The sequence below is a fragment of the Streptomyces sp. LUP47B genome (assembly GCF_001746295.1).
Lineage (GTDB): Bacteria > Actinomycetota > Actinomycetes > Streptomycetales > Streptomycetaceae > Streptomyces.
On the sequence record NZ_MJAH01000019.1, the window covers coordinates 54,509 to 110,486 of the forward strand.

The 55,978-nt window shown below is 69.5% G+C and carries 58 protein-coding genes, 1 tRNA gene and 1 pseudogene (2 of these 60 cut by a window edge); 16 read left to right on the forward strand and 44 right to left on the reverse strand.

The genetic code is table 11. The features are described from left to right. From BFN33_RS40805 to clpS, 7 genes are all read right to left on the reverse strand, one after another. Positions 1-399: the 5' portion of a PLP-dependent cysteine synthase family protein gene (locus BFN33_RS40805; protein WP_031056737.1), read on the reverse strand. 552 nt of this gene lie to the left of the window's left edge; only the first 399 of its 951 coding nucleotides appear in the window; its start codon is at positions 397-399; its stop codon lies off the left edge, out of view. A 6-nt stretch (positions 400-405) separates the two neighbouring features. Then, the gene (locus tag BFN33_RS40810; protein ID WP_007382355.1) at positions 406-684 is read right to left on the reverse strand and encodes a MoaD/ThiS family protein; all 279 of its coding nucleotides are present in this window, start codon (positions 682-684) and stop codon (positions 406-408) included. 116 nt (positions 685-800) lie between these two features. Beyond that, a complete protein-coding gene (locus BFN33_RS55695; protein WP_311717690.1) occupies positions 801-896 on the reverse strand; it encodes a putative leader peptide in 96 nt (31 codons plus the stop codon). A 159-nt stretch (positions 897-1,055) separates the two neighbouring features. Continuing rightward, positions 1,056-1,487 carry a Mov34/MPN/PAD-1 family protein gene (locus BFN33_RS40815; RefSeq protein WP_069765277.1) on the reverse strand — a complete coding sequence of 144 codons (432 nt, stop codon included), beginning with the start codon at positions 1,485-1,487 and terminating at the stop codon, positions 1,056-1,058. A 102-nt stretch (positions 1,488-1,589) separates the two neighbouring features. Beyond that, on the reverse strand, positions 1,590-3,035 hold the full coding sequence (locus BFN33_RS40820) for an amino acid permease (RefSeq protein ID WP_069765278.1): 1,446 nt from the start codon (positions 3,033-3,035) through the stop codon (positions 1,590-1,592). A 342-nt stretch (positions 3,036-3,377) separates the two neighbouring features. Beyond that, positions 3,378-3,980, reverse strand: a complete 603-nt coding sequence (locus BFN33_RS40825) for a DUF2017 domain-containing protein (protein ID WP_069765279.1) — start codon at positions 3,978-3,980, stop codon at positions 3,378-3,380. Between the two features lie 70 nt (positions 3,981-4,050). Further along, on the reverse strand, positions 4,051-4,368 hold the full coding sequence (clpS, locus tag BFN33_RS40830) for an ATP-dependent Clp protease adapter ClpS (protein ID WP_069765280.1): 318 nt from the start codon (positions 4,366-4,368) through the stop codon (positions 4,051-4,053). A 57-nt stretch (positions 4,369-4,425) separates the two neighbouring features. Between clpS and BFN33_RS40835 the strand changes: the two genes are divergently transcribed. Then, positions 4,426-5,772, forward strand: a complete 1,347-nt coding sequence (locus tag BFN33_RS40835) for a nicotinate phosphoribosyltransferase (protein WP_069765281.1) — start codon at positions 4,426-4,428, stop codon at positions 5,770-5,772. A 74-nt stretch (positions 5,773-5,846) separates the two neighbouring features. Next, entirely contained in the window at positions 5,847-6,434 is a 588-nt protein-coding gene (locus tag BFN33_RS40840; protein ID WP_069765282.1) for an isochorismatase family protein, read from the forward strand. Between the two features lie 26 nt (positions 6,435-6,460). On the opposite strand, the gene BFN33_RS40845 is transcribed toward BFN33_RS40840, so the two are convergent. Together BFN33_RS40845 and BFN33_RS40850 are read right to left on the reverse strand one after the other, a co-directional pair. Continuing rightward, on the reverse strand, positions 6,461-6,805 hold the full coding sequence (locus BFN33_RS40845) for a hypothetical protein (RefSeq protein WP_069765283.1): 345 nt from the start codon (positions 6,803-6,805) through the stop codon (positions 6,461-6,463). 113 nt (positions 6,806-6,918) lie between these two features. Then, positions 6,919-9,273, reverse strand: a complete 2,355-nt coding sequence (locus BFN33_RS40850) for an immune inhibitor A domain-containing protein (protein ID WP_069765284.1) — start codon at positions 9,271-9,273, stop codon at positions 6,919-6,921. Positions 9,274-9,609: 336 nt separating this feature from the next. Here BFN33_RS40850 and BFN33_RS40855 point away from each other — a divergent pair, with 336 nt between their 5' ends. Next, positions 9,610-9,870 (forward strand): hypothetical protein, encoded by a 261-nt coding sequence (locus BFN33_RS40855; protein ID WP_069765285.1) that lies wholly within the window; start codon positions 9,610-9,612, stop codon positions 9,868-9,870. A 717-nt stretch (positions 9,871-10,587) separates the two neighbouring features. Here BFN33_RS40855 and BFN33_RS40860 read toward each other — a convergent pair. Further along, positions 10,588-11,214, reverse strand: coding sequence for an RDD family protein (locus BFN33_RS40860; protein ID WP_069765286.1), 627 nt, complete (start codon positions 11,212-11,214; stop codon positions 10,588-10,590). 89 nt (positions 11,215-11,303) lie between these two features. Beyond that, on the reverse strand, positions 11,304-13,016 hold the full coding sequence (locus BFN33_RS40865; RefSeq protein ID WP_069765287.1) for an RDD family protein: 1,713 nt from the start codon (positions 13,014-13,016) through the stop codon (positions 11,304-11,306). Positions 13,017-13,302: 286 nt separating this feature from the next. Between BFN33_RS40865 and BFN33_RS40870 the strand changes: the two genes are divergently transcribed. Next, complete coding sequence (locus BFN33_RS40870; protein WP_069765288.1) at positions 13,303-13,782, forward strand: SsgA family sporulation/cell division regulator; 480 nt, start codon at positions 13,303-13,305, stop codon at positions 13,780-13,782. 83 nt (positions 13,783-13,865) lie between these two features. Here the strand turns inward: BFN33_RS40870 and BFN33_RS40875 are convergent, their stop codons facing one another. After that, entirely contained in the window at positions 13,866-15,272 is a 1,407-nt protein-coding gene (locus BFN33_RS40875) for an FAD-binding oxidoreductase (RefSeq protein ID WP_069765289.1), read from the reverse strand. Between the two features lie 92 nt (positions 15,273-15,364). Here BFN33_RS40875 and BFN33_RS40880 point away from each other — a divergent pair, with 92 nt between their 5' ends. Continuing rightward, the gene (locus tag BFN33_RS40880; RefSeq protein WP_069765290.1) at positions 15,365-16,828 is read left to right on the forward strand and encodes a tetratricopeptide repeat protein; all 1,464 of its coding nucleotides are present in this window, start codon (positions 15,365-15,367) and stop codon (positions 16,826-16,828) included. Positions 16,829-16,835: 7 nt separating this feature from the next. Here the strand turns inward: BFN33_RS40880 and hppD are convergent, their stop codons facing one another. Then, positions 16,836-17,981, reverse strand: a complete 1,146-nt coding sequence (gene hppD / locus BFN33_RS40885) for a 4-hydroxyphenylpyruvate dioxygenase (RefSeq protein WP_069765291.1) — start codon at positions 17,979-17,981, stop codon at positions 16,836-16,838. Between the two features lie 126 nt (positions 17,982-18,107). Between hppD and BFN33_RS40890 the strand changes: the two genes are divergently transcribed. The 6 genes from BFN33_RS40890 (at position 18,108) to BFN33_RS40915 (ending at position 22,193) form a co-directional block, all read left to right on the forward strand. After that, a complete protein-coding gene (locus tag BFN33_RS40890) occupies positions 18,108-18,587 on the forward strand; it encodes an Lrp/AsnC family transcriptional regulator (protein WP_057610843.1) in 480 nt (159 codons plus the stop codon). A gap of 22 nt (positions 18,588-18,609) precedes the next feature. Next, positions 18,610-19,257 carry an ABC transporter permease gene (locus tag BFN33_RS40895; protein WP_069765292.1) on the forward strand — a complete coding sequence of 216 codons (648 nt, stop codon included), beginning with the start codon at positions 18,610-18,612 and terminating at the stop codon, positions 19,255-19,257. After that, positions 19,250-20,494 (forward strand): betaine/proline/choline family ABC transporter ATP-binding protein, encoded by a 1,245-nt coding sequence (locus tag BFN33_RS40900; RefSeq protein WP_069765293.1) that lies wholly within the window; start codon positions 19,250-19,252, stop codon positions 20,492-20,494. Before BFN33_RS40895 ends, BFN33_RS40900 begins: the two co-directional genes overlap by 8 nt. Beyond that, positions 20,491-21,351, forward strand: coding sequence for an ABC transporter permease (locus BFN33_RS40905; protein WP_069765294.1), 861 nt, complete (start codon positions 20,491-20,493; stop codon positions 21,349-21,351). Before BFN33_RS40900 ends, BFN33_RS40905 begins: the two co-directional genes overlap by 4 nt. A gap of 74 nt (positions 21,352-21,425) precedes the next feature. Next, positions 21,426-21,998, forward strand: coding sequence for a transcriptional regulator (locus tag BFN33_RS40910; protein WP_069765295.1), 573 nt, complete (start codon positions 21,426-21,428; stop codon positions 21,996-21,998). Positions 21,999-22,010: 12 nt separating this feature from the next. Then, positions 22,011-22,193 carry a hypothetical protein gene (locus tag BFN33_RS40915; protein ID WP_069765296.1) on the forward strand — a complete coding sequence of 61 codons (183 nt, stop codon included), beginning with the start codon at positions 22,011-22,013 and terminating at the stop codon, positions 22,191-22,193. On the opposite strand, the gene BFN33_RS40920 is transcribed toward BFN33_RS40915, so the two are convergent. The 4 genes from BFN33_RS40920 to BFN33_RS40935 all read right to left on the reverse strand — a co-directional run bounded on the left by BFN33_RS40920 (position 22,190) and on the right by BFN33_RS40935 (position 27,802). Further along, entirely contained in the window at positions 22,190-22,981 is a 792-nt protein-coding gene (locus BFN33_RS40920) for a S16 family serine protease (RefSeq protein ID WP_069765297.1), read from the reverse strand. The genes BFN33_RS40915 and BFN33_RS40920 overlap by 4 nt on opposite strands. Before the next feature lie 341 nt (positions 22,982-23,322). Beyond that, the gene (locus BFN33_RS40925; protein ID WP_031041623.1) at positions 23,323-23,964 is read right to left on the reverse strand and encodes an IclR family transcriptional regulator; all 642 of its coding nucleotides are present in this window, start codon (positions 23,962-23,964) and stop codon (positions 23,323-23,325) included. 362 nt (positions 23,965-24,326) lie between these two features. Next, positions 24,327-26,117, reverse strand: coding sequence for a DEAD/DEAH box helicase (locus BFN33_RS40930; RefSeq protein ID WP_069765298.1), 1,791 nt, complete (start codon positions 26,115-26,117; stop codon positions 24,327-24,329). 233 nt (positions 26,118-26,350) lie between these two features. After that, positions 26,351-27,802, reverse strand: a complete 1,452-nt coding sequence (locus BFN33_RS40935; RefSeq protein ID WP_069765299.1) for an MFS transporter — start codon at positions 27,800-27,802, stop codon at positions 26,351-26,353. A 216-nt stretch (positions 27,803-28,018) separates the two neighbouring features. Between BFN33_RS40935 and BFN33_RS40940 the strand changes: the two genes are divergently transcribed. Next, positions 28,019-28,090 (forward strand) — tRNA-Cys (locus BFN33_RS40940). A 115-nt stretch (positions 28,091-28,205) separates the two neighbouring features. On the opposite strand, the gene BFN33_RS53475 is transcribed toward BFN33_RS40940, so the two are convergent. The 15 genes from BFN33_RS53475 to BFN33_RS41015 form a co-directional block, all read right to left on the reverse strand. Beyond that, positions 28,206-28,343 carry a hypothetical protein gene (locus BFN33_RS53475; RefSeq protein ID WP_176742599.1) on the reverse strand — a complete coding sequence of 46 codons (138 nt, stop codon included), beginning with the start codon at positions 28,341-28,343 and terminating at the stop codon, positions 28,206-28,208. Positions 28,344-28,680: 337 nt separating this feature from the next. After that, positions 28,681-29,925 (reverse strand): site-specific integrase, encoded by a 1,245-nt coding sequence (locus BFN33_RS40950; RefSeq protein ID WP_069765301.1) that lies wholly within the window; start codon positions 29,923-29,925, stop codon positions 28,681-28,683. An 85-nt stretch (positions 29,926-30,010) separates the two neighbouring features. Next, entirely contained in the window at positions 30,011-30,235 is a 225-nt protein-coding gene (locus BFN33_RS40955; RefSeq protein ID WP_069765302.1) for an excisionase family DNA-binding protein, read from the reverse strand. A 339-nt stretch (positions 30,236-30,574) separates the two neighbouring features. Further along, positions 30,575-32,137 (reverse strand): YfjI family protein, encoded by a 1,563-nt coding sequence (locus BFN33_RS40960; RefSeq protein ID WP_370743363.1) that lies wholly within the window; start codon positions 32,135-32,137, stop codon positions 30,575-30,577. Further along, positions 32,134-32,454 carry a hypothetical protein gene (locus BFN33_RS40965; protein ID WP_256123011.1) on the reverse strand — a complete coding sequence of 107 codons (321 nt, stop codon included), beginning with the start codon at positions 32,452-32,454 and terminating at the stop codon, positions 32,134-32,136. Before BFN33_RS40965 ends, BFN33_RS40960 begins: the two co-directional genes overlap by 4 nt. Then, positions 32,451-33,368, reverse strand: a complete 918-nt coding sequence (locus BFN33_RS40970) for a bifunctional DNA primase/polymerase (protein ID WP_069765305.1) — start codon at positions 33,366-33,368, stop codon at positions 32,451-32,453. Before BFN33_RS40970 ends, BFN33_RS40965 begins: the two co-directional genes overlap by 4 nt. 92 nt (positions 33,369-33,460) lie before the next feature. Then, positions 33,461-33,916, reverse strand: a complete 456-nt coding sequence (locus BFN33_RS40975; protein WP_069765306.1) for a hypothetical protein — start codon at positions 33,914-33,916, stop codon at positions 33,461-33,463. 11 nt (positions 33,917-33,927) lie between these two features. Further along, entirely contained in the window at positions 33,928-34,398 is a 471-nt protein-coding gene (locus BFN33_RS40980) for a hypothetical protein (RefSeq protein WP_069765307.1), read from the reverse strand. A 13-nt stretch (positions 34,399-34,411) separates the two neighbouring features. Beyond that, positions 34,412-34,606, reverse strand: a complete 195-nt coding sequence (locus tag BFN33_RS40985) for a hypothetical protein (protein WP_069765308.1) — start codon at positions 34,604-34,606, stop codon at positions 34,412-34,414. 14 nt (positions 34,607-34,620) lie between these two features. After that, positions 34,621-34,875 carry a hypothetical protein gene (locus BFN33_RS40990; RefSeq protein WP_069765309.1) on the reverse strand — a complete coding sequence of 85 codons (255 nt, stop codon included), beginning with the start codon at positions 34,873-34,875 and terminating at the stop codon, positions 34,621-34,623. A gap of 20 nt (positions 34,876-34,895) precedes the next feature. Beyond that, the gene (locus tag BFN33_RS40995; RefSeq protein WP_069765310.1) at positions 34,896-35,147 is read right to left on the reverse strand and encodes a hypothetical protein; all 252 of its coding nucleotides are present in this window, start codon (positions 35,145-35,147) and stop codon (positions 34,896-34,898) included. A 141-nt stretch (positions 35,148-35,288) separates the two neighbouring features. Next, positions 35,289-37,517, reverse strand: a complete 2,229-nt coding sequence (locus BFN33_RS41000) for a cell division protein FtsK (protein WP_069765364.1) — start codon at positions 37,515-37,517, stop codon at positions 35,289-35,291. An 83-nt stretch (positions 37,518-37,600) separates the two neighbouring features. After that, positions 37,601-37,972 (reverse strand): RRQRL motif-containing zinc-binding protein, encoded by a 372-nt coding sequence (locus BFN33_RS41005; RefSeq protein WP_069765311.1) that lies wholly within the window; start codon positions 37,970-37,972, stop codon positions 37,601-37,603. Next, a complete protein-coding gene (locus BFN33_RS41010) occupies positions 37,969-38,829 on the reverse strand; it encodes a protein spdB (RefSeq protein ID WP_069765312.1) in 861 nt (286 codons plus the stop codon). The genes BFN33_RS41005 and BFN33_RS41010 overlap by 4 nt, the downstream gene beginning before the upstream one ends. Next, entirely contained in the window at positions 38,826-39,116 is a 291-nt protein-coding gene (locus tag BFN33_RS41015; protein WP_069765365.1) for a hypothetical protein, read from the reverse strand. Before BFN33_RS41015 ends, BFN33_RS41010 begins: the two co-directional genes overlap by 4 nt. Positions 39,117-39,631: 515 nt before the next feature. Here BFN33_RS41015 and BFN33_RS41020 point away from each other — a divergent pair. Beyond that, positions 39,632-39,967 carry a winged helix-turn-helix domain-containing protein gene (locus BFN33_RS41020; protein WP_256123012.1) on the forward strand — a complete coding sequence of 112 codons (336 nt, stop codon included), beginning with the start codon at positions 39,632-39,634 and terminating at the stop codon, positions 39,965-39,967. A gap of 158 nt (positions 39,968-40,125) precedes the next feature. Further along, complete coding sequence (locus tag BFN33_RS41025; protein ID WP_079141292.1) at positions 40,126-41,373, forward strand: hypothetical protein; 1,248 nt, start codon at positions 40,126-40,128, stop codon at positions 41,371-41,373. 106 nt (positions 41,374-41,479) lie between these two features. Here the strand turns inward: BFN33_RS41025 and BFN33_RS50755 are convergent, their stop codons facing one another. From BFN33_RS50755 to BFN33_RS41040, 5 genes are all read right to left on the reverse strand, one after another. Continuing rightward, positions 41,480-42,499 (reverse strand): DUF262 domain-containing protein, encoded by a 1,020-nt coding sequence (locus tag BFN33_RS50755; RefSeq protein ID WP_176742600.1) that lies wholly within the window; start codon positions 42,497-42,499, stop codon positions 41,480-41,482. After that, a complete protein-coding gene (locus BFN33_RS52835; RefSeq protein ID WP_141758045.1) occupies positions 42,496-43,179 on the reverse strand; it encodes a hypothetical protein in 684 nt (227 codons plus the stop codon). Before BFN33_RS52835 ends, BFN33_RS50755 begins: the two co-directional genes overlap by 4 nt. Positions 43,180-43,662: 483 nt before the next feature. Further along, positions 43,663-44,646, reverse strand: a complete 984-nt coding sequence (locus BFN33_RS41030; RefSeq protein WP_176742601.1) for an MrcB family domain-containing protein — start codon at positions 44,644-44,646, stop codon at positions 43,663-43,665. Between the two features lie 284 nt (positions 44,647-44,930). Continuing rightward, on the reverse strand, positions 44,931-45,485 hold the full coding sequence (locus BFN33_RS41035) for a hypothetical protein (RefSeq protein ID WP_069765315.1): 555 nt from the start codon (positions 45,483-45,485) through the stop codon (positions 44,931-44,933). Then, positions 45,482-46,351 (reverse strand): hypothetical protein, encoded by an 870-nt coding sequence (locus BFN33_RS41040; protein ID WP_069765316.1) that lies wholly within the window; start codon positions 46,349-46,351, stop codon positions 45,482-45,484. The genes BFN33_RS41035 and BFN33_RS41040 overlap by 4 nt, the downstream gene beginning before the upstream one ends. 410 nt (positions 46,352-46,761) lie before the next feature. Here BFN33_RS41040 and BFN33_RS54885 point away from each other — a divergent pair, with 410 nt between their 5' ends. Both BFN33_RS54885 and BFN33_RS41050 read left to right on the forward strand, forming a co-directional pair. Next, positions 46,762-46,959, forward strand: coding sequence for a hypothetical protein (locus tag BFN33_RS54885; protein WP_256123018.1), 198 nt, complete (start codon positions 46,762-46,764; stop codon positions 46,957-46,959). Positions 46,960-47,172: 213 nt separating this feature from the next. Continuing rightward, positions 47,173-47,760 carry an FABP family protein gene (locus BFN33_RS41050; RefSeq protein ID WP_069765318.1) on the forward strand — a complete coding sequence of 196 codons (588 nt, stop codon included), beginning with the start codon at positions 47,173-47,175 and terminating at the stop codon, positions 47,758-47,760. Here BFN33_RS41050 and BFN33_RS41055 read toward each other — a convergent pair. The 7 genes and pseudogenes from BFN33_RS41055 to BFN33_RS41080 all read right to left on the reverse strand — a co-directional run. Then, positions 47,715-48,872, reverse strand: a complete 1,158-nt coding sequence (locus BFN33_RS41055) for an SUKH-4 family immunity protein (RefSeq protein ID WP_069765319.1) — start codon at positions 48,870-48,872, stop codon at positions 47,715-47,717. The two genes, BFN33_RS41050 and BFN33_RS41055, sit on opposite strands and share 46 nt — an antisense overlap. A gap of 132 nt (positions 48,873-49,004) precedes the next feature. After that, positions 49,005-49,505, reverse strand: a pseudogene (locus tag BFN33_RS41060) (AAA family ATPase); the annotation flags it as partial. A 65-nt stretch (positions 49,506-49,570) separates the two neighbouring features. Then, a complete protein-coding gene (locus tag BFN33_RS54890) occupies positions 49,571-49,699 on the reverse strand; it encodes a hypothetical protein (RefSeq protein WP_256123013.1) in 129 nt (42 codons plus the stop codon). Beyond that, positions 49,696-52,005: a xanthine dehydrogenase family protein molybdopterin-binding subunit gene (locus BFN33_RS41065; protein WP_069765320.1), complete on the reverse strand. Its 2,310-nt coding sequence runs from the start codon at positions 52,003-52,005 to the stop codon at positions 49,696-49,698. The genes BFN33_RS54890 and BFN33_RS41065 overlap by 4 nt, the downstream gene beginning before the upstream one ends. After that, entirely contained in the window at positions 52,002-53,834 is a 1,833-nt protein-coding gene (locus BFN33_RS41070) for a 2Fe-2S iron-sulfur cluster-binding protein (protein ID WP_069765321.1), read from the reverse strand. Before BFN33_RS41070 ends, BFN33_RS41065 begins: the two co-directional genes overlap by 4 nt. Continuing rightward, positions 53,831-54,724, reverse strand: a complete 894-nt coding sequence (locus tag BFN33_RS41075) for a xanthine dehydrogenase family protein subunit M (protein ID WP_069765322.1) — start codon at positions 54,722-54,724, stop codon at positions 53,831-53,833. Before BFN33_RS41075 ends, BFN33_RS41070 begins: the two co-directional genes overlap by 4 nt. Before the next feature lie 237 nt (positions 54,725-54,961). Continuing rightward, positions 54,962-55,978, reverse strand: partial view of a beta-N-acetylhexosaminidase gene (locus tag BFN33_RS41080; protein WP_069765323.1) — the 3' portion only. 615 nt of this gene lie beyond the right edge of the window; 1,017 of the gene's 1,632 nt are visible here — the last part of the coding sequence; its start codon lies beyond the right edge, outside the window; its stop codon occupies positions 54,962-54,964.

Here is a 55,978-nt window from a genome sequence, read left to right on the forward strand (position 1 = left end):
GGCGGACAGTTCCTTGGCGACCCGTACGGCGGTGTTGGAGCCGCCCGCGGCGGGGGACGAGATGATCTCGGCGCCCCACATGGCGAGCAGGTCCCGGCGCTCCTGCGAGGTGTTCTCGGGCATCACGCACACGATCCGGTAGCCCTTGAGCTTGGCGGCCATGGCGAGGGAGATGCCGGTGTTGCCGGAGGTCGGCTCGAGGATGGTGCAGCCCGGCGTGAGACGGCCGTCCTTCTCCGCCTGCTCGATCATGTGCAGGGCGGGGCGGTCCTTGACCGAGCCGGTCGGGTTGCGGTCCTCGAGCTTCGCCCAGATGCGGACGTCGGCGGACGGCGAGAGCCGCGGCAGGCGCACCAGAGGGGTGTTGCCCACCGCGGCCAGCGGGGAGTCGTAACGCATCGACGATCAGGCCATGCCGCCGGCCACGGCCGGCAGGATCGTGACGTTGTCGCCGTCGGTGAGCTTGGTGTTGATGCCGTCGAGGAAGCGGACGTCCTCGTCGTTCAGGTAGACGTTGACGAAGCGGCGCAGCTCACCGCCGTCCACGATGCGGGCCTGGACGCCCGCGTGCCGGGTCTCGAGGTCGGCGAAGAGCTCGGCGAGGGTGTTCCCGTTGCCCTCCACCGCCTTCTGACCGTCGGTGTAGGTGCGAAGGATGGTCGGGATGCGGACCTCGATGGCCATGGCTCAGGGCTCCTGTCGGATGGTGGCGGGTCGGTGGGCGCGCGGCAGCGCTGGTACAGCAGGTCTGGCGGGTGTGGAGCGCCGCGGCCCACAGCCGTACGGCGGCAGAGGCAGCGTCAACAGATGGCGCTGGCGAGCCTGCACAGGTCGACGTGCAGCCGCGCCACGAGCAGGCTGCCCGGCGTCTTCTCGCTCACGTCGTAAGAAACCATGGGGTCATCGTATCGATTCCCGGTCCGGGTCCCGGAGTGTGATCCCACCATGTGGACGAAATGGGGCCATTGGCTGAGATACGGCAGCTCAGGCGGACTGTCTGCGGATCCGTCGGGTCGATGCGACCACCAGGGGCGGCCTCGCGACCACCCCGCGGGTCACGACACCTGGTACGCCGTGACGATCTCCACGTCCTCCTCGGTGACCTCGCCGTCGACGATCCGGTAGGAGCGGAACTGGAAGTCGCCGAGGCCGTCGGTGTCCGCCGTCGAGACCAGGACGTAGTGGGCGCCGGGTTCGTTGGCGTAGGAGATGTCCGTGCGGGACGGGTAGGCCTCGGTCGCGGTGTGGGAGTGGTAGATGACCACCGGCTCCTCGTCGCGGTCGTCCATCTCGCGGTAGAGCTTGAGCAGGTCGCCGGAGTCGAACTCGTAGAACGTGGGCGACATGGCCGCGTTCAGCATCGGGATGAACCGCTCGGGCCGGTCCGATCCGGCCGGTCCCGCGACGACTCCGCACGCCTCGTCGGGGTGGTCCTTGCGCGCGTGCGCGACGATCTGGTCGACGAGGGCCTGGGTGATGGTCAGCATGTCGGAAAGGATAAGCAGAGGGCCGCTCCGTACCGGGGATCGGTACGGAGCGGCCCACATGCCGGACAGGTGCCGGACTTCCTGGCCCGCGGCCTTCTCGGACTAGCCCGCGGCCTTCTCGAACTCCGGCTTCCGCCGGTTGGTGATCTCCGGGTTCCGGGTCTTGAGTACGGCCCAGCCGATCCCCAGCGCGGCGGCCCATCCGGCCATCACGTACAGACAGACGCGGGAGTCGGCGTCGTAGGCGATCAGGCAGGTCACGAAGAGCAGGAACACGATGGCGATCCAGCTGCCGACCGAGCCGCCCGGCGCCGGGAAGGAGGAGGCGGGCAGCCGGCCGGCCACGACCTCGCGGCGGTAGCGCACATGGCTGACCAGGATCATCAGCCAGGTCCAGATGCCCGCCGCGGTCGCGACGGAGACGACGTAACCGAAGGCCTTCTCCGGCACGACGTAGTTCAGCACCACGCCGATGCCCATGAAGAGCACCGAGACCGTGATGGCCAGCGCCGGCGTGCGGGTGACGGAGAGCTTGTTGAAGGCCTTCGGTGCCTCGCCGCTGTCGGCCAGGGTGCGCAGCATGCGGCCCGTGGAGTACATGCCGGAGTTGCAGGAGGACAGCGCCGCGGTGAGGACGACGAAGTTCACGATGCCGGCGCCCGCCGGGATGCCGATGACGGCGAATGCCTTGACGAAGGGGCTGACGCCGGCCGCGAACTCGGTCCACTTCACCACGCACAGGATGACGGTGAGGGCGCCGACGTAGAAGAGACCGATGCGCCAGGGCAGGGTGTTGATCGCCTTGGGGAGGGTCTTCTCGGGGTTCTCGGACTCACCGGCGGTCACGCCGACCAGTTCGACGGCGAGGTAGGCGAACATCACTCCCTGCAGGGTCATCAGGGAGGAGCCGACGCCCTTGGGGAAGAAGCCGTCGAAGGCCCAGAGGTTGGAGACCGCGGCGGTGTCGCCGGCCGCGCTGAAGCCGAAGGTGAGGACGCCGAGGCCGATCACGATCATGCCGATGAGGGCGGTGACCTTGATCATCGAGAACCAGAACTCGATCTCGCCGAACAGCTTCACCGAGATCAGGTTGGCCACGAACAGCACGACCAGGAAGACCAGGGCCGTCGTCCACTGGGGGATGGCGGGGAACCAGTAGTTGACGTAGATCGCGGCGGCGGTGAGTTCGGCCATGCCGGTGACGACCCACAGCAGCCAGTACGTCCAGCCGGTGAAGTAGCCGAAGAACGGGCCGAGGAATTCCCGGGAGTACTCCGCGAAGGAACCGGAGACCGGGCGGTAGAGGAGCAGCTCGCCGAGTGCCCGCATGATGAAGAAGATGATCACGCCGGCGACGGCGTACATCAGGATGAGGCTCGGACCGGCCTTGGCGATGTTCGCCCCGGCGTTGAGGAAGAGGCCGACGCCGATGGCGCCGCCGATCGCGATCATCTGGACCTGGCGGCTGCCGAGTCCGCGCTCGTACCCCTCTTCGGAGGTCTTCCCCGAGCCTGGGTCCGTGCCTGTGTCGACCTGAGCGGAGGTCATGTCTGTGGTGCGCCTTTCTCCATACCGACCCGGGCCTTCGTCGGCCGCGGACCGGATCTCGATCCCCCCGGATTGATGGAGTGGTGCCTGGCCGGCGGTTGCCGGCTCGGTGGCGCACCCGGCGGAACATACGGGTGGTGTTCGCCGGGCGGTCGTGAAGATTTATCACGACCGCAAGGTTGATCACCTGCGCGACATATGGCGCAGGTCACAGGAAGAAGCGGACAAACCGCGCCCGGAATGAGCGAAAGCCGTCAGCGCGGTGACGTGATCGTTATTCGGATTTGAGCGTCCTCTGAGCGAACACATCACCCTCAAGAACGGGCACGAAACCGTCACATCTCACGGCATAAGGGTGGTCACGAGGGTCTCCTGGAGACCGCCCAGCCACAGATATGCCATCACCATCGGCTTACGGGGGTCCTCGTCCGGGAGCCGGTAGAGGAGGTCGGTGTCCTCCTCGTCGGTGATGTCGAGACGGGAGCCGATCGCGAGCCGCAGGTCGTTGAGGGCGCCGAGCCACTGCTGGGACTCACCGGTCGACAGCTTGAGGACCGCCCCGCCCTCGCCCGCGGAGTTCAGCGCGTCCAGGGAGCGCACCACCGCGAGGGCGTTCTCGCGCTTGCCGGTCCGCAGGTCGTTCTCGGTGTAGCGGCGGAACTCCGAGGAGTACGCCCGCTGCTCCTCGGCCTCCTCGGCCTGGGGCGTGCCCTCGGGGTCGCTGTAGGCGTCCGGGAACAGCCGCTTGAGTACCGGGTCGGACGGCGGCTCGCTCGGGCCGTCCGCGAAGAGCTCGGCGAGGGGGTCGTCGGGGGCGTCCTCGGCGGGGCCCGGGCCGATGAGTTCCAGGAGCTGGACGGCCAGCGACCGGATGATGGAGATCTCGACGTCGTCGAGCGCGACGGCCGCGCCGCCGCCGGGGAGCGGTTCGAAGGTTCCTGGCATCAGGGGCTATCGCTACTTCCGGTCCTGCGGGCGGGGGCGGGCTATTTCCGGTCCTGCGGGCGGGGGTGGGTCATTTCCGGTCCTGCTGGAGCGTGGCCCACAGGCCGTAGCCGTGCATGGCCTGCACATCGCGCTCCATCTCCTCGCGGGATCCGCTGGAGACAACCGCCCGGCCCTTGTGGTGGACGTCCATCATCAGCTTCGTGGCCTTGTCCTTCGAGTAGCCGAAGTACGACTGGAAGACGTAGGTCACGTAGCTCATGAGGTTGACCGGGTCGTTGTGGACGATCGTGACCCAGGGGACGTCCGGCTCGGGGACGGCGAAGACCTCTTCCGCCGACTCGGTGCGTTCGATCTCTACGGGAGCGGGTGACGTCACACGCCCCATGCTGCCACGCACAGCATAAATCGTCACACTGACGCGAATGGGGGTACCATCCTCGTCATGAACACAGCGGACCTTGGGCTGCCGGTGGACGTTCCCTCGACGGCGCTCTTCACGGACCAGTACGAGCTCACGATGCTGCAGGCCGCACTGAAGGCGGGTACCGCCGAGCGGCGCAGCGTCTTCGAGGTCTTCACCCGGCGACTGCCGGAAGGGCGGCGCTACGGCGTCGTCGCGGGCACCGGCCGGGTGCTGGACGCGGTGGAGAACTTCCGTTTCGACGCGGACGTCCTCGGCTTCCTGCGGGAGCGGAACATCGTGGACGAGGAGACCCTGGACTGGCTCGCCTCCTATCGCTTCGGCGGCGACATCTGGGGCTACCCGGAGGGCGAGGTGTACTTCCCGGGCTCGCCGATCATGCGGGTGGAGGGCTCCTTCGCCGAGTGCGTGCTCCTGGAGACCGTCATCCTGTCGATCCTCAACCACGACTCCGCGATAGCCGCGGCCGCCTCCCGGATGTCCTCGGCCGCGGGCGACCGGCCGCTGATCGAGATGGGTGCCCGCCGCACCCACGAGCTGTCCGCCGTGGCAGCCGCCCGGGCCGCCTACGTCGGCGGCTTCGCCACCACCTCCGACCTCGCGGCCGGCTTCCGCTACGGCATCCCCACCGTGGGCACCTCCGCCCACGCCTTCACCCTGCTGCACGACCACGAGCGGGACGCCTTCCGGGCCCAGGTGGACTCGCTGGGCCGGGGCACCACCCTGCTCGTCGACACCTACGACGTCACCGAGGCCGTCCGTACGGCCGTCGAGGTCGCCGGGCCCGAGCTGGGGGCCGTGCGCATCGACTCCGGCGATCTGCTCCTCGTCGCGCACCGGGTGCGCCAGCAGCTGGACGAGCTGGGCGCGAAGGGCACCCGGATCATCGTCACCTCCGACCTCGACGAGTACGCCATCGCCTCGCTGGCCGTGGCCCCGGTGGACGCGTACGGCGTCGGCACCCAGCTGGTGACCGGGTCCGGGCATCCGACCGCCTCGATGGTCTACAAGCTGGTCGCGCGCGCCGAGTCGGACGATCCGAAGGCGCCGCTGATCCCGGTCGCGAAGAAGTCGTCCGGGGGCAAGACCTCGATCGGCGGCCGCAAGTGGGCGGCCCGGCGGCTGGACGCGGAGGGGATCGCGGAGGCCGAGGTCGTGGGCACGGGAGCGGTTCCGCCGGCGCTCGCGGACCGGCAGCTGCTGGTGGAGCTGGTCAAGGGCGGCGAGGTCCTCGCGCGGGAGCCGCTGGACGTCGTACGGGACCGGCATGCCGCCGCCCGGGCCAACCTGCCGCTGTCCGCGACCCAGCTGTCGCGCGGGGAACCGGTCCTTCCGACGGAGTATGTCCAGGGGCGCTCGGGTAGCTAATGCGGGTGCGCCCTCCCGCGGTGCCGCCGAAGTCTCTAGGCTCGTAAGTTCACCAACAGTCGAAGGACACCCACATGCGCCGCGCCTTGATCGTCGTTGACGTACAGAACGACTTCTGCGAGGGAGGCAGCCTCGCGGTGGCCGGCGGTGCCGACGTGGCCGCCGCCGTCACCGAGCTGATCGGGCAGGCGGCGGGCTCCGGCTACCAGCATGTGGTGGCCACCCGCGACCACCACATCGCACCCGGCGGCCACTTCGCGGACAACCCCGACTTCGTGCACTCCTGGCCCGCGCACTGCGTCGCCGGGACCGAGGGGGTGGGGTTCCACCCGAACTTCGCGCCGGCCGTCGCCTCCGGGGCGATCGACGCGGTCTTCGACAAGGGCGCGTACGCCGCGGCCTACAGCGGGTTCGAGGGGGCCGACGAGAACGGCGTGACGCTGACCGACTGGCTGCGGGCCCGGGAGGTCTCCGAGGTCGACGTCGTCGGGATCGCCACAGACCACTGCGTACGGGCCACCGCGCTGGACGCGGCCCGGGAGGGTTTCCGTACGCACGTCCTCCTCGACCTCACCGCCGGAGTCGCCGAGGCGACGACCGAGCGGGCGATCGAGGAGATGCGGGAGGCGGGCGTGGAGCTGTCCGGGAAGCCGGTCGTCTAGGCCCTGCCGGCCCCGGGCACAGGCGGTCAGGCCGGTGCCGTCGGCCTCCTCAGCAGTGACCTGATCGGATGCCACAGCTCCTGGGCCAGCTCGGGACCGCCCAGGACAGCGTTGTCAGGGGCCGTACGCCATATCAGGCCGTCCGGGTGGTGCAGTACGGCCGTGATCTCGTCCGGAGTGGGGGGCGCGCCGTTGCCGCGCAGGTACACCGCGCGCAGGCCCAGGTTGCGCAGCCTGGTCAGGGCGCGCGCCCGGTTCTGGGCGTGGACGAGTACCCGCACGCTGCCGCAGCCGTCGGTCGGCGGGCGGGGCAGGTTCAGCGCCACCACCACCCTGCCGTTCGGCAGCTTGCAGAAACCTCCTGCGGCCATGCGGTCACACCCCCGTGTGCGTCGGTGTCAATAAGGGAGCCACAGGACGCACCTAAACACGATCGGCGGCAACCCGCCAGGGGTTGCCGCCGATACGCTTCTGACCTGCAGTTTTACTTCTTCTTGGCCGAAGGTCCGACCTGGAGCGTGATCGTCGAGCCGCTCAGGGGCTCCTTGACGATCTTGATCCGGGTGTCGGTGTCAGTGATTTTGACGCCGGCGAACGGGTTCGACGTGTCGTAGTAGCTCGACGTGCCGTCGTCGAAGACCGGGACGCCCGGCTTGGACTTGATCTTCGTCGGGACGTCGGCCAGGTGGAGCGTGACCGCGTCCGTCGGGTACCAGCTGAAGGTGGAGTCGTAGGCCTGGATGCGGTTGCGCATCAGCGTGCCGTCGGACCACTTCAGCGCGGTCGGGTGGGAGTCGACCGGCAGGATCAGGCCCTCGCCGGGGTGCTGGCTGGTGTTGTCGTCGGCCTGGGAGGTGTCCCACTTCCAGATCAACAGGCCGTTCTGGTAGGCGTAGTGCTCCACCCAGGCCGGACGGGTCGTCGAGAAGCCGTAGTTGTACGGGCCGACCTTCAACACCTTGTCGTACGACACGTATTGGCGGTTCTCGGCGAGGTAGTACTGCGCGTAGTCGTCCGTGATCGAGGCGCCGATGCGCGAGAAGCCGTTCGCGGTCCAGGCGGTGTCCGCCGTCTCGGCGTTGTCGGAGAGCAGGGTCGCGCCGTCGGCGGTCACCGTGATCTCGTCGGCCGTGAAGCCCTTCTGGGCGACTCCGCCGTCGGTCTGGTAGCGGAAGCGCAGCTGGATCTTCTGGCCCGCGTAGGCGTTCAGCGGGAAGGTCAGCTTCTGGTGGGCGTCGACCGTGCCGGTGAGGGCGGGCTTGCCGCTGCCGTCCTTCGGGATGGCGGTGCCGTCGGCCAGAGTGCCGTCGATCGGCGTCCAGTTGGCGCCGTCGGTGGAGACCTCGGTGTAGAGGTAGTCGTAGTCCTGCTCGATGTCCCACCAGCCGTCGAGGGTCAGCGCCGCCGAGGACTTGCCGGTCAGGTCGAGCGGGCGGGTCAGGGTGTTGCGCAGGTCGTTGCCGCTGCCGCTCCACCACTGGGTGGCGCCCTGGGCCGGGGTGACCACCGGGGTGGTGACCGTCTTCTGCGGCAGCTGGACCACGAGCGCCTGCGGGTTCTTGGTGTTGTACTCCGCGACGCCCAGCTTGTGGCTGGAACGCTTGCCGGCGTTGGCCACGTCGTAGTCGAGCCAGCCCAGTTGGAGCTTGTCCCAGGCGTTCATGTCGCCGGGCAGGTCACCGATGGAGTCCTTGCCGGTGCCGAGCCAGGAGCCGGAGGACATCAACGTCCAGAAACCGGTGGAGTTCTCGCCGGCGCCGGAGGTGTCGTACTCGTCGGGCAGGCCGAGGTCGTGGCCGTACTCGTGGGCGAAGACGCCGAGTCCGCCGTTCTCCGGCTGGATGGTGTAGTCGCCGACCCAGATGCCGGTGTCGCCGATCTGGGTGCCGCCGAGCTTGTTGGTGTCCGGGCCGGTGGAGCCGGCGTCGGTACCGAAGGCGTACCAGCGGTGGGCCCAGATGGCGTCCTCGCCCTGGGCGCCGCCGCCCGCGGACTCGTCCTCGCCGGCGTGCACGATCTGGAAGTGGTCGATGTAGCCGTCGGGCTCGTTGAAGTTGCCGTCGCCGTCGAAGTCGTAGCGGTCCCACTGGTCGAACTCGGCCAGTTCCGCCCTGATTTCGGCGGCCGTGTCACCGGCGGCCTCGCGCTCGGCGACCCAGGCGTTGACGCCGTCCTGGACGGCGTACCAGGCGCCGGTGGCGGCGTCGTTGGAGCCGTAACGGGCCTCGTTGTAGGGGACCTTGACCCAGTCGGTCACTTCGCCCTCGACCGAGTAGCGGCCCGAGGACTGCTTCTCGTAGTACTTCTTCAGCGACTCGGTCTTCTTGCCGGTGCCGAAGTAGAGGTCCTGGAAGTGTGCCTGGTTGTAGTCCGCCTGCCAGGCCGTGCTGTTGTCCTGCTTGCGGTCCGGCTGCGCTATCTGGTTGTGCAGCGGGCCGACCGTGCCGCCGTAGCGGGGGTCGACCTGGTCGCCGAACTCCACCAGGATGGTGAAGATCTTGTCGGTCTTCTCACGGCCGAGTTCGACGTACTTGCTGTCGCCCTTGCGGCTCTTGAGCTCGACCACCTGGGAGCCGTTGCGGTTCTTCACCGTGGCGTTCCCGGATATGACCTGGTCGAGCGCCTCCTGGCGCTGCGCTTCCCTGGTCTTGGTCAGCGGGCCGTCGAAGTCGTGCTCCCTGGCCTTCGCCGGCTGCGGGTCGTTCCGGTCGACCGCGGAAGCCTTGGTGGACGTGGTGTCCGCGGCCTGTGCCACGGCGAATGTCGAGAACGTGGCCGAGGCGGCCGCGAGGGCGACGATCGTCGCCGCCGTTCTGAACGTCCAGGATCTGTCAGTCACTTGAGCCCCTCTGCTATCAGGCAGTGACCGATATTTGACTAAAGGTTGGGGAGAAAAGACAGATCTTGACTTGGACCCGTCAATTGCATTATTGGGAGCCGGTGTTCGTATTGCGGACACGTGACCGCAACACGACAGGCGCGCACAGCCGTCCACTTGATGGACGTCATGACTCCGTGCGCCCCCTGTGCTCCGGCACTGTTGGTTAGGTCACGCTTACTGTTCGTTCCACTCGGGCACACAGGCGATTAGAGTCGATTGGCGGAACGCCCGGGTGTCGGCGGAATGCCAGGCCGACGCCCCCCGTGGACCCCCAATTCCGAGGACACGATTGACATGCCGCGTCCGACCGCCGCACAGATCACCTACGGTTCGATGACCGTCATCTTCTCGACGCTCGCCATGCTGCTGCTGTCACAGACGAGTTCGGCCGTGGGGACCGCGGTCATCGCCGTCTCGGCGCTCGCCCTCGGCCTGTTGGTCGCCCTGACGGTGCCGAAGCCCAAGCCCCGGGTCGTGGCGGTGAACAGGCCCGCCGAGCACCCAGCGGAAGCGCCCGTACCTGCCGTGGCCACGAGCTCCAAGACCGCGGCCTGAACCCCGCGTTCACCGAGCCGGGCGCGCCGGTTCGTCCCCCGGTCCGCCGGGGCGAGGCGGGGCGCCCGTCACGTTCGCCGGCGGTCGTCGGCGGCTCGGCGGTCCCGGCCGTGCGGGGCCCCAAGGCACGCCACAGACCCTGCCGTCACGTCGCGACACGGGCGCGCCAGTCGTCCGCGGGTCGCCGGGGCGAGGCAGGGCACCCGTAACGTTCGCCATCCGCTTCGACGGGCGGCTCGTCGGTCCAGGCCGTGCAGGGCCTCAAGAAACGGCCCAGGCCCCGCCCTCACGCCCCGGCACGGGCGCGCCGGTCGTCCCCGGGTTCGCCCAGGCGAGGCAGGGCACCCGTCGCGTTCGCCGTCCGGCTCGCCGGTCCAGGCCCTGCGGGGGCCCCAAGGCACGGCTCAAGTCCCGCCGTCACGTCCCGACATGGGCGCGCCGGTCGTCCCCCGGGTTCGCCGGGGTGGGCGCCCGTCGTGTTCGGCGTAGGTTCGTCGGCGGCTCGGCGGTCCAGGCCCTGCGGGGCCCCAAGACACGGCCCAGGCCCCGCCCTCACGCCCCGGCACGGGCGCGCCAGTCGCCCCCGGGTTCGCCCGGGCGAGGCAGGGCGCCCGTCGCGTTCGCGGTCCGGTTCGCCGGCGGCTCGCCGGTCCGAGTCGTACGGGTCCCCAAGGCATGGCCCAGGCCCCGCCGTCACATCCCGGCCGCTCGCCCGGATCAGGTGGTGCTGACCACCACCGTCTTCGCCGCCTTGTCGTGCAGGCCCTGTTTGTAGGGCTTGTCGAAGTAGCTCCAGCCGCCCGCGATGGCGGTCCAGATGCAGGCGCAGCAGAAGGCGAACGGGATCCACAGCACCGCCGAGCGGATCAGCGTGGTCTGGGTGGAGGGCGTGGAGCCGTTGTCGAGGTCGGCCACCCGCATGCCGAGCCACTTCTTGCCGAGCGTCTGCCCGGACCGGCTGATCATGATCGTGTCGTAGGCGATGTAGAGCACCGCGGCGAGCGCCGACTGGGCGAGCGACTTGCCGTACTGCATGTCGTCGCTGTTCACGTCGAACTCGCTGACCCCGACGCCCAGGGTGATCAGCCACACGACGACGCCCACCATGATCATGTCGATGATCCGGGCGAGTGTACGCCGGCCGCTGGGTGCCAGCGGTGGCATGCCGGCCAGCGGGTCGGCAGGGCCACCGCCGTACGGGTCACCGCCGCCTTGGGGACCCCCGCCGTACGGCGGCGGCGTGCTGTACGGCGATCCCGAGCCCTCGGCGGGCGGGGGCTGTTTCCTGAACGGGTCGTCATCCGGCGGCTGCTGTCCGGAGCCGGGGGGCGGTTCACTGCTCATGGCCCGAGTCGACCGCGAACCCCCCGGCTCCGCATCCGGCGAGCGGCCGTCCGGAGTACCGAATCCCGTACGCCGTTCGCGGGACCGGCTCAGCCCGCCACGAACGTATGCGCCGCCTTGTCGTGCCAGCACTGGCGCCACGGCCGGTCGAACAGACACCAGGCGACGCCCACGAGCCCGATACCGAGCAGGCCCGGCACGCTGTAGACCAGCCAGCGGCGCAGGGCACCGGCGAAGGACGGGGGCTCGTGGCCCTCGATGTCCCGCACCTCCAGGCCGAGCAGCTTCTTGCCGAGGGTGCGGCCCCATTTGGCGGTGGGCAGCGCCTCGTACAGCGCACCGGCGACGAGGAGCACGGCGACCACGATGCCGAGGTACACCGACGTGGTGCCGTCCAGCAGCCAGACCGTCACGGTCTCGCCGGACAGCTTGGCCGCGTCGACCTTGTCGTTGATGTGGTCGGCCGCCTTGGTGCCGAGAGGAACGGCGGCGACGGCGGTCACCGCGCCGACGACGAGGGTGTCGAGAAGGCGTGCGGCCAGGCGCTTGCCGAGGCCGGCGGGTCTGGCGGAGGCCTGGCGGCGGGCGGCCGCCTGGAAGATGTCCTCGACCGGCGGCTTCCAGGGGGCGGGCTGCTCCTCGTCGGGCCCGGCCAGACGGTGCACCTGCTGGGCCCAGGAGGGCTGACCGCCACCGGGGCCCGCGCTCATCGGGGTGGCGGGGGGCTGGGCTCCCGCGGTCTGCTGAGGGCCGTTCTGCTGGGGGACGCCTTGCTGGGGTACGCCCTGCTGTCCGGCGCCCTGCTGGGGCACACCCGGAGGGGCCGTCTGCGGGCCGGAGGCGGGGGCGGACTGCTGGGGCCCGGAGAGGGGGGCGGCAGCGGGGCCCTGAGGCCCTGCGGCACCGGTCGCCCCGGCGCGCTCGGCGGCGGCCTTGCCGGCACCGAAGCCGGGGCCCTGAGGGCCGGTGGGGGCGACAGCACCGTCTGCTGCGGGCCGGCCGCCCGCAGCGCCGGTCGGGCCCGAGTACGCGGGGCCCGGTGTGCTTCCGCTCTGCGCCCCGGAACCCCCGCCCTGCTGCGCCGTGCGCGGGGAGAGCGCGCGGAACTTCATGGTCCCGTCGTCGGACTGCTGGGCCGCTCCCGCTCCCCCGGACCCGGCCGTGGGCCGGCGGAAGACACGGGTGCCGCCGTCCTCGTCCGGCTCGGCGGGCGGGATCGTCGCGGTGCCGTCGGCACGGGCCGCGTGCCCGTCCGGCCGGTCCGGGGAGGAACCGTCGGCGGGCCGTCCGGCGCCGGCCACCCTCGGGTCGACGGCGCCCTGCGGAGCACCCTGCTGCGGTACGCCGTGCCGCGCACCCTGGGGCCCGCCCGCCCCGCCCTGCTGAGGTCCCCCTTGCTGCGGAACGCCCGGAGGCGACCCCTGCTGAGCCTGCGCGGCCGTCTGCGGGGACCCCCACGACACCCGGCGGTCCTGGTCGCCGCCGAAGCCGCCCTGGTGGGTCCGGTCGGCGCCCCACGCGGACGCGGGTTCGGGTCGGCTGCCGTGCTGGGTGTCGGGGTGCGGTGCTTCCTCGGCCGGGTCCTCGTCGAAGAAGTGCGGGCCCGTCTCCTCCACCGGAGCGGATGCGGGGCCGCCGCCCGCCGGTGGCCCGAGCGGTTCGCCGGCCGCGGGGGCGGGACGGCTGGTGCCCGGTACCCAGGAGGAACCGTTCCAGTAACGGACATATCCAGGAATGGACGGGTCCGGGTAATAGCCCTCGCGGGGCCTGTCGTCACCGGGTGCCGGGGTTGGGGCGCTCATGTCCGTCGTCCCGTATCTGCTCGGGGGTCAATAGAGGGGGCTCCACATCTATCAGACCGGCGCAAGACCCACCGCCAGTCCCACCGGACCCACTCCTTTTGAGCACGACCTGACACCGGCCGTGATACCGGCCTCGACAGCGGTCGCGCCACCGGCCGTGACGCCCACCGCGACACGGCCGGAAAAAAGTTCGCCGAACCCGCGTAATGATCCCGGCCCTCCCCCCTCTCCACTCGTACGGGCCCGCCGCAGGGCCCGGACGAGAGCCGAGAGAGGAACGAACGCCATGCACCGCACGGTGGTAGAGCGCGAACTGGAGCTCAGACTCATCCTGTCGCCCGAGCGCAGCATCCCGGTCCCGGCCCGGCTGGACTACCGCAGCGACGACCCCTTCGCCGTCCACGTCACCTTCCACATCGGTACGGACCACCCCGTCCACTGGACCTTCGCCCGCGAACTCCTCGTGGAGGGGGTGTTCCGTCCGTGCGGGCACGGAGACGTGCGGGTGTGGCCGACGAAGGTCGCGGGCCGCAGTGTCGTCCTGATGGCGCTGAGCTCCCCCGGCGGCGACGCCCTTCTGGAGGCCCCGGCCGCGCAGGTCTCGTCCTGGCTGGAGCGCACGCTGAGGGTGGTCCCCCCGGGCTCCGAGGCGGAGCAGCTCGGGATCGACGACGGCCTCGCCGAGCTGCTGGCCCCGACCCCGGCCGACGACCTGTGGCTGGGCGATCCGTGGCCGGGCGACGCATCGGCGGACGAGGGGGAGTGAGCGACCGCAACCATCAATTGAGGAACCACAACGGCGACCAGCCAGGTCCGCGAGAGCGGCGGCGGTTCAGCCGCAAAGAACAGTCAGAAGAGCTTGCCCGGGTTCAGGATCCCCAGCGGGTCGAAGACGCCCTTCACCGCCCGCTGCATCTCCACCCCCACCGGGCCGATCTCACGCGCCAGCCACTCCTTCTTCAGCACGCCCACGCCGTGCTCCCCGGTGATCGTGCCGCCGAGTTCCAGCCCGAGGGCCATGATCTCGTCGAAGGACTCGCGGGCGCGCCGGGACTCGTCGGGGTCGGCCGCGTCGAAGCAGACCGTGGGGTGGGTGTTGCCGTCGCCCGCGTGGGCGACCACACCGATGGTGAGCTGGTACTTCTCGCCGATCCGCTCGGTCCCTTCGAGCATCTCGGCGAGCCGGGAGCGGGGCACGCACACGTCGTCGATCATCGTGGTGCCCTTGACGGCTTCGAGGGCGGTGAGGGACAGCCTGCGGGCCTGGAGCAGGAGTTCGGACTCGGCGGCGTCCTCGGCCGGGACCACCTGCGTCGCGCCCGCCGCCTCGCACAGCGCGCCGACCGCCGCGAGGTCGGCCGCCGGGTCCGTGGTGTCGAAGGCCGCGAGGAGAAGGGCCTCGGTGGCCTCCGGGAGTCCCATGTGCGCCAGGTCGTTGACGGCCTTGACCGTCGTACGGTCCATCAGTTCGAGGAGGGACGGCACGTGTCCGCCCTCCATGATCCGGCACACCGCGTCGCAGGCGGCGGCCCCGGAGGCGAACTCGGCGGCCAGCACCAGCTGCTCGGGCGGCTTCGGCCTGAGCGCCAGGACCGCCTGTACGACGATGCCGAGCGAGCCCTCGGAGCCGACGAAGAGGCGGGTCATGTCGTATCCGGCGACCCCCTTGGCGGTACGGCGGCCCGTGGACATGAGCCGCCCGTCGGCGAGGACGACGTCCAGTCCGAGGACGTACTCCGCCGTCACCCCGTACTTCACACAGCACAGCCCGCCGGACGCGGTGCCGATGTTGCCGCCGATCGTGCACATCTCCCAGCTGGAGGGGTCCGGCGGGTAGTAGAGACCGAGTTCGTTCACCGCGCGGGACAGGGTCGCGTTGACGACGCCGGGTTCGACGACGGCGATGCGGTCGACCGGGTTGATCTCCAGGATCCGGTCCATCTTCGTCAGGGACAGCACGATGCAGCCGTCGGAGGCGTTGGCCGCGCCCGACAGGCCCGTGCGGGCGCCCTGGGGGACGACCGGGACGCGCAGTTCGGTGGCGATGCGCATGACGTGCCGGACCTGCTCGACCGTGCGCGGCAGGACGACCACGGCGGGGGTGCCGGCCGGGCAGAAGCTCGCCATGTCGTTGGCGTAGGAGACCGTGACGTCCGGGTCGGCGAGGACGGCCTCGGCGGGCAGACCGCTCAGCAGACGGTCGACGAGGTTGCCGGTGACCTCGTCGCGGGGGGCTTCGATACGGCTCATGATCACAGCGTCGCACCGGGGGCCATCGGTGTGAACCCCACCAGCGCCGACTGCCGAGCGCCGGGGTGTGGTCGTCGTACTGACGCACAGTGAGCGCCATGGAGAACCAAGCCACGGAGAACCGCCGGGCCCGGCTGCACGGGCGTGTGGTGGCGGCCGCGGTCGCGGGCTGCGCGGTGCTCGGTACGGCGCTGATGCTGCTGCCCCCGGAGCGGACGGCGACCCGCTCGCCGGCCCCGGCCCCGGGTGCCCAGGCGCTGTCGGCGGTCGCCGCCGGGGTGCCGGTCGCGCTGCCCGACCTGGCGACGCTGATCGGCGATCGGGAGAGCCATCTGCGCCGGCATCCCGAGGACGCCGAGTCGTGGGCGGTGCTCGGGACGGCGTACGTCGAGCAGGCGCGGCGGACGGCCGACACGGCGTTCTACGCGAAGGCCGACGGCTCGCTGCGGACGTCCTTGCAGGTCCGCAGGAACGCGGCGGCCCTCGGTGGTCTGGCCGCCCTCGCGAACGCGCGCCGGGACTTCCGGACGGCGCTGACCTGGGGTGAGGCGGCGCGGAGCCTGGAGCCGAAGCGGTGGACGACGTATCCGGCGCTGATCGACGCGTACACGGGGCTCGGGGACTACAAGGCGGCTCATGCGGCGCTGGAGCGGCTGATGGAGCTGCGGTCGGGGCCGGCGGTGCGGGCGCTGGCGGCGGCCGTGTACCGGGACCGGGGCTGGCGCGAGGACGCGGCGGCCCAGCTGGCCGACGCGGCGGCGGGGGCGCGGACGCCGGCCGAGCGGGCCGAGTATCTGGAGCGGGCCGGGCAGCTCGCCTGGGAGCGGGGCGACCGCGAGGACGCGCTGCGGCACTTCCAGGAGGCGGTCCGTATCGACCCCGACCAGCGGGCCGCGCAGGCCGGGCAGGGGCGGGCCCTTGCGGCACTGGGCCGCACGACGGAGGCCCTGAACGCCTACCGGATGGCCCTCGCGAAGCAGCCGCTGCCGCAGTACGCCCTGGAACTGGGCGAGTTGTACGAGTCGCTGGGGCTCGGGCAGGCGGCCCGGGTGCAGTACGACCTGCTGCTGGCGAGGGTGCGGAGCGCCGCGGCGTCCGGGGCCGACGAGGAGCTGGTTCTCGGGCAGTTCGAGGCGGACCACGGTGACCCGGCTTCCGCCGTACGGCGGCTCAGGGCCGAGTGGCGACGGCAGCCGGGGATCGCGGTGGCGGACGCGCTGGGGTGGGCGCTGCACCGGGCGGGCGCAGACCGGGAAGCCCTGCGGTACGCCCGGATCGCGACGGACAGGGCACACGGGGGCGGGGTGCGCAGCGCGCTGTACGCCTATCACCTGGGCATGATCGAGCGGGAACTGGAGCAACCCGCCTCCGCGCGCCGGCATCTGCAGGAGGCCCTGCGGATCAACCCCTACTTCTCGCCAGCCCGGGTGCGGTCGGCGCGGGAGGCGTTGGCGGCGCTGGGGGACGTGCCGGACCAGGGCCTGCCGGCGGCGGACGCGAAGGCCGTGACGGACGCGAAGGCGGTGACAGTCCCCCCGGAGCGCCGGGGGGACCGGGGCTAATCCGGGGCTAGAGGTTGCCCCGCTTCTCCTGCTCTCGTTCGATGGCCTCGAACAGGGCCTTGAAGTTGCCCTTTCCGAAGCCCATCGAGCCGTGCCGCTCGATGAGTTCGAAGAACACGGTCGGCTTGTCCTGGACCGGCTTGGTGAAGATCTGCAGCAGATAGCCGTCCTCGTCGCGGTCGGCGAGGATCTTCAGCTCCCTGAGCGTGTCGACCGGGACCCGGGTGTCGCCGACCCACTCGCCGAGGGTGTCGTAGTACGAGTCGGGGGTGTCGAGGAACTGAACTCCCGCCGCCCGCATGGTCCGCACGGTCTGCACGATGTCGTTGGTGTTCAGCGCGATGTGCTGGACGCCCGCGCCGCCGTAGAACTCCAGGTACTCGTCGATCTGGGACTTCTTCTTGGCGACGGCGGGCTCGTTGATCGGGAACTTCACCTTGAGCGTGCCGTCGGCCACGACCTTCGACATCAGCGCGCTGTACTCGGTGGCGATGTCGTCGCCCACGAACTCCTTCATGTTCGTGAAGCCCATGACCTTGTTGTAGAAGCCGACCCACTCGTTCATCCGGCCGAGTTCGACGTTGCCGACGCAGTGGTCGACGGCCTGGAAGGTGCGGTGGGCGGGCGGTTCGACGATCGGGGCGGCCGCGGCGAAGCCCGGGAGGTAGGGGCCGTCGTAGCCCGTGCGCTCGACCAGGGTGTGGCGGGTCTCGCCGTAGGTGGCGATGGCGGCGAGGACGACCGTGCCGTGCTCGTCCTTCAGCTCGTACGGCTCGGCGACCGAGCGGGCGCCGTGCTCGAGGGCGTAGCTGTAGGCGCGGCGGGCGTCGGGGACCTCGATGGCGAGGTCGATCACGCCGTCGCCGTGCTCGGCCACGTGCTGGGCGAGGAAGTGGCCCCAGGGGGTGGCGGGCTTGATGACCGAGGTGAACACGAAACGGGCGGAGCCGTTCTCCAGCACGTACGAGGCGGTCTCGCGGCTGCCGTTCTCCGGTCCGGAGTAGGCCACGAGCCGCATGCCGAAGGCGGTCGAGTAGTAGTGCGCCGCCTGCTTGGCGTTGCCGACGGCGAAGACGACCGCGTCCATTCCCTTGACCGGGAAGGGGTCGGCCTGCCGGGCGGTGTCGGGAGTGTGGTGTGTGGTCTGCGTCATGTCCGAAGCCTGGCCCCGGTCTGCAAGGTGCGCAATAGTTTGCGTATTCACTGGGCAATCTGTTCAGCGATACGGCCGCTTCGGCGGCCTTTCTGTACAGGATGACCACTGTTCCGGGAGGTCTGCGTGGGGATCGACGAGCTGGACGGGCGGATCATCGTGCTCCTCGCGCGCGAGCCGCGGATCGGGGTGCTGGAGATGTCCCGGCGGCTGGGGGTGGCGCGGGGGACCGTGCAGGCGCGGCTCGACCGGCTTCAGTCGAACGGAGTCATCCGGGGATTCGGTCCGCAGGTCGATCCGGCGGCGCTCGGTTACCCGGTGACCGCGTTCGCCACGCTCCAGATCCGGCAGGGCCAAGGGGCCGACGTACGGGCGCACTTGGCGACCGTGCCGGAGGTCCTGGAGCTGCACACCACCACCGGCAGCGGGGACATGCTGTGCCGCCTGGTGGCCCGCTCCAACGCCGATCTCCAACGTGTGATCGACCGGGTTGTCGGCTTCGATGGGATCGTCCGGGCCGCCACCGCGATCGTGATGGAGAACCCCGTTCCGCTGCGGATCATCCCGCTGGTGGAGCAGGCGGCGGAGGACTCGGCGAGGACCTGACCGCGACCGTGGGGTGAGCCGTGTGAGCTTCTGGGAGTACCTCGGCAACCGCCACCAGCAGCTGCTCGCGGACGCCTGCCAGCACGCGAGCGTCGTCTTCCAGTGCATGGTGGTGGCGACGGTGATCGGGGTGCTGATCGGGGTCGTGACCTATGGGAGCGGGTGGGCGGGCAACCTCGCCACCACGGCCACCTCGACGATGCTGACCGTGCCCTCGCTCGCCATGATCGGTCTGCTCATTCCGGCCGTGGGCCTGGGCGTACCGCCCACGGTGATCGCCCTGACGCTGTACGGGCTGCTGCCGGTCGCGCGGAACGCGATCGTGGGGCTGCGCGGGGTCGATCCCTCGCTGGTGGACGCGGCCAAGGGCATCGGGATGTCCCGGGTGACGCGGCTGGTACGGGTCGAGCTGCCGCTCGCCTGGCCGCCGGTCCTGAGCGGGATCCGGGTCTCGACCCAGATGCTGATGGGCATCGCCGCGATCGCCGCCTACGCCTCCGGGCCCGGCCTCGGCAACGAGATCTTCCGCGGCATCGCCTCGCTGGGCAGCAGGAACGCGCTCAACCAGGTGCTCGCCGGCACGCTCGGGATCATCGTCCTCGCCCTGCTGTTCGATGCCGCGTACGTCGTCGTCGGACGGCTGACCATCGCGAGGGGGATCCGTGCCTGAGACGTCCGGCACCTCAGGTGCGTCCATCGAGCTGGAGAACCTGACCAAGAGGTATCCGGGCGCTGCGCGGCCCGCCGTCCACAACGTCACCATGGAGATCAAGGAGGGCGAGCTCGTCGTCCTCGTCGGGCCGTCCGGCTGCGGCAAGTCGACGACCCTCAAGATGATCAACAGGTTGATCGAGCCGACCGGTGGACGCATCCGGATCAACGGTGAGGACGTGACCGACGTCGATCCGGTCAAGCTGCGCCGCAGGGTGGGCTACGCGATCCAGTCGGCCGGTCTCTTCCCGCACATGACGGTCGCGCAGAACATCGCGCTCGTGCCGAAGATGATCGGCTGGGGAAAGGGCCGGATCAAGGACCGCGTGGAGGAACTGCTCGACCTCGTCGGGCTTGACCCCGGGGAGTTCCACGACCGCTATCCGCGCGGGCTCTCCGGCGGCCAGCAGCAGCGGGTGGGGGTGGCGAGGGCGTTGGCGGCCGATCCGCCCGTCCTGCTGATGGACGAGCCGTTCGGTGGGCTCGACCCGATCACACGCGACCACCTCCAGGACGAGCTGATCAGGCTCCAGCACGAGCTGCGCAAGACGATCGTCTTCGTCACCCATGACTTCGACGAGGCGATCAAGCTCGGTGACCGGATCGCCGTCCTGCGCGAACGGTCCCACATCGCCCAGTTCGACTCCCCCGAGGCCATCCTGACCAACCCGGCGGACGACTATGTGTCCGGTTTCGTCGGGGCGGGGGCGGCGCTGAAGCGGCTGAACCTCACCCGCGTACGGGAAGTGGGGATCACCGACTGTCCGACCGTGACCGTCGACGACCCCGTCCAGGAGATCCTCCACAAACTCCGGGGCAGCGGCACGAACGAGATCCTGCTGCTCGACAGGCGCGGACGGCCGTACAAGTGGCTGCGGCGCGGCGACATGATGCGCGCCAAGGGGTCACCGGCCCGGGCCGGGACGCCGGTGAGCGACACGGTGTCCATGGACGCGACGCTGCGGGACGCGCTGGAGGCCGTGCTGACCGACGACGCGGGGCGGGTCGCGGTGACCGGGCCGAGCGGTGAGTACGCGGGTGTCGTCGACATGGAGACGCTCATGAACTCCGTGCGCCAGCTTCTGCAGGCCGACCGGCTGAAGGCCGGGGAGCACCAGCACACGCTGGAGGAGATCCGGGCCGCCCGGACGCACGCCGAGCAGGAGGGTGCCGACGGAGAGGAGAAGACGGCGTGACGGCCCCCGAGCTGGAGACGCCGGAGACCGTCGAACCGGTAAGGACCGTCGAACCGGAAGAGACCGAGGCCGCCCCTCCCTCGCCGAAGTGGCCCGAGGGGCGGGTGACCTGGCAGAAGCTGACCTTTCTGCCCGCGTTCCTCATCGCCGTCCTGCTCGCGACCTGGCTGTGGTTCGAGCAGGCCGACCTGGACCCGGTCTCCGCGAACGCGCTGTCCGACGGGCAGGTGTCCAAGGCCCTGTGGCAGCAGGTGGAGCTGACGGCGATCTCGACGTTCTTCGTGCTGATCACCGCGATCCCGCTGGGCATCGTGCTGACCCGCAAGGCCTTCCGGAAGGCGCGCCCGGTGACGACGGCGCTCGCCCACACGGGCCAGGCGACCCCGGCGATCGGCCTGCTGGCCCTGCTGGTGATCTGGCTGGGCACGGGCATGAAGGCAGCCCTGATCGGCATGGTCGCCTACGCCGTCCTGCCGGTCCTGTCGAACACCATCGCGGGCCTGAAGGCGAACGATCCGACCCTGCTGGAGGCGGCGCGGGGCATCGGAATGTCGTCCATGGGAGTGCTGTCACATGTCGAACTCCCGCTGGCCGTCCCGCTGATCCTCGCAGGCGTCCGCACGGCCCTGGTCCTCAACGTCGGTACGGCGACCCTCGCGACCTTCGGCGGGGGCGGCGGGCTGGGTGTCCTGATCACCACCGGCATCACCACCCAGCGGATGCCGGTGCTGATGCTCGGCTCGATCCTCACGGTGACACTGGCCCTGCTGGTCGACTGGCTGGCCTCGTTGGCCGAACTGATGCTCGGGCCACGGGGGTTGGGGGCGGGGAGGAGAAGCGGAACGTTCGTGAGGTAGGGGTTGGCCGTCGCCGGTACGGGGTTACAAAGAACCTGTTGCAAAGGAGTCTTTGCAACGCTATCTTTGTATGCATGCCGGAAGAGCCCAACGTACGGAAACTCGACGCCCGTTCACTGCGCGGGCTGGCGCATCCTCTGCGGATGCAGCTGCTGGACGCCCTCCGCCACGGCGGTCCCGCCACCGCGTCCCAACTCGCCGAGAAACTGGGCGAGTCGAGCGGCGCAACCAGCTACCACCTGCGCCAGCTGGCCGCGCACGGCTTCGTGGAAGACGCCCCGGAGCGCGGCAAGGGGCGGGAGCGCTGGTGGAAGGCGGTCCACAAGGGTCTGAGCTTCGACGACGCCCTGCTCACGGACAGCGATCCGGCCGTGCGCGGAGCCGCCGACATGTACCTCCATGAGGTCGCGACCGCCCAGATCCAGAACCTCTCCAACTGGCTGGGCGACCGCGCCACCTGGCCCGAGGACTGGAACCGCGTCTGGGACATGAGCAGCGCGACGCTACGGCTGACCCCCGAGCTGACCAAAGAACTCATCGAGAAGATGCATGCCCTGGTCGACACCTATCGCGACCGGCCCACCACCGGAGACAACGCGGCCCAGGTACGCATCCACACGCACGCCTTCCCGATCACCACGGACTGAAAGGGCCCCGCCATGCACCCCGAGACCCACCTCGCCCAGCACCACCTCCGTGCCACCGACCTCCGTGCCGAGGCCGACGCCCACCGCCTCGCCGCTCAGGCCAAGCGGCCGTACGCCATCAGGACCCGGCTCGGCTGGACCCTGGTGGAAGTGGGACTCCGGCTGGCCTCGCCCCGGCCGGTCCTCGCGCACTAGCAGGCGGGGACGGATCCCTTACCCGACTCCAGTGCGGTCAGCGCATTCACCGCCCCCTTCAGGGACGTCACCGGGATCAGCCGCAGCCCCTTAGGCAGCTCCGCCTTCGCGTCGGAGCACTCCTCCTCGGGGACCAGGAACACCGTCGCCCCGTCCCGCTTCGCGGCCTGCGTCTTCAGAGCCACGCCGCCCACCGCGCCGACCGTCCCGTCCGCGTCGATCGTCCCCGTCCCGGCGATGGTGCGGCCGCCCGTGAGGTCGCCCCCGGCGCCGTTGCCGTTCAGCTTGTCGATGATCCCCAGGGTGAACAGCAGGCCGGCGCTCGGCCCGCCGACGTCCGCGAGCTTCAGCGTGACCTTGACCTTGTCGTCGCCGAGCTTCAGATAGTTCAGCGCCGCCTCGGTCGCCGCGTCCTGGGACTCCTTCATCTGCGCGGTGTTGTGCTTCTCGATCTCCTGGACACTCTGCCCGCTCGGGTAGACCGCGTCGTGGGGCATGACCGCCCGGTCGGTGCGGAACCAGCTGTCGAAGATGTCACCGAGCGCGACATGGGTGTCGGGCCCGGTCGCCTCGATGGTCGTCATCCGCAGCTGCCCGCTCGTCGTACGCGTCTTCGCCCCGGAGATCGTGATCACCTCCGCGCCCTTGTTCTCGCCGAGGACGTTCGCCGTCATCCCGGGCTGCGCCAGTGCGAACGGCAGCGGCGCGAAGAGGGCCGTGGCGACCAGTGCCACGACGGGCAGGGCACAGACGGCGACGGCCTGGGGGCGCGTGAGGCGAGAGAGCACGGGATCAATCTAACGTGGCGGTCACTTCCGGCCATGAGCCGGTCAGCCCCGTACAGATCCCGTCTCGCGCGCGTGAAGCACCGCAGGACGTCCGGCAGCGGTTCGACGCCGATGCCGGGCGTCCGCGGTGATGTCCTCCGCGAAGTAGCGGGCGGAGGGGCGCGGCCGATTCCCGTCTCCAGCATGCCGCCGCACCACACCGGCACGCCGTGCGCGCGGGCTTGATGTTCAAGCACGTGGGCATGTCGACCCACGGCGACCGCACCCACCCAGGGGCGCGGGGAACTGCGCGACCAGCCCCCACCGGACCCGCGGTCGCCGACGAACTCGCACCGCACCGCTCAGCGCAACGCCTCCGCAACCTCCCGCGCCGCGTCCACCACCCGCGGCCCCACCCGCTCCGGCACCGCGTCGGCCAGCATCACGACCCCCACGCTGCCCTCCACCCCGGTGACCCCGAGCAGAGGAGCGGCCGCCCCACTGGCCCCGGCCTCCAGCTCGCCGTGCGTCAGCATGTACCCCGGCTCCCCGAACCCCTGTTGCCGCGCCGCGAGAATCGCCCGCCCCGCCGCCCCACGGTCCAACGGATGCCGGAACCCCGCCCGATACGCCACGTGATAGTCCGTCCACGTGGGCTCCACGACGGCCACGGCCAGTGCCTCGGCCCCGTCCACCAGGGTGAGGTGTGCCGTCGCCCCGATGTCCTCCGCGAGCGAGCGCAGCGCGGGCAGCGCGGCCTCCCGTACCAGAGGATGCACCTGCCGCCCGAGTCGCAGTACGCCCAGGCCCACCCGGGCACGCCCGCCCAGGTCACGCCGGACGAGGGCGTGCTGCTCCAGCGTGGCCAGCAACCGGTACACCACGGTCCGGTTCACACCCAGTTTGTTGGAAAGCTCGGTGACGGTGAGCCCGTGGTCCGTGTCGGCCAGGAGCTTGAGGACACGCAGTCCCCGGTCAAGCGTCTGAGAGGTCTCCGCGGTCACGACGCCCACTCCTCCAAGTGGTGAGGTCGGCGGGCCTCTCACGGCAGATGCGTCACCGAGTCCCGTCGGCAACGCGCTTCAGAGGCCGCCGATCGGCCGGCGGCCCGGTCTGTTTCCGGGCCGCGTCGCTTCACGGCTGCGCTCCGCGGCGGCGCTGCCACGGGGCGTGTGCGTAGCGGGACAGTAGCGAAGCGGGTTCGCTCAGCGGAAGCCTCCGTCCAGAATCCGGGCAGACGCCGGTACGGACCACTCCGTTTGTCCTGATACGTACGGTCCGATGCGCGCGGCCAGAGACGTGTGCGGCCGGATGCGTGCGGTCAGACACGTACGACCCGTCGCCGCGAGACGACCGGCGCCCCGCGTCACCGCATCCGGGTGGCCCACTCCTGCACCTTGGCGATCCGCTGCCGCAGCTGCCCGGCCGTGGCCTCGGCACTCGGCGGCCCACCGCACACCCGGCGCAGCTCGGTGTGGATCACCCCGTGCGGCTTGCCGCTCTGGTGGACGTAGGCACTCACCATCGTGTTGAGCTGCTTGCGCAGCTCCATCATCTCCTTGTGCGAGACGACGGGCCGCCGCTCGGCGGGCAGCTCGAGGAGGTCCGCCTCGCTGTCCGGCTTCTTACGGCTGTGCGCGATCTGGCGGGCCTGCCGCTTCTGGAGCAGCAGCTGCACCTGATCCGGCTCCAGGAGACCGGGGATCCCGAGGTAGTCCTGTTCCTCCTCGCTCCCCGGGTGCGCCTGCATGCCGAACTCGGCACCGTCGTAGAGGACACGGTCGAAGACGGCCTCGGACTCCAGCGCCTCGAAGGCGAACTGCTCCTGCTCGCCGGTGTCCTCGTCCTCCTCCTTGTTCGCCTCCTCCATCTCCTTCTCGGACTCGGCGTAGGGGTCCTCCTCGCCCTCCTTCTTCGGCTTGTCGAGGGCGTGGTCCCGTTCCACCTCCATCTCGTTGGCGAAGGTCAGGAGGTCCGGGACGGTCGGGAGGAACACGGAGGCGGTCTCACCGCGCCGCCGGGACCGTACGAAACGACCGACGGCCTGGGCGAAGAAGAGCGGCGTGGAGATGGTGGTGGCGTAGACGCCCACGGCGAGGCGGGGCACGTCGACGCCCTCGGACACCATGCGGACGGCGACCATCCACCGGTCGTTGCTCGCGCTGAAGTCGTCGATCCGCTTGGACGCGCCGGCGTCGTCGGACAGGACGAGGGTCGCCTTGTTGCCCGTGATCTCGCGGATCAGCTTGGCGTACGCGCGCGCGGAGTCCTGGTCGGAGGCGATGACGAGGGCGCCGGCGTCCGGGATGGCCTTCCTGACCTCGGTCAGCCGCTGGTCGGCGGCGCGCAGGACGCTCGGCATCCACTCACCGCGCGGATCCAGGGCCGTACGCCAGGCCTGGCTGATCGCGTCCTTGGTCATGGGTTCGCCGAGCCGGGCGGCGATCTCGTCGCCCGCCTTGGTCCGCCACCGCATCTGGCCGCTGTAGGAGAGGAAGATGACGGGCCGCACGACATGGTCGGCCAGCGCGTTCCCGTACCCGTAGGTGTAGTCGGCGGCCGACCGCCGGATGCCGTCGTTGCCCTCCTCGTACGCCACGAAGGGGATGGGGTTGGTGTCGGACCGGAAGGGCGTACCGGTGAGCGCGAGCCGGCGGGTGGCGGGCTCGAAGGCCTCCAGGCACGCCTCGCCCCAGGACTTGGAGTCACCGGCGTGGTGGATCTCGTCGAGGATGACGAGGGTCTTGCGCTGCTCGACCCGGTTGCGATGGAGCATGGGCCGTACGCCCACACCCGCATAGGTGACGGCGACACCGTCGTAGTCCTTACCGAGCGGCCCGGCGCTGTACTCGGGATCGAGCTTGATCCCTATCCGTGCCGCCGCCTCGGCCCACTGCTTCTTCAGATGCTCGGTGGGCGCGACGACCGTCACCTGCTGCACGACATGGTGGTGCAGCAGCCAGGAGGCGAGGGTGAGGGCGAAGGTCGTCTTGCCCGCGCCGGGGGTCGCGACGGCCAGGAAGTCACGCGGCTGCTCCTGGACGTACTTGTCCAACGCACCCTGCTGCCAGGCACGCAGCTTGCTGGCGGTACCCCAGGGGGCCCGGCCGGGGAAGGCGGGTGAAAGGTGGTGGGAGGAGGCGGCGGTGGTAGTCACGGTCTCCGTAGGTGGGGTCGGGCGGCTCGGCGGTGTCTTCGGCGTGTATGACGACCGGGTCACCCTACCGGCGGCCCGGCGGTATCGACGCGCACACGGGGCCGGGGCGGCCGCGGGTGGGACCGAGGTCACATCGCATCGTGCAGCGCCCGCAGGCGCGGGGCGATCAGCCCCACGTCCTCCAGACTTCCGGCCGCCACTTCGATGACCAGCTCGTACGCCTCGTACCGAAGTCAGGCATGCGTCCGCAACCGCGTAGTCACCCACGCCCCCACCAACGCCACCCCCGCCATCGGCAGGAACACCACGGCGAACGCGGCCGGATGGGAGCCGGACGCCTCCGTCGCCGTATGACTCACCGTGCCGCCGCCCAGCGCCGCGAAGGCCGCACCCCCCGCCGCCAGCAGGACGGCGTTGGAGAGGCCGTCGGAGATCTGGAGGGAGGCGGAGTTGGTGCCGGCCTCCTCGGGGGCGGAGAGATGCAGCAGAAGCACACTGGTCGAGGAGATCACCAGCCCCATACCGAAGCAGCCGAAGCCCCAGGCGACGGCGACGGTCCAGACGGGGACGGAGTGGATCAGCACGCTCGGCGCGGCGGCGATCGCGGCCGCGACCAGGACCATCCCCCCGGTCATCAGCCGTTCCCGGTACGGCTCCACCCGCGCCCGCGACTGCACCCACGACCCCAGGGCCCATGTACCGCCGCCCGCCGCGAGCGAGAACCCGGCCAGCGTCGGCGACAGCCCCCGCTGGGTGACCAGCATCAACGGCACGAAGGACTCGGCGGCGACGAAGGAGCCCGCGGAGACCCCGCGCAGCAGCACGACGGAGGGCAGCCCGCGCGCCGCCCGGTACGTGCCCCGCGGGAGCAGCCCGAGCACGGCCGGCACGAGCAGTGCGACGCCCGCGAGGCCGGGGAGCAGGGAGAGGGGACGCAGATCCTGGGCGGCGTACTGGAGGAGCCCGGCGCCCAGGGAGATCCCGAGGGCGAGCCGGATGCGGCGACGGTCGAAGGAGGCCTGTCCGTGGTTGTCGTCGACCGGCCCGGACGCCCGCCGCCGTATCTGCGGCAGGGCGAGCACCAGCGGAAAGACCACCAGCACCGGAATCCCGACGAACACCCACCGCCACCCGAGCTGCTCGGTCACGGCCCCGGCCGCGAGCGGCCCCACGATCGAGGGCACGACCCAGCCCGCGGCGAACGCCGCCATGATCGCCGGCCGCAGCCGCTCCGGGTAGGCCCGCCCGACGACGACATACAGCGCCACGATGACGAGCCCGCCGCCGAATCCCTGCACGGCCCGCCCGAGAATGAACTGCCACATCGCCCCGGCCGTCCCGGACAACAGCAGCCCGGCACCGAACCCGGCGATCCCGGTGGCCAACGCCCCGAGCGGCCCCCGCCGATCCGCCCACTGCCCGGCGAGCACCATCCCGAACAGGCTGGTGGTGAAGTACCCGGAGAACGCGAACGCGTAGAGCGCCACCCCGTCCAACTCCCGTGCGGCAACCGGCATGGCCGTCCCGACAGCCGTGGCCTCGAACGCGATGAGCAGCACCACGGACACGATGCCGATACTCAGCGCCCGGTACGAACGCCCCAGTACCCCTTCCTCCACCTCGTTGACGGACAGGACCTCAGAGTCTTCGGTGACACCGGCGTCACGCGGTTCCAGGACTGCCATGCCCGTCAGAGTAAGGCCCACAGCCCCCGTTGACCCCTGTCAAAAGCCCGCCTGCCCCTGAGACCTTGGTCGTACGACCACGGCCGGCCGGGCCCGGTTCATGAACGGCGTATGGCAGTCCCGTTGCAGCACCCAGGAAACCCTTGAGCCTCCCCGCACCCTCGCCATACGGTCGCATCACAGCGTTCGGAACGAGCACCTCGCTCAACCCGACCCGGCCGTGTGCCCGAGTGGCTCAGGGACTCGCCTGCAAAGCGAGTTACGCGGGTTCGATTCCCGCCACGGCCTCAACTGCCTGATCAGGCAGAACAAAAGGGCGGCTTCCCATCGGGATGCCGCCCTTTCGGCAGTCCGTCTCAGTTCCCGTCTCAGTTGAGGTCGCTGCAGACGAGAACACTCATGATCACTTCCGGCAGCACACCGAGCCTCCGCCGAGCGTGACGAGCGCCGCCACGATGTCCCACCTATTGGCGACCGCCGCGAGCAGCACCACGATCACGAACGTGACGTCGACCGCGCGAGCGAAGGGCGGGCCGTTCAAAACCGGCAGCGTCAGGGCCGCCGGGAAGGGGAGCGCGCTACCGCCCGGAAACATATTTCGGGTACGGTCATGGAGAGATGTCATCGCTTACCTGTCTGGGTACGTGACCTCACGGCGGGGGGAACCTCAGCACTTAGCTTGCCGGCATGACTGAGGTGCCTCCCGTCGACCAGGGTGGCCGTTGAGGTCCCGCTGAGCATACCGCGATCAGCCGAGCCCCTAAGGCCGTTGAACCACAACATCTAGTAGGTCAGGGCCTGTTAGGGCACTACATGTTGTGGAGATCGTGATTTCTGAGTTCCTGACCAGGACCTTCTCGACACTCCCCGTGACTGTCCTACGGACGGCAGTCTCCCTGATCAGATTTCCAGATCAGCGTGTCGACCTGCTCGGCCACGTGGCTGCGAACCGAATCCACCATGTGCTGATATCTCGCGGCCATGGCGGTCGTCGACCACCCCATAAGGCCCATGACGGCCCGTTCCGGGACACCAAGGATCAGCAGAACCGTCGCGGCCGTGTGGCGGGCGTCGTGAAGGCGCCCGTCTCGAACGTTCGCCTCCGTAAGGAGTGCCTTCCACTCGGTCCAGTCCCGGCGGTGGGACGGGCTACGGCCGTGCTCATCGGGGAAGACCAAGCCGTTCTCCTCCCAGCGCTTCCCGGCCGCTTCCCTCTCCGCTTCCTGCGCCTTGAGGTGCGCACGGAGTAGGTCAACAAGCTGTTCAGGGAGACCGACGGCGCGGCGGCCGGCGCGCGACTTGGTGACGGTCAACTCCGGGTTCGTCCGTCGCTTCTGCGGGCAGTACCCGGCGGCCTTACGTCCGCAGGGCTCGGTGCACCCGTGGGCGTATTGCGGCCGGTGGCGGCTACGGCGGACCACAAGAAAGCCACCGTCAAGGTCCACGTCCACCCACTGCAATCCCAGCACCTCGCCTTGACGCAGACCGAGCGCGAGCGCGACGGCCCACCGTGCGGAGTTGCGGTGCTGGTCAGCGGCCTTCAACAGCCGCTGCACCTCTTGGACGGTGTAGGGCTCTACCTCGTGATCCCCCGTTTTCGGCGCCTTGGCCAACAGCACCGGGTTCTTGCCGAGATGCCCCCGCCGTACAGCCTCGTTGAGCGCGGCGCGGAAGGTCCGGTGCACCTGGTGAGCGGTCGCGGGCTTGCTGCCGTTGGCCTGCATCTTGGCGTAGAACACCTCGATGTGCTCGGGCTTCAACCTGTCGAGACGGTGAGCGCCCAAGCCTGGAATGAGGTGCTTCCGCACGGCAACGCCGTACCCGACCATCGTGTTGTCGTTGACGGCGAGGGGCGCGACGTTCTCAATCCAGTGGGTTAGCCAGGCCTTGACCGTCCATGCCTTGCCGGGCTTACGCACGGTCTTGGCGTCTCGCTGCTTCTCCAACTCGGCTACGGCGGTCGTCACTTCGGCGCGAGTCTTGCGTTCGACGTGACGGCGGTCCGGCGTGCCGCCGTCGCGGACGCCGACGGTGACGCGGCCGTGCCATTTGCCGTCTTTTCCGAAGTAGATCGAGCTTCGGCCGTTCGGCTGTCGGGTGCGCTTCTTCTTGTCCTCTGCCACAGGCAGGCTCCTGTTTCTTGCGTGTCGGGATGGAGACCGGGGCGGCGGGCTGTCCTGTCCGGGAGTGCCGCCGCCCCGGGCGTCGTCAAGCGGCTTGGCGGGCGGTGCGGAGTCGGGTCACGTACGCGGCCGGCGCGTCGACGGGGACGCGGCGGAGGCCACCGACCATGACGGACTCCAGTTCGCCGGTGCGGATGAGGGCGAAGCAGGTTGTGCGGCCGATGCGGAGGCGCCGGGCAGCCTCCTCGACCTTGAGGAGTACGAGGGTCGTGTCGTCGGCGGGGGTCGTGAGGGTGTGTGGCTCGTCCACGGCTCACTCCTGTGAGGCTGAGTTCATGGGCAGATGCCGCCGCACAAACCGCAAAATCCGCAGAAATACAGGGGTAGGTCGTTGACCTGCGGTGATGCAGCGTGCGAGCGGTGAGGGACGGCGCCCCGCAAAAATCCGCGATATTCCGCAAAAATCAGGGGCGGCCGACGGGCGGCCCCCGTGGCGGGGGTGGTGCTCGGCTTTTTTGCGGAATTTCGCGGGATTGTGCGGCGAGCCCCCGACCAGGGTGTGGCGGGGGTCCCGTCGCAGGTCAGCGGGGCGTCCGGGGGTTATTGCGGATTTTGCGGTTTGTGCGGGAGGGGTTGGGGCGAGGCCGGGTCACCGGCCGCCGTGGCGCAGGGCGGGGTGGGCCTGTAGGCGGGGTGCCGGGGGGCGTCCACGCTTGCCGGTGCGCTCGGGTTGGTAGGACCGCAGGTATCCGTGGTCTTCCAGGAGCGCGAGGGCGGGTTCGAGATCGGCGATGGTGGGGACCTCGCTGCGGGACAGGACGCTGAAGACGTCCCGTCGGCTGACGTCCTCCCACTGGTTGTCCCTCAGCGCGTCCAACACGCTGCGGGCGCGGGCCATGACCGGATCGGCGCCCATGGCGTCGAACACGGCGAGGGCGTGGGCGGTGTAGTACTCCCCCAGCTCGATTGCCGCGTTCATGGTCGCCTCGGTGACGGGGCGGGCGTAGCCGTTGCCGCCGTGTTCGGCGAGGTGCAGCAGCGCGGCCATGCGGGCGGTCGCTCCGACCAGTTTCCCGGCCCAGTCGTTGATGTGACCCAGCGTCCCGCCGCGTTCCTTGAGCCGCGGTTCGACCCGTTGCTGATAGGCGATCAGGGCCGCGTCCGCCTCGGGGGTGAGCTGGATGACGGCCGGGTCGGTCCAGTCCGCGAGGGACAGGGTGAGGTCGATGACCCGCGCGGCGTAGGTGGCGGCGGTCTGCTCGGGGACCGGATCGGTGATGACCTTCCGTTCGCCGACCGTCGACACCGGCAGCGAGTACAGGAAGCGGCCCAACAGCCCGCGCCCCTTCCCGCCCTTGATCTTCCCCATGTCGACCAGCACATCGGGCTGAACAGCCAAGCCCATGGTCAGAGCGGGCGCGTCCACGTACTCGCGGCGGGTCTGCCGGTTCACCCTCAACCGGCCCCCGGCATGCCCTTTGAGGAAGACCTCCATGTTGGGACTGCCCGAGTAGCGGCCCGCGATGATGTCGAAGATCCCGCCCTCATCACTCATCACCGACAACCGGCCGCCCTGTTCCGCGATCAGCGAGGTGACCGTCTCGGGTGTGCAGTCGTCGGCGAGCAACAGGGGTTCGGCCGGCACGGTGAGCGTGTCGGCAGTCTGCGCGAGACCGATAGCGGTGGCCCGCATCTCGTCGCGCTGGTCGCCGTCGGCGGACGCGGCCTTGGTGGCAGCCTTGTCCGCCGCTTCCTTGGCCAACCGCGCAGTCAACTCCGCTTCCACGATCACGGGCTTCATGGCGGCCTTGAGCTGCTTCTCCGCCTCATACAGCGGGTCGGTCAGCAGGGAGAAGACGGCGGACTTGCGGTTGCCGGGAGGAAGCGCGACCACCGTGTACAGGTTGGTCGGCTCACGCCAGTTGCCGCGCACATGGACCACCGACCGGCCGCCCGCGGCCGTGGCGAGCACGGCGAGGGCGACCGAGCCGCCAAGGTCCACCGGAGTCTGCGTCTCCTCCGCAACGGCCGCCACGAACTCCCCCAACCAGGCAGGGAAGACGTGGGCGGGGAACGGCGGACGCTCGCGGCGGCCGGTGAGAGGAATGGGGTCCTCCCACACCTCCGGAGCACTGTCGTCCTCGCCGGGCGGGTCTTGCAGGGTGGCCAGTCCGGCCCATAGGTCGGGGCTGTCCACAGGCTGTGGAGTCATGAGACAGCCCTCCCTTCGGTGGTGGTGTGCAGGCAGACGCCCACGAGGAAGCGGGCGGTCAGCCGGGCGACGGCGGCACGGCCCCGGGCGCGTTCGTGCTGCCCGCAGGCACAGAGCCAGTCCGCGACGGGGACGCCCTCGCACTGGATCTGAAGACCCGGAGTGATGCCGGTGACGGTGACCGTCTGCGGGTCCGAGCCAACGGCAGAAAGGACGCCCTTGCGGGCGGCGACCTTCGGCACGCCCACGCGCGGCCGTGGCGCGCCCTGTACGGCGCCCTGAGGGCTGTTCGTGGGGGTTCGGGATGCTTTGTTCATTCCGTGCGCTCCACAGCCGCCTCAAGGCCGTTGCCGACCGCGCGTCGGGCATAGGCCTCCGGGACGCCGACGGTGACGGCGGCGGTCACAATCTCCTCACCGATCACCGCGAGGCCGCAGGGTCCGGGGCAGTCAGTGTGTTGGGCGGCGACGAACCGGGCGACGCCGAACGCCTGTGATCCGGCGCCTGATTCGGTGCGGGCTCGTACGAGGGCGAGGCCGCGTTCCAGTCCGGTGCGGACGTAACGCTCGGTGTGGCGGCACCCGGTGGCGACCTCCCGCGACCACGGGGCGCGGGCGGGGAGAGAAGAGGCCACCCCGCGCCGGGCGGGGGTGGTGTCTTCCTTCACGACCAGGGCGCAGACGGCCGATGGCAGGGGCACCATGCGGCCGGAGCCGGGTCCCAGCCAACGGGCGTACTGCGTAAGCGACTTGATGTCGACGCCGGGCCGCACGGCGTTCGCCGACGGCATGGCGCCCTGGTAAAGCCAGTGCTGACCGCGTGTCGTCGGCACGGTCCGCGTTTCGGGGAGCGTGGCGCGGGCCCAGTCGACGGCCGCCGCGTTGTCGAGGTCGACGACGGTCAGTCCGGCCCCTCCCGGGTGGTAGGCGATCGCTACCGCTTCCCGCCACGCCTGCGCCCACGCGGGCGAGGTGAGGACGTGCGGGTCGATGGTCGCCGCCGCCCATGCGTGGCACGGCGCGGGGCACCGGCAGGGGCCCGCGGCCTTCATGTTGGGTCGGCCGCCGCAGGCGCCGTCCTTGCAGGAGGGGCAGTTGCCGAACGGAACCTTGCCGCGTCGCAGCGGCAGCACCGGGACACCGGCCGCCGCGAGGGCGAGAGCGGTGTACAGGTGGCTCCCGGCCGGGTGATTCTCAGCGAGGGGAAGCCGGGTCGTGCAGTCAGGTGTCATGCTGAAGGTCTCCTGTTCTGCTACGTCGGGATTCGGAGACCGTGGGCGGCGGGCTGTCCTTGTCCGGGAGTGACCGCCGCCCACGGGCGTAGCTACTGGTCGTTGGCGAGTGAGCGGGCGTACTGCTGACGGACGTAGGCGCGCGGGTCGCAGATCACGCCCGGCTGGTCCAGGTCGAGCAGGTACTGCGCCGCCGCGAGAGCCGTCTCGCCATCGTCATCGTGAAAGCCGTCGCTCTCACCCAGGAGCGCGATGCGGTCCAACAGGGCGGCCTTGCGCAGGTAGAACTCCCGACCCAGCTCGGTGAAGCACACGGCTTCAGCCAGGAAGCGTGCCGTCCAGCCGATCTCGCTGTTGATGCTGGGGGCGTTCGCGTACGCCTGTTCGGGGGTGGGCCAGTCCTGCGGGGTGGGGCGGTGGTCGGCGGTGAGGTAGAGGCGGGTGCGCTTGCCGTCCCGGGTCGGGTACGTGCGCACGTCACCCGCCATGAACGCGGTGGTGACGCGGTCGGTGTCGTCGGGGTCGCAGATGGCGCGAATCTCGAACACGAAGGCTCCTGTCAGCCGTAGAACTTGTTCCGCTTGATGACGGCTTTGCGGATGTTGACCGTCGTCCCGCCGCCGTGGCCGCTCGCGCTGAAGACCTGCACGGCGACCCAGCCGCCGAAGATGACGGCGGCGAGGATGATGAGCTGGTGAATGAGCGCGGCGAGCGCGGCAATGAAGGTGGTCAGCAGCACGAGTCCGCCGCACACGGCCGCGAAGCCGATGCCCCCGAGGGCGATGTTCACCGCCGCGCGGGAGACGGCCGGTTTGGTCGCGACCGGTTCGGGCTTGGCGGGCTCCATGGCGTACCCGGTGACCACGCGGCCGTCGGGAAGGACGATGCTCGTCACGGCCGGGATGCTGCCGGGTTGTACGGGCACGAGCGGCGCGGCGTGCGGTATCGGTGCGAGGGGCGTGGGGTGGTGAACCTCAACGGCCGCCACCTCGCCCCCGGCCGAACGGCCATACGTGGTGGGTTCGTTCACGGTGGTTTCCCTTCTAGCGGCCGATGTCGGCGAGGGCGCCGGTGACGGCGGTGACGAGCTGGTTGACGGTGTCGCTCGCGTCGGTGGCGGCGAGGTAGAAGCCGAACAGCGCGGCGACGACGGCCGCACCGGCACCGAGCGCGCGGAAGCGCAGCAGCGCGGCGAGCGCGGCGGCGAGGAGCAGAACGAGCGGGATGGTGATGGCCACGGGTCCTCCGGGGGTCAGCGGTGGGTGCAGGTGGGGTAGGCGGAGCCGCGGAAGCAGTGGTTGTACTCGTCGCGGGTGACACGGAAGCCGTGGTGGCGGCCGTCGTTGGTGGTGACGGTCAGCTGGTAGTGCCAGCCGTCGGCCTTGCGGTAGGTGGCACTGCGGTCGCTCACGGTCCCGGCCGGCCCGGGGGCGTAGTCGGGGCTGCACGCGGTCAGGGCCAGGACGGCGCCGATGGTCGCGGCGACGGCCGCGAGGGCTTTGCGCATGGCGGGGCTCCTTCGGGCGGTCAGCGGGTGCCGGCGCGGTACGTGCGGGCGGCGCGGTTGTAGATCCAGCGGCCGACGCGTATGCGCTTGCCGGTGGCGTCACAGCGGCGGCAGTCACGGCCGCGCTTGAGGTGTCCCTTGCGGTCGGTCTTGAGTTCGTGGCCCATGCCGTGGCACTTGCGGCAGTCGCCGAACGGGCTCAGCCAGCACTTACCGCCGTAACCGAGCGTGATGGCGAGTAGGCAGGCGATAGCAAGGAGGGGAAGGCTCATCAGGGGCCTCTCAGACGGGTTCTCGGGGGTTTCCGCAGGTAGGCCGCTATCTGCTAGCGACCTGATCAGAGGCGGTTTTGATTGCTAGCAGGGTTGCTACCGGTAGCGACGGTCGCCGCTACCGGTAGCAGGCTGTGAGACCTATCCGGCGTCCCGCTTTTCGTTGCGCTGCGTAATCGCGGTGGCGATGTCGTCGCGCTTGATGCCGCGCTTGTTGACCTGTTCGCCGTCGATGCGTCGGCTGATCTGCATCGTGCCGATGCCGAACGGCTTGAGCGCTGCGGTGAGTGCTTCGGCCTTGGGCTTGGCGTCCAGTTCGGCCCACGGGCCGTAGACGTCGGGGCGCAGGTCGGCGAGGCGGTCGACGATGGTCTCGGACCACACCTTGGCCTCGCCCTTGCCCAGCACCTGAGCGACGTCGTCCAGGATCGTCGCGGACACCTCCGGGGCCGGGGCCTCGCCGACCGCGTCGCCGGACAGCGTTCCCTCCGCCTCCCGCAGCGCGGCGGCACGGGTGAGGATGCGTTCGGCGTCGCGGCCGTCGGCGAGGTAGGTGCGCACGATCCCGGAGTCGTCCGACATGCCCTTGAGCAGGCCCACGCCCTTGTGGGACTTCAGCAGCTTGGACGCGTCCAGACCCTCGCTGTAGGAGCCGGCGCCAAGGATGACGTCGGAGACCTGGTAGGCGCCCACCCGCAGCGCGAACCGGGCCTGGTGCTGGTCACGCAGCTCCGAGGGGCACGCCTTGTCGTCCGGCTTCTGCGTCGACGTCATCACCGACACACCCACGGCCGGCGCGACCCGGGCGAGGTAGACCATCAGGGACAGGATCTCCTTGCCGTGCTCGGGGTGGGTCAGGTACTCCTGCACCTCGTCCACCACGAACAGCGTGAGCGGCATGTTCAGCTTCTTGTCCCGGCTGATCTCCGGGGTGAGCTTGCCCTCCGGGCAGACATGCAACGGCAGTTCGGACAGCCGGTGGTAGCGGTCCTCGACATCCGCCTTGAGTTCCCGCAGCGAGGTCAGCAGGTGCTGAACCGGGTCGAACCCGTTCTTGGGCACGATCCCGAACCCGATGCGGTGCGCGACCAGCGCGAACTTACGCCAGTCCGGCGACGCCTTCCCGTCGAACACGTACAGGCGCACGTACGGGTCCAGCGCGGCGGCCAGCGCGATCGTGCGGGCAGAGAACGTCTTGCCCTGCCGCGGCACGGCACCGACCAGCAACGACAGCCACAGCATGGTCGCCATGACCGGGTTGCCCCGCTCGTCCACGCCCCACGGGAACGGCTTCCAGAAGTCCACCCGAGTTGCCCCCAACAGCGGGGACTTGCCCGAGGGAACGGCGAGCGGGTCACGGTCGGCGATCCAGTAGGAGACCCGCCGCCCGCTCGTCTCGTCCTTGTCGAGGAAGAGCTGAGTGGGGGCGATGTCCATACCGGAGGCGAGCCGGGCGTGAGCCTTCACCGCGTCCTCGAACGTCTTGCCGTACGGCAGATCCACCACCACGCGCCAGCCGTCGCCGTCCCGGCCGATCGGCCGCGGGAAGGCGATGGTCTGATCCTTGGTGGTCAGCCCGGACGCCTCGTGGGCGCGGATGACGATGTCACTGGACAGCCGCCGCTTGCGGAACGTCACCTTGGCCATGTCGATCAGCGGCCGATCGGCCGGCGCCCCGACCGCCCCGAGCGTGGTGGTCAGCGTGGCCATGGCCAACAGAAGCAGCCAGGACGGGGCCATGACGTACAGGGTCAGGGCGGCGGCGAGGCCGATCAGGGAGGCGATCGTGGCGACGATGCCCCGCAGGCGGACGCGGTCGTTGCGCTGCCGCGACAGCTTCAGGTACTCCGCCGCGTCCTCGTTCGCCACCGACGCCAGGCGCAGGCCCTTGCCTTCGGCGTCGAAGACCCACCGGCCGATGGCCGTTGACCAGCGCCACGCCCCGCGCGGCGAGTACCACAGGATCATCGGGGTGTAGATGCAGGGCAGGCGAACGGCGTGGTAGCCGATCACAGCCGAGTAGTGCCGCACGGCCCACTTGCGCACGGCCGTTCGCTGGTCAGGCAGCTTCACCCAGTCCGGCAGGACCGGCATGCGGGCCTTGTCCTTGGCCTCCATCCACTCCGCGACCGACGGCGGGTAGACCTCACGCGGCGGGTCCACCGGCGCCCCGTCGGTCAGCCCTTCGGCCTCCGGGTCGTCGGTGTCGGGGAGTTCGGCCTCCCACTCCCCCGGCTTCACCACACCCTCGCCGACCGGCACGTCCGCGGCGGGGGTGGTCTTCTTCAGCGGGAACGGCAGTACCTCAGCCGTCCGATCATCGGTAGCCTCCGGGTCGTCCCGGGGCGGGAACTCAGGGTTTTCCGTCACGATGTACGTGCTCCTTCGGGAGTCGAAGGGTCCGGCCGACTTGCTGTGGAAGGTGGGCGGCCGGACCCGGGATTCGAGGTGGTTCAAGCGGCGCGCTGTTCCTCGGGAAAGGCGCAGGTCACACACATGCCGAGCGTGGTCGGGATGACGTATCCGGCATCGCGGCGACACTCGGGGCAACGACGGCGAGCGGCATTGGCCTTGGCCAGGGCCGCCCACCTCGCCGGGGTCATCGGCCGCACCGGCAGAGCGAGGTCGACGCGGTACAGGTACGCCGTCAGCGGCCCTCGCCGTCGACGCCGGCGCAAGACCTGAGCCGCGATCTCCTGACCACCCGGGCGCAACCCGCGGAGGCGGAGTTGGCGGCGGGTGGCGAAGCCGTCCGGCGCCAAGCGCCACGGGTAGGTAGGGATACCGAACGTGGTGCCGTCCGGGTCCCAAAACCGCGCGCTCACGCCACGCGCTTCCACGCGGCCCGAAGGCGGACCTCGGACGCGGAATGACCAGCCTGGCGAAACCGGGCAGCCATCTCGCGATACGACAGGGCAGGCGTCTCGCTGTGCGTGATCTCGTCAACCAGGGCGTCAAGGGCCGCGTCGGTGAGCGCGGGACCCGACTCCAGAGAGAGGGCGGGGACCGGTTCGGTGGGACCCCACACGGGGAGCTCCCAGCGGGGCGTGACGTCGGCTGTGACGCGGCTCGTCACGCTGGTCAGCGCCCTGCCGGTGTCCTCGCCCTGCCGCGTCTCCTCCAATGTGGACCACGCCCGGGAGAGGGTTTTGGCGGTCTTGGCCTGCACGCGTGCGACGCGGGCACCGGCCCCCGTCACGGCCGTCAGCCGGGTCTCCTCGGTCGCGGCGTCCGCCCGCAGCCGGGCACGCGCCACGGCCGCCTCATCCCGCGCCTCCTGCTGAATGCCCCGGATCGCGTCCAGGGCGGCGGTGGTGAGCGCGGTGCGCTCCCACAGTCCGTGAACTAGCCACAGGGCCTTCGCGGCGATCGGCAGCCACGCCACGGCCAGCCACGCGCCGGCCGACTGTTCGGCGGTCAGCGCGTGGGCGACCAGGACACCGGCCGCGATCAGACCAAAGAACCAGCCGACCCCGGTGACGATCCGGCTGTGGTCGCCCTGCGCGGCAAGGCGGCGTTCGTAGGCGAGGGTGGCCAGCCATCCCCCGTCGATGCCGAGTCCGACGACCAGGGCGACCGGCCACGGCACGGCCGTGCCCAGCCACATAATGACCACGGCCAGGGTGAGGACCATGGACACCGCCGTCATCGCGACCGCGGGCAGTACGGTCTTGGCCCTCATGCCGCTTCCCCCGTCCCGGCCCGGTGGCCGCGCACGGAACGCAGGAACGGCACGGTACGGGTCAGCGCGTCGGCGTACAGGGCGTCCCAACCGGCGATCTCGTCACCGGCCTCCGCCTCCGCGACCAGGTCGGCAAGGACGTCACGGGCCGCGTCCTCGCGGGCGGCACGCTCGCCGTCCGTCTCGAACTCCAGCGGGCCCCGGAACAGGTCGACGTCGATACCGAGCGCCAGTTCCGCGAACTCGATGTCGCCGTGCGCCTCTTGGCCGGCGACGAAAGTGCGCATACGCATGATGGGGTCTCTCCTCAGTGCTACGTCGGGAAAGGAGACCGAGCACGGCGGGCTGTCCTGTCCGGGAGTGCCAGCGCGCTCGGTACGCAGGCCAACGCCGCAAGAAGCGGCAGGCCAAGCGCCCCGGCCGGGAGTCGAACCCGGCCCGAAGACCATCGGGGCTTAAGCGAGGAACAGGCCCTCGCGAAGGTGCTGTGCATGTCAGATCAATCAATGCCGTCACCGCCCCGTAGGGCGGATCCGGGCAGGTCACCCGGCCCGACATGGGCGGTCGGGATGGTGACCCGCACCCATCGACCACCCATGTCCAGGTGGCTGGGTCGGCACCCTGTTGAGTTCTTGGTAGCGCTTGCTCCGGGCCGTGCATCCGGGCGCTATTGGTGCAGGTCAAGCAGTTGTCCCCTTGGTCCGGGACGACCCCTCGCTAGCTAGCTTGCACTAGTCTGCTGTGGTGCACAACCCTCAAGAGGTGATGCGCACTAGTTCGCTGTGGTGGGTACCCTCAAGGCATGACTGTCACAGGAGGGCCCAAGCCGAAGGCGGTGCAGGTCGCAGACGCGCTGCGCGACGACATCAAGAAGATGAAGCCGGGGGAGAAACTCCCCTCTCAGCGCGAGCTGATGGACCGCTTCGGGTACGCCAGCCAGACCATCCAGAACGGGCTAGCCGCGCTCAGGGCCGAAGGGTTGATCGTGTCCGCGGGGAACCTGGGCAATTTCGTCAGCGATGGGTCTGCCCCCAGCGGCGACGTACGTGATGACATCAAGGAAATCCGCTCCCAACTCCAGACGTTGACCGAACGACTCGAAGCGCTGGAAAGCCGCTCCGCACCGGGTGGCGCTTGATCTGCAACCAGCATGGGAGTAACGGAGTGTGTGAGGTAAGTGACAGCCAGGGGACGGCGAGGGGGAGGCGGGGACATGTCCAGTGACACCCCCCTGTCCCCTTCCCTGTCCCCCCTGCCCGCGCGCGAGACTCGGAGTAGGCACTCGGAGGAGGGCGCATGACTGACGACAGGCCCGCATGGGCGCGACGCATCGCTGCCGAACGACAGGCGCGCGACTGGTCACAGCGTGACGCGGTCAGGGCCCTGCGTGCGCATGCGCCGACGGAGCTGCCAGCAGAGGACAGCATGATTCGCCAGTGGAAGCGCTGGGAGTCTGGCCAAGCACCGAACGACTTCTATCAACCGATCATCGCGGCCGTGTTCGGGACGGTGACGCACGCCCTCTTCCCTGCGCCGTCTCGCCGGGATGGAGACAAGGAGATCTTGGCGGCGAGCGGCATGGAGACCCTGGAGATCGTGAGTCGTCTGAACCGTTCCGACGTTGACAGCGCGACGCTCGATGCTCTCCGGATCACCGCGGATCGTCTCTGCTCTGAGTACCCGTTCATGCCGAGCGAACAGCTCCTCATCGAAGGACGGCAGTGGCTCCGCCGCGTGGTTGACCTGCACACGAAGAGCCTCACCCTTGCCCAGCATCGCGAGGTACTCGCCCTGTCCGGTTGGCTCGCCTTGCTGGTCGGCTGCGTTGAGTACGACACGGGGGACCGCCATGCGGCCGAATCAACGCGGCGTGCCGCTCTGTCGCTCGCGACGGAGTCTGACCACGCCGAAGTGGCCGGGTGGGCACACGAGATGCGGGCATGGTTCGCCCTCACGACCGGCGACTATCGCGGGGTCATCGCAGCCGCGCAAGCCGGGGCAGAGACCGCAGCACACCACGGCGTCGCCGTGCAGCTCGCCGGCCAGGAAGCCAAGGCATGGGCACGACTCGGGGACCGTCGACAGGTTGAGGTGGCCCTCGACAAGGGGCGCCGGCTACTTGAGGGCATGCCGTATCCCGAGAACCTCGACAACCATTTCGTCGTCGACCCCGCCAAGTTCGACTTCTACGCGATGGACTGCTACCGACTGGTGGGGGAGGACCGACTTGCGCGGACACTCGCGGAAGAGGTTCTGCGTGCGGGAACGGACTTCGACGGTACGGAGCGGTCTCCCATGCGGAATGCCGAAGCGCGGGTCACTTTGGGGGTCACCGCAGCGCGAGAGGGCGACCTCGAACAAGCCCTCATCCACGGCGAGCGCGCCCTACAGGGCGAGCGTCAGTCTGTGCCATCCCTGATTATGACCAGTCGAGAACTCGCGGCTGTCGTGAGGAAGCGCTACAGCACCGAACCGGCTGCACAGGGATACCTAAACCGCCTGCAAGAACTCGGCAGGGATAAGCCGGGATTCCTGCCTTCCTGATCAGATAGAACGGACACGGACGGAACCCCACTTCGAGGTCGCACCGTGTCCGTTTCGCTTTCCCCAGCTCGCCGCAGGGCCCTGACATCAACGCCTAGCGACTGGCCTAGCTGTCAGTCGACGAGAAGAACGGCTTGGCAATGTCTCGAATAATGTCGCCTCGCCTGATCCTGCGAGCTCGCTCATTTGTTCCCGAGATAACGTCCACTCGATACTGCTCAGCAGTCTGGCCAAATACCTTCGGCTGCGCCCCCTCGGAGATACCGTCGACTTCCGCATAGAAAGTGCTCAGCTGCTTACCAAACGCTTCCACGTCACTGCAGTTCTCTGGGCCAAGATCTGACAGCTCTACCATTAGAGTGAACAGGTCATTCTTCTGCCACATTCGACTCGAACCGTCTACACTCAGACCTTCGATCAGCTTGGACGTTCGATCCAATTTATCTTCCACTTCACCCCATTCCGGGAATTCGTCATTGTATTGCTCAAGATAGGTCTCGTGTTCAACATCCCGGCTAAAGTACCCGGAGATCATAGTGATGATAAGAGTCAAGCACCACTTAATGTCATTCATTCGCCGGATATCAACAGCATTGAAGACTCGATGAGTGTCAAAGAACTGCCATTCACTCACGCCCTCCGCAGCACGCTTAAGCGCGCCATCAAATCGAGCGTGATTAACCTCCATCGCATTTAGACCGTAATTGGTGGAATTCATCCGCGTGAAGACGTTGCGAACATCTTGATCAGTTAGTTCGCCAAGGTCTCGAACTACGACGTCATAGTTGAGAAAAGCAAGCTTTACGCCGTCATCAAGGCTTTCATAGGAATCGATGGGCCCCAGCTTCAAATCCTTAGACGCAGTGAAATACTGATACAGGGTTGTGAGTCGCTGCTGACCATCAACGACCTGCTGATTACCCCGCCCAGTGGTCAGGTCGACATCCCCATCACACAAGAAGATCTCAGGAAAAGGAAGCCCTTCGAGGACCGTCCGAATAAATTCCTGCTTATGCTTATCGGTCCATACGAGTCGCCGCTGAAACTCGGGCTTAAGGATCAGACTTCCATCACTCACCGCAGTCAAAAGCTGGCGGATCTTCTTGTTAGTAGCAGTCGTCTTCACAGTTGGCTCGTCTCCTGACATGCCGCCACCGCGCGACACTGGTAGTTCTCCAGAGATTCCATTTCATTCCAAATAGCAAAGGTAACCCGGTACGGCCCGGCAACTCTGGCGCGCTGAAGAGATCGCCCAAGCTCCCATAGCTTTTCCTGGGTTGGAATAAGCGGTGAGCGAGGAATATCAGACAGGTGAATCGAACCCCAAAAATGGCGTAGCTTGAACATTCGCTCCTGGTCAGCCTTCCATATCCCCTTTTCTGACTGGAATGAGCGAACTTGACGCCAAAGACTTGTGTAAATTTCTGGAGAAACTACCGCGATGTCAACGTCGGACGTGTCACTAAAGGGGCGGTATCGCGCTTTCGGCTTAATGCTAAAACCCAGCTTCGCCGATCCTACGGTGTACACATCTCGGTTAGGGTGAACGCCGAGTGCGCTAGCCACGGCCTCGCGAAGCATTGCATGCGTTGCGCGATCAATGGCTACACAAGACCCATGAGTCAAAAACTCACGCACTACGGGGAGAGGGCCATCATGCCTCTTTAGCCCTTCCTGGAATTCAACCAACGCACGACTAATTGCGCTTTCGAGCTCGCTATCATTCGCGGCGCTCAACAGGGCCACCCCGTTCAATTGACCAGTGCAGGCAATCGTGTGCAGCAGTAAAGCTTTCGCTACTGGCACAGTTGAGCAGTCTAGCCCTTCATGCCTGAATCTGGTGACGTCGCGTTAGAAGTTACGCGCCAGTAGAAATTCAGGCGGAACATCCCGATTTACGCAAAGTCGGACTTCAGTGACCGCACTGTCCGTAGTTCGCATCGGGATGTACGGCCGTCACTGGCCAGGATCTCGTCTCGCCAGGCCCGTTCGGCAACCGTTCGTTGTCCTGGTCTTTGTCCAGCGCCCGTACGGCCGCCACCGTTCGCTGCCGTACGCGCATCCCCTCTGACCTGCACCGCGAACGTCTACGAACGCCCCCGGATGGCCGCGCGGACAGTTGGAAAGCGTGTTGGAGGCAACCTCTCAAGACTTCGAATCTCGTATGCAGCCACCCCAGGGCTGGACCGCATCAAGCGGCCAGGCCCTGGGCGTCGGTCGTTGTGTCTGTCGTCCGGGGTACCTGTGGGGCGCTGCCGAGCCACATGCCGGCTCCGCCCGAGTGGGTGCTTAGGCCTCCTTCTGGGCAAGGCCGGCATCCACGGCCTCCGATGATCCGGCCCAGCCATCCTCCGTTGGCCAAACAGACGCGATCCCCTGATGGTCAAGCAGGCGCACGTACACATCACCGATGGGCTCGGTGAACAGAGCCATACGGCGCGGCTGAGCATCCGCTGAGTACAGCAGGAAGGCATACGTGGCGAGTTGGCCAATTGCCTCCCGCACGGCGTGGCTGACGTTGCCACGGCGGACCACCTTGGCTTCGATCAGCCAATCGTCACCATCGCGCCTGGCAACCAGGTCGCGAGGGTGGACGTTCGTCCCGGCAGTGAAACCGGCCTCGGCAAGGAACGTCCCGTAGCGCTTGACGAGCGTCTCGTGCTTTCGGCTCTTGGTGAGCTCTCGGGCGGTGATCTTTTGGATGTACTCGTCATCGTTCTTGGGGGCAAAGTAGAGGAGCGGGTCTTGCTCGCCCTCGTCCTTCGGCTTGATTGTGGTAATCACGTCTCGCGTGGTGCTTCGCAGGTCCTCGCGCAGGACCAACGCGTCCTGGTACAGCTGGATCATCTTTCGAAGATCGAGCTTCAATCCCTCTTCCGTCGGCAGAGCATCAACCTCGTAGACACGGGCGAGGATGTTGCCTGCCTCGTAAGCTCGCGGCAGACCGGACCGACCACCCAGGTTGATTACATCTTCCAGCCCACTGCTCAGATCTTCTGGGAAGGCACCTCGAATGGCCTCGGCCTCGCTCCGGAGACGCTGTTCTGCCTCGCGGGCGCCAAACGTCTCGCGCAACTCCGTGACGCCCTGGTTCAGACTGAGCGAGACGGTCTGCATGTCCTCAGCGAAGAGGTAGACGAGGTACATGCCGCGCGTCGCCGTGTTCGTCTCGTCGGGATCGAAGAACGCCGCCCAAGGACAGAAAGCCCCCGCGCCGTTCCCCGCGCTTCCTTTGATGATGTAGCTCGCGGGTACGTACGGCTCGAAGACCACGGGCGCTGACCTCAGTAGCCTCGCGGCGGACGATCCTGTCCCAGCCGTCCGGTCGTACGTAGTGCCAACCTCGTGGAAGTACTCGCGTAGCGTCATGTCGAGGATCGTATGTGGCCCCACTGACACTAGGCCCTCCCCTGCCGACTCACCCTGAGCGATGGGGCGTTGACGGCCATGCTGGTCAAGTCACGATTGAGAGGCCAGGCTTGGGGCCTGTGGCATCCGGTCCGGCGCAGGAAGCGTGGCGCGGCGGTGGGGCTAGGCGCAAGGCCGCCGCCCCAGTGTTAGGGCGCGGGCGGCTGGGCTTGAGAAGCCGAATTCGTCGAAGTGCGGGCCGTATTGGAGACGAACTTCATGTCATCGGGGTCGCTGCGCCGCAGTACAAAGATCTTGGCCAGAGCAAGGAGACTGGGCCCGCACAGGAGGGTGGCGAGCCACCAAGCCTCTTGCGCGACGTAAACGCCGGCACCCAGCATCGCAATGGCCACGACAGCACCAACAACGAGTCCGGCCATGTGCCGGCTGTGCCTAAGCTGCTCCTGCCTGTCTCGGGCCGCACGCTCAGCTGCTGCCGCCCTTTCGTGGGCCTCACGCTCGGCTGCTGCTGCAGCGGCCGTATCTGCGCGCTCAGCTGCTTCGCGCTGCATGTCTAGCCGCTTCATTAAGGTCAGGTGGTCACGCTTTAGCTGCGGCTCAAGGGCTTTGAGAGCGATCTCCAGTTTCTCCGGGCCGAGGACCTCACCCCACTTCATAGCGATGTCCATACCCGCCGACAGAACGGGGTCCTGGCGCGTCGCGGGCTGCGGGGTTGGCAGAGTGCCGCTGTCGTCGAGGCTCACTGCCTAGCACCTCCATCGCCGCTGGAGACGGGTTCTTTGTCGAGCTCGATGGGGTTCGGCGGTGGGCCGAGACTAAGGAAGAGGCGTGCCAAGGCGTGGTCGATGGTCTTCCTAGAATCAATGGCTACAACGGCCGCCTCATCCCGCGTGAGGGGCTCCTCTTCTTCCCGGGCGCTCCGATCGGCCCCGGCGGGCTGAGCCGGGTGCTCGTCAACCGGCGGCGAACTGACCGTGCGGGCTTCCTCGGCCAAATAGGTACGACTGACACCAGGGACCCAGACCCAAGCCTCCCCTCGGTACTCCTTTTCCTCGACAGGGACCTGCCGGAACTCCTCCGGCCCAATGACCGTGGACCCGCCCTGCACGGCATCACGGAAGACGGTCGCCGACACGGCGACGGCCAGGGAGGCATCCGGTGCCACCGCCATGGCGTTTCGCAGGGCTGCGCAGTTGAGGATGCGACCAATCTCGACCAGAGCCAGTCCGTTAAAACCGTTGGCGCCCAGCGAGACCGAACCGACGTGGACGGCCACCCTGAGCCGCAGCCTGGCCTGCGCCGTTCGGTCGCGGTTGAGGGCGCGTAGACCGGCGTACAGCATGACCATGAAGTCGCCGAGCAGCGCGGGATAGGAGACGGTCTCGGGTAGGACAGCGAACAACGAGTCCCCACCTTCCTGCATCGACCATCGTGCGCGGTTCAGCCCGGCGCCGTCGGCTGCTTCGTCAAGCAACCGTGTCATCTGCTCGCGGAACTGGCGCTGCATCGTCTTGTCGACACGGCCGTACCCGTGCACGTCGACCGCCAGCAGAAGTCGGCGTCCGAACGCTCCCCGGCCGCCCGGCCCATCCACACCTTCGGCTGCCATGACACCTCCCGCTATGTGCACTTCAGGGAGGAGGCACCATGCCAATCAAACTCCCTAGAGGTCACCGAACTTTCCATAGGCCAGACCGGCCCTGCGAACACGTGCGCCAGCACTGAAGTCGTACCCCCGCCCATCCCGGAGCCTCGTCCGCACGTCGTAGGAATGCACCTCATTGCATCGCCTTCTGCAGCCGTTCGCAAGGAACCATCGAGAACCCCTGCAGCAAGCGGTATTGGTCCACCAAGCGACAGCGGCCGTGGCTAAGCTCGACCGCTGGATCGCTGGACGAGGAGCGCCGGGAGGCGGAGCGCCGGCGAAGTCAGGAAAGGCGCCCATCCCCGCACCAATTGCTCGTCCAGTACGGCCTCAACCGGCAGAACGTCGACGCCGTGCACACCGGGGACTGTTGGGTGGCATGCCAGAGCGAGCGGTGCCGCACAGCGACCCGCGCGCAGACGCTCGACGCGCTGCGCCAGCAGGTGAAGGCGCGCCCGTGCTGCCGGCCGGAGAGCGCACTCGGCTTCCTGGAGCCGGTCGCGCCCGTCTCAGTTTCCGTCTCGTTCATCCCCGTCCGAGGCTGTCCAGAGTCGTTCACTGTGTCTCGGTGATCACAGCATCCGTACGGGCCTGAACGCCACCGAACCCGTCCGGATCGACCTCTGACCAGCACAGACAAACCTGCAAAGCGAGTTACGCGGGTTCGATTCCCGCCACGGCCTCTGTTGTGGGAAGGGGCGGCATCCTGTTCAGGGTGCCGCCCCTTCGGCTGTGCCGCGTTCTAGGCTTGCGGGCGGTAGTGGTCGTGAGTGAGGAGTGCGGGCGTGGTCGAGAGTGTGGCGGAGCCTCCCTTTGCAGATGCCCTGCGGGCGGACGACGCGCCTGGTCCGCATGTGCTGCTCGAGCCCGTGCTCGGGTTCCTGGGGGTGTGGCGGGGGCAGGGACGAGGTGGGTATCCGACGCTCGACGATGACTTCGCGTATGCGCAGGAGGTCAGTTTTCGGCACGATGGACGTCCCTTCCTCCGGTACGAGGCACGGGCCTGGCTGATCGACGGTGATGGCGCGCCGTTGCGGCCCGCGGCGCGGGAGAGCGGGTGGTGGCGGCTTCAGACGGACGGCCGGGTGGAGGCGCTGGTCAGCCAGCCCACCGGCATCACGGAGGTCCTGGTCGGACATGCACAAGAGGGCGCGGTCGATCTCTCCACGCACTCCGTGGCGCTGACGCCCACCGCCAAGGACGTGACCGCCACCCGTCGCCGCTACACCCTCGCCGACGCCGACACTCTCGACTTCGTCCACGACCTCGCGGCCGTCGGGCAGCCCCTGCAGCACCACCTCTCGGCGACCCTGCGCCGAGAGGTCGGTCAGAGCACCCCGCCCACCTCGTCCTGGAACAGCTCGGTCCAGTAGTGCCAGTCGGCGTCCGTCGTCGTGCCCGTCGGGTCGATGGTGGACAGCGCCCGGACCATCGTCTTGGCGACCTGGACGTACAGCGTGTTCGTCAGCTCGTGGGCGAGCGACTCGTCTATCTGACGCTCCCGGTGCAGGAGCCAGAGGGTGAAGGCGAGGGTGGAGATGTCGGTGTTGAGCGGGTGGAGGGTCGCTTCCCGCTCGCTCCAGTTCAGGACCGCGCCCGTCTCGCCGTCGACCACCAGGGTGTTGTCCTCGATCAGATGGCCCAGGACGATCAGGTGTTCGGCGCGGGGCGGGAGGGCGACCAGCTGGCCTGCCCGGTGCTCCGCGAGCGTCGGCAGCGGGGCGTCCGGGTCGGTGTGGAAGAGGACGGCGTCCTCGGGCAGGCCCGTCTCCGCCAGGAAGCGGCGGGTCGGGGCGTGCGTGAGCGTGGACGGGAAGTCGATGTCCTCGAAGCGGACGACGTGACTGCGGCCGAACTCCTGGTCGAGGAGGCGCGGCGGGAGGTCCACGGCCAGGCCGGACGCCGTGCCCGGACCCGCCACCAGGGCCAGGGGGCGGATCAGGGCAGCGATCTTCCAGAACGTCGGCACCTCACCGCCCGTGCCCTCCTCGAACACCGTCAGCAGCTGACGCGTCGCCTCCTCCACGGCCGAAGGACCGAAGCGGCCGGCGTACGCCGCGAACTGGCCGCGCACCTCCGTCAGTTCGTCCGTCGCGGTCGCGAAGCGGACCAGGGTGGGGAGCGAGGGGGCCAGCGGGGTGCGGTCCATCAGGTCCGGGCGGGCGTGGAAGAACGCCGTCGTCGAGACCTCGCCCGTGACGCCGTCGAGCAGGACCGACTCCCGCTCCCTGCCGTGCAGATCCGTCAGACCGCCTATCACCAGCTGGTCGCACAAAGCCTCGTTGACGCGTCCGCCCGCGTCGGCCGTCGCGTCCGCCACCGTCCGCAGGCCCTCGCGGCGCAGCTCCTCGAAGGTGAACAGGTCGCTGTCGCCGGGCAGTCCGGGGCCGCTGAGCCAGCGGCGGGTCGACACATGTGAGATGTACGGCTGCAGTTCGTCCTCGGTCAGTCTGATCGCCGCTACAGCGGCATCGGTCGTACTCATGGCTCCCCCGTGTGCTTCGTACGCAGTCCCCTGGCCGGGCACGGCACGGCTAACCCGTCGGGCCTGCGCTCGTCCCCCACTGCTCGAAACACTACGCGCCACCACTGACAACGCCCCCGTACCAAGGAGACGTCAGAGCACCCTCGCGCGTTCCCGCCCCGCGAGAATCGCCTCCACCGTCCGCGCCGGGGTCAGTGCGGAGGTGTCCAGCCACAGTCCGATCCGCGGAGTCGACGTCCGCAGCGCCTCGTCCAGCGCGGGGATCGTCCAGGCCTCGCCGTCGTAGCCCGTCTTCGACCGGCCGGCCTCCCGGGCGGCCACCGTTGCGGGGTCCGGTGCCAGGACGACGACGTACAGCGGCCGGGTCCGGACAAGACCGACGTACGCCGTCAGGTCCTCGCCCAGCACCACGTCCTGTACGACGGCCGTGAACCCGGCCTCGGCGTACGCGTCCGCCGTCGCGGCCGACAAGCGGTACCGCAGACGGAGTTGGGCCGAAGCCTCGCCGGAGGCGCCGGGCACGTACTCCGCACGCCCGGACACGATCATCCGCCGGAACACATCCCCCCGGACGTGCGCCGCCCTCGGCAACCGCTCGGCCAGGGCCTGAGCCACCGTCGACTTCCCGGCCGCCTCCCCCGCTGCCTAAAGGGCGCGGGAGGTGCCCCCATCACCGGTGACCAACACGACCCCGCGCATCACGCGAAGTACACGCCGCCCACCACGACCACGATCGCCGCCACCACGAACAGCAGGATCCACAGGGCCAGCTTGCCCAGGCCGGGCGGCGGTTCGTACTCGCGGGGCTCCTGACCGGGGGAACTCATCGGTCCGTCACCACGGCGGCCTGCGGTCGTATCGGGAGCCGGTTCACGGGACGGCCCGTCGCGGCTCGTACGGCCGACGCGACGGCCGCCGGGGACGTGACCACCGGCACCGCGCTGGCCGCCTTCGCCCCGAACGGGGCGACCACGTCCCGCTCCTCGACCAGCTTGACGATCCGGATCTCCGGCGCGTCCAGGGCCGTAGGCAGCGCGTACCCCGTGAGGTCCGGGTGGCGGATCAGCCCGCGCGCGCTGCGCAGGTTCTCCGTGAGCGCTATTCCGACGCCCTGGGTGACGCCCGCTTCGATACGGGCCTCGAGCTGGGCGGGGTTGAGGATCCGGCCGACGTCCTGGGCGAGCGCCAGCTCGACCACGCGGACGGAGCCGAGTTCGATGTCGACGTCGACCACCGCGCGGATCGCGCAGAACGCCATGCCGACGAAGGCGTCGCCCTGGCCGGCTTCGTCGAGGGGTTCCGTCGGGTGCGGCCGGCACTGGGCGGTGGCCCACAGTTCCTTGCCGTCCATGGCCTCGGTGACGGTCGTCGACAGGACTCCGTCGTACGAGGTGATCTTGCCGTCGGTGATCTGGAGCAGTTCGGTGGACATGCCGAACTTGTGCGCCAGGGGCTGGAGCAGCTGGGTGCGGACCATCTTCGCCGCGCGCTCCACCGCGCCGCCCGAGACCCAGGTGTGACGGCCGCGGCAGCCCGGTCCGGCGGGGGGCTGGTCCGTGTCCACGGGAGCGACGTGCACCTCGTCGATGCCGAGGGTCTCCTGGACGATCTGGCGGGCCAGGGTGGTGAATCCCTGGCCGGTCTCGACGGCCGCGCAGAGCACTGTGGCGACGCCGTCCTGGACCCGTACGGTCGCCGTGGAGACCTCGTCCGCGCCCTCCGTGCCGAGCATGTGCACCATGCCGAGGCCGTAGCCGACGCCCCTGCGGATCGCGCCCGGTTCGCCCGCGCCCTCGGGGCCGCCGGGCAGCAGCCACTCGTCCTCGGGGGTGTCCTTGGGGAGGGCGGGCAGCGGGAAGTCCCGTACGGCCTGGAGCAGTTCGGCGACCGGAGCGGGGCAGGTGACCGTCTGGCCGGTCGGGAGTATGTCGCCGGTGGCGAGGGCGTTGCGCAGGCGCAGTTCGGCCGGGTCGACGCCCAGCTTCTTGGCCAGCTTGTCCATCTGCGCCTCGTAGGCGGCGCACACCTGCATCGCGCCCTCACCGCGGACATGGCCGGAGGGCGGGTTGTTGGTGCGGACGGCCCAGCCCTCGATGAAGGCGTTCGGGACGACGTACGGCCCGCAGGCGAAGCCCACTGCGGCGGCCAGGGCCTCCGAGGAGGTGTCGGCGTAGGCGCCCGCGTCGAGCAGGATCTGCGCCTCGACCTTGACGAGCTTGCCCTCGGCGTCGGCGTGGTGGCGGTATCTCAGCAGGGTGGGGTGCCGGTGCACGTGGCCCAGGAAGGACTCCTCGCGCGTGGCCGTCAGCTTCACCGGGCACTGCGTCTTGAGCGCGAGCAGGCCCAGCGGGAGCTGGAAGCCCTGGTCCTCGCGGTCGGCGGTGGCGCCGGGGACACCGGTGACGACGACCTTGACGCGCTCGGGCTCGAGTCCGTAGCAGGCGGCGGCCGTGTCGCGGTCGGCGTGCGGGTCGGTGGAGGCGAGGTACAGCTCGACGCCGCCGTCGGGGCGGGGCACGGCGAGGCCGGCCTCGGCGCCGATGGGGGCGGGGTCCTGGCGGCCGATGCGGTACTGGCCCTCGACGACGATCTCACCGGTCGCGGAAGGGTCGCCGTGCTGCAGCGGGATGTGCCGGACCAGGTTGCCGTCGGGGTGCAGGGGTTCGGCCTCGAATGCCTGCTCCGGGTCGGTGACCGGGTCGAGGACCTCGTACTCGACGATGACGGCGGCCGCGGCCATGCGCGCGGTGTCGGGGTGGTCGGCGGCGACGGCCGCGATGGGCTCGCCGTGATGGCGTACGACCTCGGAGGCGAAGACCGGACGGTCGGCCTTGCCGCGGCCGTGCACCGGGCTGCCGGGCACGTCCTCGTGGGTGACGACCGCGCGGACTCCGGGCATCTCACGCGCGTGGGAGGTGTCGATGGACACGATGCGCGCGTGCGCGTGGGGCGAGCGCAGGACGGCCGCCCACAGCAGGCCCTCGGCCCACAGGTCGGCCGCGTACGGGAAGGTGCCCTCGGTCTTCGCCCGGGCGTCGGCGGGCGGCAGGGAGACGCCGATGCCGTGCGGAATCGGCTCCGGGGCGGGTGCTGCCTCCGCGGCGGTGGTCGCGGTGGCGGCTTCGTTGCTCACGCCTGGCCTCCGTCCTGTCCCTGTCCGTATGTCTGCTCATGCGGTCCGGCGGCGCCGGGGAAACCCGGGGAGTCGAACGCCGACGGGTGGACGCTTCCGCCCCCGGGGCCCGCCTGATGCGGGATACGTGCCTCGTCGCCGTCCGTCTCAGCGTCGCCCGTCGCGTGTGCCTCGCGCTCGGCGACGACCTCCTTGACGGCGTCGACGACGCCCCGGTAGCCGGAGCAGCGGCAGAGGTTGCCGCACAGCGCCTGGCGGGTCTCCAGCTCGGTGGGCGCGGGGTTGCCCTCCAGCAGGTCGTGCACGGTCATCGCCATGCCGGGCACGCAGAACCCGCACTGCACGGCGCCGCACCGGGCGAGCGCCCGCTGCACGTCGGAGGGCCGGCCGTCCTCGGCGAGGCCCTCGACGGTACGGACCTCGCTGCCGGCGGCGGTGACCGCGGGCACCAGGCAGGAGGCGACGAGCCGCCCGTCGACCTGGACGTTGCACGCCCCGCACTCGCCCTGCGAGCAGCCGTCCTTGGCGCCGGCGAGTCCGAGCCGCTCGCGCAGCACGTACAGCAGCGACTCGCCGATCCAGGCGTCGGGGACGGGGCGGTCGACGCCGTTGACGCGCAGGACGTAGGAGGCGAGGGGGTGTTCCTCGCCGGGGGGCGCGGGGGCCTGGTCGTCGGGGTTCTCGTCGGAGTCGCTCGCGTGCTCCTCCGCGGCCTCCGGACCCGGTTCGTCGCCGCCGTCGGCCGGGGCGTGCTCCGCACCGGGCTCGGCGGGACCGTCAGCGGCTTCCACGGCCTCTTCGGCACCCTCGGAGACCCTTGGGGGCGCCGAGGCCTCACCGAGGCCGGGAGAGGGCTGTGAGGCGGTTGCGAAGGAGCTGTCCCCGTAGCGCTCGGCGGGGTGGTGGGGCTGGACGGTGTCGTGCGGCTCGGCGAGACCGATGCCGTGGCCGTTGCTGTCGGCGTGCGGCTGTGCGGAGTCCTGGGCCGGCTCGTGGGACGCCTCGTCCGGCTCGGGCCGGTGCGGCGCGTCGGCGACCGCGTGACTTCCGAGGTGCGCGGCGGACGGCAGGTGCGTGTCGTCCCCCGGGACGGCGTGCGCGTCACCGGCCGGGCCACCGTGCCGCTCGTCGACGTCACCGGCGGGCATGTGCGCGTGGCCGTCGCCCGCTGTCCCACCGTGACCGTTGTCGAAGCCGCCACCGTGACGGTCGCCCTGCGGCACGTGCGTGTGTCGTTCCCCGGCCGGTCCGCCGTGCTCGGGTCCCGCTCCCGGGTCGCCCTGGTCCTGGTCCCCCCACGGCTGCGCCGGCTGCGTCGCCCAGGGCGCGGCCGCGCCGCCCGGCAGGGTCGCCGGAGGGGTGCCGCCCCACTGCTCGACCAGGGACGACGTGGTGAACTCGCCCGATTCGTCCGGGAGGTCGCCGCCGGCGACGGGGATCGACCACTGGCCGGTGACGTCGTGGCCCGGCGCGGGCGCGGTGTCCTCGACGTTCCACTGCTGCGTGGTCGAGGGGTTGTACGTGAACTGCCCGGTCTGGTTCTGCGGCAGGGTGCTCGGGTCGGGCCACTGCGCGCCCTCGGCCGGCACGGCCCAGTTCCCCGTGGCCGCCGGGTCGGTCCCGTCGCCCTGCGCGGCCGTTATCTGCGGCGGCACATAGCCGTGACCGGGCGCGGCGAGCGGGCTGTCGGCGGAGGCCAGGAGGGCGTCGATGCCCCCTTCGGGGAGCTTCACGAAGGCGGTCGCGCCGTCGTCGTAGTCACCCTGGGGCAGCGGGTCCCAGCGGCCCGCGGCCCGGGGCGTGCCCTCTCCGTGCTGGTCGTCGGTCACGAAAGTGCCCTCCCCAGTGCTCGTCGGGCCAGCGCGGCGACTGTGCGCCGCAGATGCAGTACGGCGGGCGGATGCTGCGGCACGGAGCCGTCCGCGGCCGGTGCCGGGTCGGGGATGCAGGCCGCGGACACGTACTCGCCGAAGGCCTCCAGTGCCTCCGGGACGATCGCGCGGTTGTTGTCCCAGTCGATGAGCCGGGCGACCCACTGCTCGGCGTCCAGGGGCCGCAGCGGCATCGGCGCTATGGCGCCGACGGCGCATCTGACCCCGCGCCGGGCCGGGTCGAGGACCAGCGAGACCGAGGCCATCGCGCGGCCCGGGCCGGTGCGGCCGGTGACCTTGAGGAAGACCTGCGGGGCGTGCAGCAGAGGCACGCGCACGTAGCCGATGAGCTCGCCCGCGCGCAGCATCTCCATGCCGGCCAGCAGGTGCGAGACCGGCATCTCCCGACGGGCTCCGTCCGGGCCCGCGATGATCAGCGTGGCTTCGAGGGCGGCGAGGACGGGCAGCGCGTCGCCCGTCGGGGCCGCCGAGGCGATGTTGCCGCCCAGGGTGCCCGCGTTGCGGATCTGCGGCGGCCCGGCGGCGCGGGCGGCGGCCGCCAGCGCGGGGATGAGTGCGGCGAAGTCGGGACGGCCCATCCGCGCGTGGGTGAGTCCGGCGCCGAGGAGCGCGTGGCCGTCCTGGTACTGCCAGCCGCGGATCTCGCTGATCCGGCCGAGGCCGACGAGAGCGGCGGGCCTGAGCTGCCCGGAGTTGACGGCGGCCATCAGGTCGGTGCCGCCGGCGACGGGAACGGCGGCGGGCATCGCGGCGAGGGCCGCCACGGCCTCGTCCAGCGTCGTGGGCAGCGTGACGGCCTGCGCCGCCTGCGGTGTGTGCGTGGTCAAACCGGCTGCCCCTTCCCGCTGCCCCACCTGGTCCTGCCCTGTTGCTGCCGTACGGTACGTCCTGACAGGGCGGACGTGGCAACTCTGGCACATCTTCGCAACTCGCGAAGACAGGGGTCCGTCAGGAGGCGTTCGGCGGCATTCGCCCGCCCCACCAGGGAGATGGTCCGTTTTCGCACGGGATCACCGACACGTGCTGATTGACACTCTTCGGTGACTCTTGGGGCTCTTTTTCCCTTACCTGTTCGGAGGCGCTCCCTCGATGGGCCGGCCGAGCACACCGGGCCGCTTCTGCCACGGCAGCGGTCCCTTGGGCGGCCGGTAGCCGACGCCCAGGGCGTCGAGCAGCTCGTAGTGGGTGGTCATCCGCCGCTCGAAGTCGGCGAAGTCGCGTTCCGCGGGGGCGGGCAGAGCGCTCCAGGCCACTTCGGCGAAGGCCGCCAGCCGGGGGAAGGTCTGGTAGTCGACGCGTCCCTGGTCCTCCATCACCTCGGTCCACACATTGGCCTGCGCGCCGAGGACGTGCGTGGTCTCCTCGGGCGTCAACTCCGGTGGAACGGGCTCGAACCGATAGACGTCCTCCAGGGTGCGGACGTAGGCGATGGGGACGGGCTCGTCCGCGCCCGGATCCTGCCGGTAGTCCAGGTACACCTGCTGCTCGGGGCACATGACGACATCGTGGCCCGCGCGGGCGGCCGCGATGCCGGCCGCGTAGCCGCGCCAGGACGAGACCGCCGCGCCTTCGGCCAGCCCGCCCTCCAGGATCTCGTCCCAGCCGATGAGCCTGCGCCCGCGCGCCGAGAGCCACTTGTCGAAGTGTCCGATGAACCAGGACTGCAACTCGTCCTCGTCCGCGAGCCCGAGTTCCTCGATCCGGGCCTGGACGAGGGGCGACTCCCGCCACTGCTCCTTGGCGCATTCGTCGCCGCCGATGTGAATGAACTCGGAAGGGAACAGCTCGAGCAGTTCCTCGAACACCCCCTCGTAGAAGCGCAGGGTGTTGTCAGTGGGGGCGAGTACGTTCAGAGAGATGCCCCAGCTGTCCCAGACCGTGAGGGAGGTCGTGTCGATGACGTCGGTGTTGCCGAGTTCCGGGTACGCGGTGATGGCGGCCTGCGAGTGTCCGGGTACGTCGATTTCGGGGACGACGGTGATATGCCGCTCGGCGGCGTAGGCGACGATCTCCCGGATGTCGTCCTGGGTGTAGAAGCCACCGTGCGGCTTCTCCTCCCACAGCGGTGAGGCCCCGTGGCC

Bases quoted from the DNA above. Each gene is read 5' to 3' on its own strand.
- BFN33_RS40810 (WP_007382355.1), bottom strand. From the start codon at position 684: ATGGCCATCGAGGTCCGCATCCCGACCATCCTTCGCACCTACACCGAC.
- BFN33_RS55695 (WP_311717690.1), bottom strand. From the start codon at position 896: ATGGTTTCTTACGACGTGAGCGAGAAGACGCCGGGCAGCCTGCTCGTG.
- BFN33_RS40815 (WP_069765277.1), bottom strand. From the start codon at position 1,487: ATGCTGACCATCACCCAGGCCCTCGTCGACCAGATCGTCGCGCACGCG.
- BFN33_RS40820 (WP_069765278.1), bottom strand. From the start codon at position 3,035: ATGACCTCCGCTCAGGTCGACACAGGCACGGACCCAGGCTCGGGGAAG.
- BFN33_RS40825 (WP_069765279.1), bottom strand. From the start codon at position 3,980: ATGCCAGGAACCTTCGAACCGCTCCCCGGCGGCGGCGCGGCCGTCGCG.
- clpS (WP_069765280.1), bottom strand. From the start codon at position 4,368: ATGGGGCGTGTGACGTCACCCGCTCCCGTAGAGATCGAACGCACCGAG.
- BFN33_RS40835 (WP_069765281.1), top strand. From the start codon at position 4,426: ATGAACACAGCGGACCTTGGGCTGCCGGTGGACGTTCCCTCGACGGCG.
- BFN33_RS40840 (WP_069765282.1), top strand. From the start codon at position 5,847: ATGCGCCGCGCCTTGATCGTCGTTGACGTACAGAACGACTTCTGCGAG.
- BFN33_RS40845 (WP_069765283.1), bottom strand. From the start codon at position 6,805: ATGGCCGCAGGAGGTTTCTGCAAGCTGCCGAACGGCAGGGTGGTGGTG.
- BFN33_RS40855 (WP_069765285.1), top strand. From the start codon at position 9,610: ATGCCGCGTCCGACCGCCGCACAGATCACCTACGGTTCGATGACCGTC.
- BFN33_RS40860 (WP_069765286.1), bottom strand. From the start codon at position 11,214: ATGAGCAGTGAACCGCCCCCCGGCTCCGGACAGCAGCCGCCGGATGAC.
- BFN33_RS40865 (WP_069765287.1), bottom strand. From the start codon at position 13,016: ATGAGCGCCCCAACCCCGGCACCCGGTGACGACAGGCCCCGCGAGGGC.
- BFN33_RS40870 (WP_069765288.1), top strand. From the start codon at position 13,303: ATGCACCGCACGGTGGTAGAGCGCGAACTGGAGCTCAGACTCATCCTG.
- BFN33_RS40880 (WP_069765290.1), top strand. From the start codon at position 15,365: ATGGAGAACCAAGCCACGGAGAACCGCCGGGCCCGGCTGCACGGGCGT.
- hppD (WP_069765291.1), bottom strand. From the start codon at position 17,981: ATGACGCAGACCACACACCACACTCCCGACACCGCCCGGCAGGCCGAC.
- BFN33_RS40910 (WP_069765295.1), top strand. From the start codon at position 21,426: ATGCCGGAAGAGCCCAACGTACGGAAACTCGACGCCCGTTCACTGCGC.
- BFN33_RS40915 (WP_069765296.1), top strand. From the start codon at position 22,011: ATGCACCCCGAGACCCACCTCGCCCAGCACCACCTCCGTGCCACCGAC.
- BFN33_RS40935 (WP_069765299.1), bottom strand. From the start codon at position 27,802: ATGGCAGTCCTGGAACCGCGTGACGCCGGTGTCACCGAAGACTCTGAG.
- BFN33_RS40960 (WP_370743363.1), bottom strand. From the start codon at position 32,137: ATGACTCCACAGCCTGTGGACAGCCCCGACCTATGGGCCGGACTGGCC.
- BFN33_RS40965 (WP_256123011.1), bottom strand. From the start codon at position 32,454: ATGAACAAAGCATCCCGAACCCCCACGAACAGCCCTCAGGGCGCCGTA.
- BFN33_RS40970 (WP_069765305.1), bottom strand. From the start codon at position 33,368: ATGACACCTGACTGCACGACCCGGCTTCCCCTCGCTGAGAATCACCCG.
- BFN33_RS40990 (WP_069765309.1), bottom strand. From the start codon at position 34,875: ATGCGCAAAGCCCTCGCGGCCGTCGCCGCGACCATCGGCGCCGTCCTG.
- BFN33_RS40995 (WP_069765310.1), bottom strand. From the start codon at position 35,147: ATGAGCCTTCCCCTCCTTGCTATCGCCTGCCTACTCGCCATCACGCTC.
- BFN33_RS41010 (WP_069765312.1), bottom strand. From the start codon at position 38,829: ATGAGGGCCAAGACCGTACTGCCCGCGGTCGCGATGACGGCGGTGTCC.
- BFN33_RS41015 (WP_069765365.1), bottom strand. From the start codon at position 39,116: ATGCGCACTTTCGTCGCCGGCCAAGAGGCGCACGGCGACATCGAGTTC.
- BFN33_RS41020 (WP_256123012.1), top strand. From the start codon at position 39,632: ATGACTGTCACAGGAGGGCCCAAGCCGAAGGCGGTGCAGGTCGCAGAC.
- BFN33_RS41025 (WP_079141292.1), top strand. From the start codon at position 40,126: ATGACTGACGACAGGCCCGCATGGGCGCGACGCATCGCTGCCGAACGA.
- BFN33_RS41040 (WP_069765316.1), bottom strand. From the start codon at position 46,351: ATGGCAGCCGAAGGTGTGGATGGGCCGGGCGGCCGGGGAGCGTTCGGA.
- BFN33_RS41055 (WP_069765319.1), bottom strand. From the start codon at position 48,872: ATGAGTACGACCGATGCCGCTGTAGCGGCGATCAGACTGACCGAGGAC.
- BFN33_RS54890 (WP_256123013.1), bottom strand. From the start codon at position 49,699: ATGAGTTCCCCCGGTCAGGAGCCCCGCGAGTACGAACCGCCGCCCGGC.